General features: G+C 34.8%; 49 protein-coding genes (1 of these 49 running past the window's edge). 15 read left to right on the forward strand and 34 right to left on the reverse strand.

Annotated elements, in window-relative coordinates:
* Positions 1–163: 163 nt before the first annotated feature.
* Entirely contained in the window at positions 164–3133 is a 2970-nt protein-coding gene (locus VB776_RS21250; protein ID WP_323698883.1) for a glycosyltransferase family 117 protein, read from the reverse strand.
* Positions 3134–3374: 241 nt separating this feature from the next.
* Positions 3375–4412, reverse strand: coding sequence for a phenylalanine--tRNA ligase subunit alpha (gene pheS / locus VB776_RS21255; RefSeq protein ID WP_323260335.1), 1038 nt, complete (start codon positions 4410–4412; stop codon positions 3375–3377).
* A gap of 391 nt (positions 4413–4803) precedes the next feature.
* Between pheS and VB776_RS21260 the strand changes: the two genes are divergently transcribed.
* On the forward strand, positions 4804–5229 hold the full coding sequence (locus tag VB776_RS21260) for a hypothetical protein (protein ID WP_323698884.1): 426 nt from the start codon (positions 4804–4806) through the stop codon (positions 5227–5229).
* 164 nt (positions 5230–5393) lie between these two features.
* Here VB776_RS21260 and VB776_RS21265 read toward each other — a convergent pair whose 3' ends face one another.
* The 6 genes from VB776_RS21265 to VB776_RS21290 all read right to left on the reverse strand — a co-directional run bounded on the left by VB776_RS21265 (position 5394) and on the right by VB776_RS21290 (position 16513).
* The gene (locus tag VB776_RS21265; RefSeq protein ID WP_323698885.1) at positions 5394–7007 is read right to left on the reverse strand and encodes a family 16 glycosylhydrolase; all 1614 of its coding nucleotides are present in this window, start codon (positions 7005–7007) and stop codon (positions 5394–5396) included.
* Between the two features lie 18 nt (positions 7008–7025).
* A complete protein-coding gene (locus VB776_RS21270) occupies positions 7026–9107 on the reverse strand; it encodes a hypothetical protein (RefSeq protein WP_323698886.1) in 2082 nt (693 codons plus the stop codon).
* A gap of 30 nt (positions 9108–9137) precedes the next feature.
* Positions 9138–10637, reverse strand: coding sequence for a RagB/SusD family nutrient uptake outer membrane protein (locus VB776_RS21275; RefSeq protein WP_323698887.1), 1500 nt, complete (start codon positions 10635–10637; stop codon positions 9138–9140).
* A gap of 165 nt (positions 10638–10802) precedes the next feature.
* Positions 10803–14237 (reverse strand): TonB-dependent receptor, encoded by a 3435-nt coding sequence (locus VB776_RS21280; protein ID WP_323698888.1) that lies wholly within the window; start codon positions 14235–14237, stop codon positions 10803–10805.
* Positions 14238–14687: 450 nt separating this feature from the next.
* On the reverse strand, positions 14688–15797 hold the full coding sequence (locus VB776_RS21285; RefSeq protein WP_323698889.1) for a FecR family protein: 1110 nt from the start codon (positions 15795–15797) through the stop codon (positions 14688–14690).
* 128 nt (positions 15798–15925) lie between these two features.
* Positions 15926–16513 (reverse strand): RNA polymerase sigma factor, encoded by a 588-nt coding sequence (locus VB776_RS21290; RefSeq protein ID WP_323698890.1) that lies wholly within the window; start codon positions 16511–16513, stop codon positions 15926–15928.
* 206 nt (positions 16514–16719) lie between these two features.
* Between VB776_RS21290 and VB776_RS21295 the strand changes: the two genes are divergently transcribed.
* The 6 genes from VB776_RS21295 to VB776_RS21320 are packed head-to-tail and all read left to right on the forward strand — an operon-like array spanning position 16720 to position 20082.
* Entirely contained in the window at positions 16720–17295 is a 576-nt protein-coding gene (locus VB776_RS21295) for an RNA polymerase sigma factor (RefSeq protein WP_323698891.1), read from the forward strand.
* Between the two features lie 7 nt (positions 17296–17302).
* Complete coding sequence (locus VB776_RS21300; RefSeq protein ID WP_323698892.1) at positions 17303–17596, forward strand: hypothetical protein; 294 nt, start codon at positions 17303–17305, stop codon at positions 17594–17596.
* Entirely contained in the window at positions 17593–18060 is a 468-nt protein-coding gene (locus VB776_RS21305) for a Spy/CpxP family protein refolding chaperone (protein WP_323698893.1), read from the forward strand. Before VB776_RS21300 ends, VB776_RS21305 begins: the two co-directional genes overlap by 4 nt.
* Before the next feature lie 53 nt (positions 18061–18113).
* Complete coding sequence (locus VB776_RS21310; protein ID WP_323698894.1) at positions 18114–18833, forward strand: YHYH protein; 720 nt, start codon at positions 18114–18116, stop codon at positions 18831–18833.
* 36 nt (positions 18834–18869) lie between these two features.
* Positions 18870–19466, forward strand: a complete 597-nt coding sequence (locus VB776_RS21315; protein WP_323698895.1) for a toxin-antitoxin system YwqK family antitoxin — start codon at positions 18870–18872, stop codon at positions 19464–19466.
* Positions 19456–20082: an SCO family protein gene (locus VB776_RS21320; protein ID WP_323698896.1), complete on the forward strand. Its 627-nt coding sequence runs from the start codon at positions 19456–19458 to the stop codon at positions 20080–20082. Before VB776_RS21315 ends, VB776_RS21320 begins: the two co-directional genes overlap by 11 nt.
* Positions 20083–20120: 38 nt before the next feature.
* Here the strand turns inward: VB776_RS21320 and VB776_RS21325 are convergent, their stop codons facing one another.
* Both VB776_RS21325 and VB776_RS21330 read right to left on the reverse strand, forming a co-directional pair.
* A complete protein-coding gene (locus VB776_RS21325) occupies positions 20121–20792 on the reverse strand; it encodes a hypothetical protein (protein ID WP_323698897.1) in 672 nt (223 codons plus the stop codon).
* A 12-nt stretch (positions 20793–20804) separates the two neighbouring features.
* A complete protein-coding gene (locus tag VB776_RS21330; RefSeq protein WP_323698898.1) occupies positions 20805–21440 on the reverse strand; it encodes a hypothetical protein in 636 nt (211 codons plus the stop codon).
* A 238-nt stretch (positions 21441–21678) separates the two neighbouring features.
* On the opposite strand from VB776_RS21330, the gene VB776_RS21335 reads away from it, so the two are divergent.
* Complete coding sequence (locus tag VB776_RS21335; RefSeq protein ID WP_323698899.1) at positions 21679–22707, forward strand: quinone-dependent dihydroorotate dehydrogenase; 1029 nt, start codon at positions 21679–21681, stop codon at positions 22705–22707.
* Between the two features lie 202 nt (positions 22708–22909).
* Here the strand turns inward: VB776_RS21335 and dnaJ are convergent, their stop codons facing one another.
* The 3 genes from dnaJ to VB776_RS21350 form a co-directional block, all read right to left on the reverse strand.
* Positions 22910–24070 (reverse strand): molecular chaperone DnaJ, encoded by a 1161-nt coding sequence (gene dnaJ, locus VB776_RS21340; protein WP_323698900.1) that lies wholly within the window; start codon positions 24068–24070, stop codon positions 22910–22912.
* Positions 24071–24257: 187 nt separating this feature from the next.
* On the reverse strand, positions 24258–24860 hold the full coding sequence (locus VB776_RS21345) for a nucleotide exchange factor GrpE (protein WP_323698901.1): 603 nt from the start codon (positions 24858–24860) through the stop codon (positions 24258–24260).
* A 63-nt stretch (positions 24861–24923) separates the two neighbouring features.
* Positions 24924–25820 carry a DNA-3-methyladenine glycosylase family protein gene (locus VB776_RS21350; RefSeq protein ID WP_323698902.1) on the reverse strand — a complete coding sequence of 299 codons (897 nt, stop codon included), beginning with the start codon at positions 25818–25820 and terminating at the stop codon, positions 24924–24926.
* A gap of 68 nt (positions 25821–25888) precedes the next feature.
* Here VB776_RS21350 and VB776_RS21355 point away from each other — a divergent pair, with 68 nt between their 5' ends.
* Positions 25889–26401 carry a methylated-DNA--[protein]-cysteine S-methyltransferase gene (locus VB776_RS21355; protein WP_323698903.1) on the forward strand — a complete coding sequence of 171 codons (513 nt, stop codon included), beginning with the start codon at positions 25889–25891 and terminating at the stop codon, positions 26399–26401.
* Positions 26402–26989: 588 nt separating this feature from the next.
* On the opposite strand, the gene VB776_RS21360 is transcribed toward VB776_RS21355, so the two are convergent.
* The 5 genes from VB776_RS21360 to VB776_RS21380 all read right to left on the reverse strand — a co-directional run bounded on the left by VB776_RS21360 (position 26990) and on the right by VB776_RS21380 (position 34766).
* Positions 26990–27997, reverse strand: a complete 1008-nt coding sequence (locus VB776_RS21360) for a THUMP-like domain-containing protein (RefSeq protein WP_323698904.1) — start codon at positions 27995–27997, stop codon at positions 26990–26992.
* Between the two features lie 345 nt (positions 27998–28342).
* On the reverse strand, positions 28343–29572 hold the full coding sequence (locus VB776_RS21365; protein WP_323698905.1) for a DEAD/DEAH box helicase: 1230 nt from the start codon (positions 29570–29572) through the stop codon (positions 28343–28345).
* A gap of 171 nt (positions 29573–29743) precedes the next feature.
* Positions 29744–31207 carry a TolC family protein gene (locus tag VB776_RS21370; RefSeq protein ID WP_323698906.1) on the reverse strand — a complete coding sequence of 488 codons (1464 nt, stop codon included), beginning with the start codon at positions 31205–31207 and terminating at the stop codon, positions 29744–29746.
* 1 nt (position 31208) lies between these two features.
* On the reverse strand, positions 31209–32576 hold the full coding sequence (locus VB776_RS21375; protein ID WP_323698907.1) for an HlyD family secretion protein: 1368 nt from the start codon (positions 32574–32576) through the stop codon (positions 31209–31211).
* Positions 32577–32579: 3 nt separating this feature from the next.
* Entirely contained in the window at positions 32580–34766 is a 2187-nt protein-coding gene (locus VB776_RS21380; protein ID WP_323698908.1) for a peptidase domain-containing ABC transporter, read from the reverse strand.
* A 325-nt stretch (positions 34767–35091) separates the two neighbouring features.
* Between VB776_RS21380 and VB776_RS21385 the strand changes: the two genes are divergently transcribed.
* From VB776_RS21385 to VB776_RS21405, 5 genes are all read left to right on the forward strand, one after another.
* On the forward strand, positions 35092–37512 hold the full coding sequence (locus tag VB776_RS21385) for a DUF5686 family protein (RefSeq protein ID WP_323698909.1): 2421 nt from the start codon (positions 35092–35094) through the stop codon (positions 37510–37512).
* Between the two features lie 54 nt (positions 37513–37566).
* Complete coding sequence (locus tag VB776_RS21390) at positions 37567–37779, forward strand: hypothetical protein (RefSeq protein WP_323698910.1); 213 nt, start codon at positions 37567–37569, stop codon at positions 37777–37779.
* Between the two features lie 168 nt (positions 37780–37947).
* Positions 37948–38793, forward strand: coding sequence for an SMP-30/gluconolactonase/LRE family protein (locus VB776_RS21395; protein ID WP_323698911.1), 846 nt, complete (start codon positions 37948–37950; stop codon positions 38791–38793).
* Between the two features lie 137 nt (positions 38794–38930).
* On the forward strand, positions 38931–39419 hold the full coding sequence (locus VB776_RS21400) for a (2Fe-2S)-binding protein (protein WP_323698912.1): 489 nt from the start codon (positions 38931–38933) through the stop codon (positions 39417–39419).
* A gap of 18 nt (positions 39420–39437) precedes the next feature.
* A complete protein-coding gene (locus VB776_RS21405) occupies positions 39438–41603 on the forward strand; it encodes a xanthine dehydrogenase family protein molybdopterin-binding subunit (protein ID WP_323698913.1) in 2166 nt (721 codons plus the stop codon).
* Positions 41604–41683: 80 nt separating this feature from the next.
* Here VB776_RS21405 and VB776_RS21410 read toward each other — a convergent pair whose 3' ends face one another.
* A complete protein-coding gene (locus VB776_RS21410) occupies positions 41684–42478 on the reverse strand; it encodes a thymidylate synthase (RefSeq protein ID WP_323698914.1) in 795 nt (264 codons plus the stop codon).
* Between the two features lie 18 nt (positions 42479–42496).
* A complete protein-coding gene (locus tag VB776_RS21415; RefSeq protein ID WP_323698915.1) occupies positions 42497–42928 on the reverse strand; it encodes an OsmC family protein in 432 nt (143 codons plus the stop codon).
* Positions 42929–43223: 295 nt separating this feature from the next.
* Between VB776_RS21415 and lysA the strand changes: the two genes are divergently transcribed.
* Complete coding sequence (gene lysA, locus VB776_RS21420; RefSeq protein WP_323698916.1) at positions 43224–44468, forward strand: diaminopimelate decarboxylase; 1245 nt, start codon at positions 43224–43226, stop codon at positions 44466–44468.
* 64 nt (positions 44469–44532) lie between these two features.
* Here the strand turns inward: lysA and VB776_RS21425 are convergent, their stop codons facing one another.
* From VB776_RS21425 to VB776_RS21490, 14 genes are all read right to left on the reverse strand, one after another.
* Positions 44533–45189, reverse strand: coding sequence for a gluconate 2-dehydrogenase subunit 3 family protein (locus VB776_RS21425; protein ID WP_323698917.1), 657 nt, complete (start codon positions 45187–45189; stop codon positions 44533–44535).
* A 167-nt stretch (positions 45190–45356) separates the two neighbouring features.
* Entirely contained in the window at positions 45357–47102 is a 1746-nt protein-coding gene (locus VB776_RS21430) for a GMC family oxidoreductase (RefSeq protein ID WP_323698918.1), read from the reverse strand.
* Positions 47103–47512: 410 nt separating this feature from the next.
* A complete protein-coding gene (locus tag VB776_RS21435) occupies positions 47513–47995 on the reverse strand; it encodes a hypothetical protein (protein ID WP_323698919.1) in 483 nt (160 codons plus the stop codon).
* A gap of 164 nt (positions 47996–48159) precedes the next feature.
* Entirely contained in the window at positions 48160–48930 is a 771-nt protein-coding gene (locus tag VB776_RS21440; RefSeq protein WP_323698920.1) for a hypothetical protein, read from the reverse strand.
* Between the two features lie 196 nt (positions 48931–49126).
* The gene (locus tag VB776_RS21445) at positions 49127–49699 is read right to left on the reverse strand and encodes a hypothetical protein (protein WP_323698921.1); all 573 of its coding nucleotides are present in this window, start codon (positions 49697–49699) and stop codon (positions 49127–49129) included.
* Positions 49700–49819: 120 nt separating this feature from the next.
* On the reverse strand, positions 49820–52441 hold the full coding sequence (gene clpB / locus VB776_RS21450) for an ATP-dependent chaperone ClpB (protein ID WP_323698922.1): 2622 nt from the start codon (positions 52439–52441) through the stop codon (positions 49820–49822).
* A gap of 425 nt (positions 52442–52866) precedes the next feature.
* A complete protein-coding gene (locus VB776_RS21455) occupies positions 52867–53433 on the reverse strand; it encodes a dihydrofolate reductase family protein (protein ID WP_323698923.1) in 567 nt (188 codons plus the stop codon).
* Positions 53434–53548: 115 nt separating this feature from the next.
* Positions 53549–53947, reverse strand: coding sequence for an FKBP-type peptidyl-prolyl cis-trans isomerase (locus VB776_RS21460; protein WP_323698924.1), 399 nt, complete (start codon positions 53945–53947; stop codon positions 53549–53551).
* 112 nt (positions 53948–54059) lie between these two features.
* Positions 54060–54449, reverse strand: coding sequence for a VOC family protein (locus tag VB776_RS21465; protein WP_323698925.1), 390 nt, complete (start codon positions 54447–54449; stop codon positions 54060–54062).
* 76 nt (positions 54450–54525) lie between these two features.
* Positions 54526–54921, reverse strand: coding sequence for a ribosomal maturation YjgA family protein (locus tag VB776_RS21470; RefSeq protein ID WP_323698926.1), 396 nt, complete (start codon positions 54919–54921; stop codon positions 54526–54528).
* Between the two features lie 84 nt (positions 54922–55005).
* A complete protein-coding gene (locus VB776_RS21475) occupies positions 55006–55626 on the reverse strand; it encodes a dihydrofolate reductase family protein (RefSeq protein WP_323698927.1) in 621 nt (206 codons plus the stop codon).
* Positions 55627–55769: 143 nt separating this feature from the next.
* Positions 55770–56228: an SRPBCC family protein gene (locus VB776_RS21480; protein ID WP_323698928.1), complete on the reverse strand. Its 459-nt coding sequence runs from the start codon at positions 56226–56228 to the stop codon at positions 55770–55772.
* Between the two features lie 223 nt (positions 56229–56451).
* Positions 56452–57216 carry a LytR/AlgR family response regulator transcription factor gene (locus VB776_RS21485; protein WP_323698929.1) on the reverse strand — a complete coding sequence of 255 codons (765 nt, stop codon included), beginning with the start codon at positions 57214–57216 and terminating at the stop codon, positions 56452–56454.
* A 1-nt stretch (position 57217) separates the two neighbouring features.
* Positions 57218–57671, reverse strand: partial view of a sensor histidine kinase gene (locus VB776_RS21490; protein WP_323698930.1) — the end only. 1403 nt of this gene lie beyond the right edge of the window; only the last 454 of its 1857 coding nucleotides appear in the window; the start codon falls outside the window, past its right edge — the gene reads right to left on this strand; it ends in the stop codon at positions 57218–57220.

A 57671-nucleotide genomic window follows, 5' to 3' on the forward strand; every position in this document is an offset into this window, starting at 1 on the left:
TTTTTAGCAGAAACAAAATACAGAAAAACCCCGAAAATTGCCAGTATTGACACTTTCCCGGGGTTATTTTATTGGTAATATATTGATTATTAAATATTTACAAGATTAAAGGGAAGCCGAATTTCAAAAAGAGTTTTCAAATAAAGTATTCCAGTCTTAAAAACTAAGAATTCGCTTTATTCATTTGCTTATCAAGCATCGCTTGATACTTGGCTGCTTCAGGCAATTTTGCATTTTTTACGCCTTCAATGATGATTTGCATCTCATATAAATTCGTTTGTACTTCTCTGCTATCGCTACCTCTTCTATCGTTTAGATAATAATCTAAAGCTTTATTGTTTCTGTTCATAATAGTTTCAGCCATTTCTAAACCTGTTTTCTTATCGCCAGCAGCCAAGTAAAGTGCTACGAAGTTGGCAGAAAGTTGATCGTAAGGAATGGTTTTATCAGGCATTACTTTCAAGCAATAATCTAATGCAGCTTTCGCTTTAGCAAATTTGCCTTCACGAACTAATTGATCTGCTAAACGCAAGAAAGCTAAACGAGCCGTTACTACTGGAACTTCTAAATAAAAATCTGAATGATAATATGTTTTCGGATTATCCAAATCACGCCAGAACATTTTCGTAGTCAGGTTATTATACATTAATTCGCTGTTTACAAAACCATCTTTTGCTTCTGGCACTTTGAAAGGCATCAATCTGTAAGCATAACCTTCTAATTGCATGTATTCTTTCAAGTTCAAATAACTTGCAGAAGGTAAAGTGGTAGCAAAGTAAATTGGACGTTTCCAGCCTGTTGCTGCATTCTGAGCAATCAAATCTAATTGTATCAATTCTGGTTTCATGATACCATTTTTACCAGTTGACCAAGCCATTTGATTTGTCATGAATGGTTCTAAGTCTTTTGGTACAAATCCTGCTTTTTTAACCGCTTCAACATCAATTGGTAAGAATAGATTTTCAGTTGGTAAAGTATTAATCATTGAGCCATCCGTTAAAGGTACTTTGATAGCCTGATTATCATCTTTTACCAATTTCAAGTATTCTAATAAATTGATGCCCGTTTTAACATTTGGGTTTTCGTAATACATGATTTGCTCATTCAAACCTTCCAAGAAACGGTCTTTTGGTAAAGAAATTGGAAGTGCTTGCGAATCATAAGTTTTACGCTTCATTTGGTCGATATACCAATCTGTTCCCAATAAAGAAAGGTTACAAACACGCACGTCTGTACGGTAGCCTTCTACTTCTTGTACATACCACAATGGGAAAGTATCATTATCGCCACCTGTAAATAAAATAGCATTTGGTGCACATGAATTCAACATGTTTTTAGCAAAATCTATTTGGTGGTAACGGTGATTACGGTCATGGTCATCCCAGTTTTGTTGAATCAAAATTACTGGAACTACTGCTGTTACTAAAGTTGCTACAGTACCTGAAACCATCGGGTTCTTCAAGAATTTACCTAACCATTCTGCTAATTGAATTACACCTAGACCAATCCAAATAGCAAAGAAATAAAACGAACCTACATAAATATAATCACGTTCACGAGGTTCTACTGGTGGTGAATTTAGGAACACAACCAATGCCAAACCTGTCAATAAGAACATTAAGGTTGTTACTAAGAAGTCGTTTTCGTTTTTACGAACCAATAATACAAAACCACATAAGCCTAAAATCATTGGCAACCAGAAGTAATTATTTCTTGCTTTATTATGTGCCAATAATTCCGGAAGCTCGCCTTTTCTGGTATAGTCAATTACGCCAGCATCTTGAACGTCACTTTCACGACCCACAAAATTCCAAAGTAAATATCTCATATACATGTGTCCCATTTGATGGGTAAACATGAATTTAAGGTTATCGCCAAAACTAGGTTTTTCGCCAGCAGCTAATCCTAACATTTCTTCATATAATTGAATGTGCTGAGGAGAACTGCTATATACACGTGGCAATAACATTTGTCCGTCTTTAGAGTATATCAGTTTTTGTTTGTAGTCATAAACTTCATACTTGCCATCCTTCATTTTGTAAACTGGCGCACCTTTTTCAACACTTTCAACTGTACCCGTATAAATTGGACCGTACAATAAAGAACGCTCTCCGTATTGTTCACGCTTCAAATACTTCACATAATTCAAGATATTACTTGGGTCGTTTTCGTTGATAGGAGTATTAAAAGTAGAACGAACAAAAGCCAAGTTGTAAGAAAGGTATCCAATTAATACAAAAACCAATGAAAGTAAGGAAATATTCAGGTTTACTTTTTCTTTTTTGATAGAATATAAAATTCCCCAAACAATTGCAGCGACTAAAGCAACTATAAAGAAAATTGCACCAAAGCCATAAGGTAATCCGAATCCATTGGTAAACAATAATTCGAATTTGAATGCCATTGAAGGAATCCCCGGAATGATTGCCGAGTTAATTACTCCTAGAATAAATAAACCCGCCAATAAAGCAATGATTCCACCTTTGAAAGTAGGTTTTGGGTATTTTTTGAAGTAATATAATAATGCCAAAGCAGGTACAGTAACCAAATTCAATAAGTGAACACCGATTGAAAGACCAACGATATAAGCAATTAAAATCAACCAACGATTGGCAGTAGCTTCATCTTCAATAACTTCCCATTTGAATGCCGCCCAAACTACCAAAGCAGTAAAGAATGATGACATAGCATAAACTTCCGCTTCAACAGCCGAGAACCAGAAAGTATCAGAGAAAGCATAAGCCAAAGAACCAATTACACCAGCACCTAATAAAGTAATGGCTTCGCCTTTTGAAAGCTCTTCAAATTTTTTGTTGTAAACTTTACGGCCAATCAACACAATTGTCCAGTGCATAAACAATATCGTTAAAGCACTTGAAAGTACCGACATCATGTTTATCCAGTAAGCTACTTGAGTGGTGTCTGAACCAGCTAACAACGAGAACATTCTACCCAATAATAAAAATAGAGGTGCTCCTGGAGGGTGTGGAACTTGAAGCTTAAATGCACAAGCGATAAACTCACCACAATCCCAGAAGGAAGCAGTACGTTCAACCGTTGCGGTGAAGACAAATAGTGAGATAGCAAATACAATCCAGCCTATGAGATTGTTGATTTTTTTAAAATTGTTCATTGAGGGGTACGTTATCAGTTATCGGTTGTTTGTTGATAATGGTCGTTTTTTAGCCAAAAACGCTTATCAACGTAAGCAAAAGACAAATTTGAATTCAAAAATACTAAATAAGATTGGCTTGAAGAGGGTAGGGCTGTTAAAATGTGTTAATTCGGCTAAGAAGTAGTTAATTTTTATGCACTTGTGTAAAATAAAAAGACCTGAATGAACAGGTCTTTTGTCGATTTAATAGCCATTTATGTTATAATCCTTCAAACTGACGCAAGAATCTTACATCATTTTCAGTAAATAATCGTAAATCTTTGATTTGATATTTCAACATCGTAATTCTTTCGATTCCCATTCCGAAGGCAAAGCCTGTGTATTCTTGCGAATCAATGCCACATTGCTCTAACACATTAGGATCAACCATTCCTGAACCAGCAATTTCTACCCAACCCGAATACTTACAAACATTACAGCCTTTACCTTTACAGATTAAACAAGTAATGTCGATTTCAGCAGAAGGTTCGGTAAATGGAAAATATGAAGGACGATAACGTACTTTAGTATCTTGTCCGAACATCTCTTTGGCAAAGTAATAAAGCGTATCTTTCAAATCTTTGAAACCTACATTTTTATCAACATACAAGCCTTCTACTTGGTGGAATAAACAGTGAGCTCTCGCAGAAATGGCTTCGTTACGATATACACGACCTGGCATAATTGAACGCAAAGGCGGTTTTTGGTTTTGCATCAAACGAATTTGTACGTTAGAAGTATGCGTTCTTAACAACATATCGTCGGCTACATTTCCACCTTTTTTCTCGATAAAGAAGGTATCTTGCATTTCACGAGCGGGGTGATTTTCAGCAAAATTCAATGCCGTGAAATTATAAAAATCAGATTCTATTTCAGGACCATCCGAAACATTGAAACCCATTTTAGCAAAGATTTCGATGATTCTAGCACGCACTAAAGTCAACGGATGAATACTTCCATTTTCGAAAGGAACGTTTGGAAGTGTTAAATCAAATTCAATCGCTACTGATTTTTCAGTACTTGCTTCCATCAAAGCTTGAAACTCATTAAATTTTACTTGAGCCGCTTCTTTTAATGAATTCAGGGATTGTCCAACAGCACGGCGTTCTTCTTGTGCAACATTTTTCAGTTCATCAAAAAGGTCGCCAATTACGCCCTTACGTCCTACATAAGCAATACGGAAAGCCTCTAATTGTTCCTTGTTGGAAATAGTAAAATCAGCAATCTGCTGATGAATGTCGTTAATCTTATCTTGCATTGATTCAGTAATGAATTCAGTGAGCCAAAGTATTAGGTTTACGATGGCATCTTGAAGAATTTTGAATGATTGTTTCTTGAAGATGTACAAAATTACACTATTCACCATAAAGGGGCAAAAAAAAAGGCAAATTTAGAGAATAGGGTTTGGGATTGAGTTCAAACCTAATCCAATCGAGAATGAAATTATTGAAAAGAATCAAAAGGATTCAAATGTTTATAGCTTGAAAATGAAGCCCTCATACCAGATCTTCCAGAGTTTCGTACTATTTTTCTTAATCTTTTCTTTTTACTATAATCCTGTCATCCCTTCGGGATTGGAAAATTGAGAACACGTATTTCTACTCTATTATGTTAAGTGTCAAAGATATATTTTTGTAGAAAAAACGAAGATGAAACTATTTCCCAACGAAAAAATTGTACTTGAATCAGACAATAAAAGTATAATCCTTACAACACATAGAATATTCCAGCAATCTGATGGTCTAGGCTCTCAAGAAACAACAAGTATTATGTTGGAGCATATTAGTTCATGTCAAACTTATGTACAGTTTAATTGGATTTTGATAGGTATTGCTATTTGTGTAGGGATGTTTTCACTGGGAAGCGGAAGTATAGAATTGGGCATTTTTCTTTGTGGAGTATTACTTGCGACATTCTACTTAACAAAAAAGAGTATGATTCTTATTAAATCACCAACAGCTACAATTAAGATTGATACTGGTAATATGAATACTGAAGCAATTTCAAAATTTGTTGATAAAGTAGAACAAACAAAATATGAAAGAGTAACTAATATAAATACTAAATCAAATTAGAAAGAATAGCCTTTTTAGGATGTATCAAGGTTCTATCACTACAATAAAATAACATATTTTAAAACAAAAAAGGTTAATAAACAATTTTAGGTATCTAAACAATGTTCCTTCAATAAACACAGAAAAAGACAGGCTATTAACCTGTCTTTTTCTGTTAAAACCATCTATTTATAAACCCTAATATAATCTACTTCAAACGTTGAGGTAACAAAATTTGGATCAATCGCTCCGCCAAATGTTCCACCCATTGCAAAGTTGATAATAAAAAAGAAATCCTTATTGAATGGCAAAGCTCCTGTGTTATTGAAAGTATAATAAAGTTTATTATCAACATACATTTTGATAGTACTTGCCGACCAATCTACTGAATAGATATGAAATTCTGTAGAAGCATTTGTAATAGTTGTGTTCCCACTATCGCCGTTTCCTCCAGAATGATTAGGATGATGCATCGTTCCATAGATTTTATTAGGTTCGTTGCCTTTATATTCCATAATATCTATTTCACCACAAGCAGGCCAACCAACAGTTTGTATATTACTTCCTAACATCCATAAAGCAGGCCAAGTACCTCCTCCAGTAGGCAATTTGGCACGAATATCAACTCTACCATAAGTAAATGAGAATTTATTCATGGTTTGAATTCTTGCAGAAGTATAGGCAAAACCACTGTAATTTTCTTTTTGAGCAGTAATTTTCAGTAGCCCATCTTTCACTTGGATATTTTCAGTACGGTTGGTATAAAATTGTTTTTCAGCATTTCCCCAACCATTATCACCGTTTCCTAAATCATAACCCCAAACAGCAGGATTAGGCGCTCCGTCTTTATCAAATTCTTCTGCCCAAAACAATTTCTTTTCTGTTACTGGTTCTTCGGCTTGTTTTACTTTCAATTTGGTAAACCAAGCATTTCCATCTGCACCAATTGTTCTTAAAGTCATGCTGTTGGCAGAAAGAGCTAATATTTCATACGTATTACTTCCTGTGGCAAAATTTACAATACCATTTCCAGGTACAGTAAATTGTACTCTAGTAGAATTAGCGGCTGTAGATGCCGAAGTAGCACCCGAGAAAATTAAATTTTTAGCACCAGCAGTAGTTACATCATAACAACCATCTCCACCAGCCAAACCATAATATGAAGTAGCCGCACCAATTAATGAAGATTGCCCTTTGTTATCGACAGTCATTGCTACGTTGTTGTTAGCATCTTTTGTAAAAGTAATTTCATCATCATACAAACAAGCAGGACGAGTATTGGGGTCTGCTGCATACCAAATAGGCGAAAAAGCATCTGCTGGGCCAACACCTACGTGCCCCGCCGCATCTTTGTCATTCACCCAAACTTTTGAAGCATTGTTTGTCAAAGCCGTAAGAATATCCGCAGGTACTTCAAAAGCGACAAATACTTTTACTTTTTTACTCAAGGTAGAAGCCGCACCACCCGTTCCAACAGCACTTACTGTAATGGTATAATCTTTAGTACCCGGAAGACTGTACTTATAAGTAATCTTTCCAGAAGGAACCATTTGCGTAGTTCCATCACCGAAATCAACTTTATAAGTCAAAGCTTTGTCGGCAAGGGTTGAAATAACCACATTTCCAGAACCATTTCCGTTTGGATTGTTGGCATCTACTCCTTGTACTTCGGCGGTTACAGTAAGGTTAGATGGCGCAACAATATCTCCAAAAGCATATTCTGCTTGTTTACAAGCACTAAAACTCATTGCCGATGCACACAAAATGAGTACAAATGATTTTATATTATTAGTTATCATGATTACCTGAATGTTAGATTAATAAAGAATGATGTCATCAAATAAATAAGTGAAGTTCGCAGAGCCATCTCCTTTGGTACCATTATCAAAAATCAAGACTACTTTTTGATAACTTTTGCTTACATCAATTCCACTGAAATCAAAAGTTAGTTCTTCCCAAGCATTAGCTTTTGTTGTGCTTAATTCTTTTTCAAAACTTACGCCACCATCCGTTAGATTTTCTACTTTCAATAAAACTTTAGTTCCTACTTTCGGTACATATACTTTCATTTTAAAAGTTTTACCGACAGAGAAATCTATTGGTTTTTCTAAAGTAATAAAAGCACCACCCCAAGCTTGACCGCCATTTTTAATCATCTGTGCCACTTTTGCACTCGTATTAATCCCATTTGAATGTGGGTTTGCAATAACTGTTGCATTTCCTCCGTCAAAATTCAAAAAGTCGTATTTCAAAGAAGTAGATTCAAAAGTCAATGGAATAGTAAGCGTATTATTGGTTTCGGTAACTGTAGCGATTTTTACATCATCCCAATAAAAAGCTTTACCATTACCAGCCGTTCCAAAATCAAAGAATAGAGAAGCTTTGTGATAAGTATTCGATAAATTAAGCGCAGGAGTACCAGCTACTTGTTTAGTAAAATCAAATGTTAATTCTTCCCAAGCTTTAGCAGATTTAGTCAATACTTCTGTTTCAACAGAGATAGAAGCATTATTACGGTCTTCAATTTTTAATCTGATTGGAATTCCCGCTGCTGGAGAATATACTCTCACACTCATTTTAGGATTAGAAGCCGTCAATTTAATGGCAGAAGCAAAACCCGTTGGTGTTCCGATAGTAGTTCCAGACCAAGTTTCAGCACCAGTAGGTTTTGTAGTGATTTTCACTTTGTTACTTGCATTCGTTGGGTCAACGCCATCGATCGTACTATTATTACCGAAATCAGTGACTGTATAATTGGTATTAACTTCATCAAAAGTGACAGGTAAATTAATTGGTGCAATCACAACAGGATTCATCAATTTTATGTCATCAAACAAGAAAGTAAAATTCGCTGAACCATCTCCACGAGTACCATTATCAAAAATCAATACGACATTTTGATATGAATTAGCTGTATTAATAGCGCTGAAATCAAAGATTAATTCTTCCCAAACATTTGCTTTGGTTGTAGTAACTTCTTTCTCAAAACTTTGTGAACCATTTGAAGCATTTTCTACTTTCAATAAAACCTTTGCACCAACTCTTGGAGAAAACACTTTCATCGAGAAGTATTTATTCACAGAAAAGTCCATTGACCCACCCAAAGTAATTAAACTTCCACCATAAGTTTGTCCCGGATTTTTCACCATTTTAGCCACTTTAGCAGAAGTATTAATACCACTTACTTGCGGATTGGCAATTACAGAAACATCTCCACCTTCAAAATTGCTGAATTTATAGGTTTGTCCAGCCGTTTCAAAGTCAAGTGGTAAAACCACAGGACTGACGATGTTTATGGTCTTTTTTACTTCGGCTGTTGCTTTTCCACCACTCAAAGCCACTACTTTCATCTCATAATTTCCTACCGCTGTATAAGTATGGCTGATAGTTTCACCTTCTAAAAAAGAAACTGGCACTTCATTGGCAACATCTCCGAAATACACTTTAAATAAAGTTTCATAAGTAGCTTTTGCCGAAACGTTTACTTTAAAAGGATTTGCGGGGTCGATAGTGGCATTCATTTCTACATTTTCTGGGGCTTTAAAAGAGACAGTAAGTTCTTGTGTACTTTCAGTCACTTTTCCTGTAACACCTTTTCCGACCAATTTAACTGTGTAAACACCTTCCGCATATTTGTGTTGTACACTTTTTCCAGCATCTACTGTGGCAGGAGTAGCAGTACCATCACCAAAATTTACCGAGAAAGTAGCAACGCCTTCACCATTTGGCGTGATAGTGACTAAACCCGTATTGTCTTGGGTAATGTCAAAAAGAGCCGACATTTTTGCTGGCGAAGAGGCAGTTTCAAGAAAAGAAATATCATCAAAAAACTTTTCATTACATGCCGACATGATAGCAATAAACGCTAACATGGATAAAAATTTATGTATATTTTTCATCGAAATTCATTTAGAAAATATGAGTCTGAATTAATAACCAGCATTTTGTACCAAGCCAGAAACTTCAATTTCAGCTTGAGGAATTGGAAATACTTCGTTCTTTCCAACGACAAAGTTTTTGATTTTCGTAGCCGCTTGTCCAGTACGAACCAAGTCGAAGAAGCGGTCGCCTTCCATACCTAATTCTAATCTACGTTCAGCCCAGATAGCTTCTTTCAAGGTATTTCCAGTAGCCGAGATGTTATGTGCATTATCGCCAAAAGCTCTTTGACGTACTCTGTTTAAGTACAATTGTGCATTGGCATCATCTGGAGAAGCTTTACGATTCAAAGCCTCAGCATACATCAAATAGACATCCGAAAGGCGGATAATACGTTGATTATTCAAATAATTCAATTCGATTTGTCCGCTAGATTCTCCTTTTCTTGGCAAGTATTTCTGATTGTACAAACCGGTATTTTTATAAGGAGCTACTTGATAAGTAATACCAAAACCAGGATTAGCATTTTTGTAAGCCTCAATGTCCAGACAAGTAACGTCTTTCCTTTTATCTCCTGCTTGATAAGCATTTGCTAAGTCTTGTGTAGGCAAATTAGTACTCCAACCTGCTGCATAAGGACTATTACCAGTAAGTCCACGAATACCACATTGCTGAACCGCTAAATTTCCTTGTCCACGAGTAACACCACCCCAATTGTAATAAGGAGAAAGATTCGAATATTGAATTTCAAAAACAGCTTCAGCACCATTTTCACCAGATTGCAAGAAGATGTCACCAAAATTTGATACTAAAGAATACGGTCCATCAATCACACTTTTGAGTGTACTTGCAGCCAAATCAAATTTATTCTGATACAAGTAAACTTTTCCTAAAAGTGCTTGTGCCGCAAATTTGGTAATTTTACCATTTTTAGGGTCAGTACTTGGTAAAACAGCAATTGCATTGGTTAAGTCTTTTTCAATTTGTGCATAAACATCTGCTTTAGGTGCTTGTTTCAATGTTCTTGAATCAGCAATTCCTAATTTTCTATCCATAAACAAAGGCACATTTCCGAATACTTTTACCAAAGTGAAGTAATAGTAGGCTCTTAAAAAAGCTACTTCACCGTACATAACTTCTTTTTCAGGAAAAGCGATTACTTCGCCTGCGGGGTTTTTATCTTTGTATTGATACAGATAATTCGCACGATTAATACCTTCGTAAGAAGCCTTCCATAGTTCGGCTAAAGTTCCGTTTTGTGCAGTAAGTGTGAGGTCATCAATATTCTGTAAATCCAGCACGTCAGAAGCATTTTCCCCACCAGCTACAGCATTCTCAGAAGCAATATCTCCCACTGGCACTAACTGATTCAACCATTGTATTGGTGTATAAACACTTACAGCCATGCTTTGGTAATCAGCAGAAGATTTCAAATAATCTTGGTCGGTTACTCTATAATCGTCTTTTGGACTATAGTCAACCCATTCACTACAGCTAGAAATAGCCATTGTAATGAATAGAAAACAGAGCGTATTTTTTATATTTTTCATTGTTAGTTTTTCTTAAAATGTAATTGCTTTCGGACATCGGATTTCGATTGTCGGATTTGGAATTTAACCTTTTATTTACGCTTAGATTATCAGCTTTAATTACTGAAAATCGTAATAAGAAGCCAAAAAACTGATGTCCGAAATCCGAAAGCTGAAATCCCAAATTTAAAATCTCACATCAACACCAATAGACCAAGTTCTGGCTTGTGGATAATTACCACGGTCAACACCAGTATCTAAAACTCCACCCGGAATTTCTGGATCGTAACCAGAGTACTTCGTAAAAGTGAAAGCATTTTTTACTTGTGCATAAATGCGGATTTTATTCACTACTTTCTTAGGTACTAAAGAGTATGGTAATGTATAACCAAGCTGAATATTTTTGATTTTCACGAAAGTTCCATCTTCAATGTAACGGTCAGAAACTCTGATATTACTGTTAGCATCTACAAAAGAGAAACGTGGATTATTGGCATCGTTAGTTGAACCTTCACCTGTCCATCTTCCTAAAACAGACCTGAATTTGTTAGAATAAATCGCATTTCTTTCATAAGCTCTATAAATATCGTTACCTACAGACGCATAAGTAAAGACGTTTAAATCAAGGCTTTTATAAGTAATTCCTAAATTCCAACCCATTGTAAAGTCAGGGAAAGGATTACCGATTTGTGTTTTATCTAAATCAGTAATTTGTCCGTCACCATTCACATCTACGAAACGAATATCACCTGGAACAGCTCCTGTTTGTGTAGGAGCTTCAGCGATTTGTGCAGTATTTTGGAACAAACCGTTGGTTTTGAATCCGTAGAAATATCCCGGAGCAAAACCTTGTTGGAAACGAGTAGCCGTTTGTGATTGTCCATTGAAGTATGAACCACCCGGAATAATAGCAGTACCGTCTGAGTTAGTAGCAGTTACTAAGTTTTTAGAAGTTGTAAAAGTAACGTTAGTATTCAGTTTTAAATCTTTCAATATTTCAGCATTGTATCCAAGATTCAAGTCAACACCACTACTTTTGGTTGAACCAATATTCGCAGTTGGTGCAGCAGCAGCACCCAAGTACAATGAAATAGAAGGCGTAAATAGTAAACCATCAACAGACTTATCAAAATAATCTGCCGAAAGCGACCATTTATTATTGCCAAAACGTATATCAAAACCAAAGTTGCTTTGTAATTGTTTCTCCCAACGCAAAGTAGTATTCGCATAAGAACCCACCGTAGAACCAGTGGTAAAAGTATTGCCAAAAGTATAACCATTACTGTTGGCATCGCCTGCATAACTTGGGCCACCAGAAATAATACCTACATATTGTGGATTAACGTTTTCGTTACCGATTGAACCGTAACTTCCTCTGATTTTCAAGTAATTCAAGAAATCAACACTGAAAAAATCTTCGTTTGAAATCACCCAACCCAAAGAACCTGCATAGAAATTGGCAAATTTATTATCAATACCGAAAGCATAAGAACCATCACGACGAGCAGAGAACGATACTAAGTATTTGTCCTTGTAATCATAGTTTACTCTACCAAAATACGAAAGGTTTTTTCTGAAATATTGTCCGTTACCTACCGTTTGAGCGTTGGTATTAGTAGCAGTATTGATACCCGTTGCAGAAGTAAGGTCTGCGAAAGTCCATGAATTAAAAGGAACGTCTTGTCTTGAACCATTGATTTCATCACCTGCTATTTTAGCCAGTGAAATACCTAATACTGTTTCAAAATTATGGTCATTGTTAATTTTGAAATTATAAGTACCAAAAGTTTCAAAAGTATAAGTATTGTCTGTTCGTTTAGATTCGTAAACGCTGTTATGTCTGCCTGTAACGGTCGAACCATCGGCATTCATGGTATTTTCAACATTCAAAGGGCCGTAAAAAACAAGCGGCGTAAACGATTTATAAGTATTATTAAAATTGGTATAACCAAAACGAGAAGAAAGCGTCAGATTTTTGATTACTTCATATTGAAACTCCAGTTTTCCATATAATTTATTTCCGTTACTTTCATTGTAGTTGTTATCCAGTTTAGTCAAAGGATTAAAAATTTCTGAAAGCAATAAATTACTAAAACCATATTTTCCTACCGTATTCGGTACAGTGTTTAATACTGATACAGTTGGGTCGAAATTTAAGGCACTTCCGATAATTGAATTAAAAGAGTTTTCTTGTACTCCTACACTTTTTATGTTTACATAACTTGTGTTTGCCAAGAATTTCAACTTCGGTGCAATCTGAAAAGTAAGGTTTGTTGTAAAATTCAAACGGTTAAAATTTGAATTTTCACCACCACCTACAATACCATCTTGTCCTAAATATCCCCCAGAAAGAAAGTACTGAACTTTTTCGCTTCCACCTTTTACCGAAACATTATGTGATTGCAAAGGAGCATCTTTAAAAACTTGTTTTTGCCAATCGGTTCCAACGCCTACTGTCGATAAATCTTTAAAAATTAATCCTCCGCCAGAAACTAAACTTCCTTCATTTAAAATAGCAGCATATTCAGTTGCATTCAACACGCCAATTGTATTCATTACTTGCTGAACGCCGTAATTGCTACTGTAAGAAATTTCTGCTTTCTGATTCTTTCCACCACTTTTTGTGGTTACTACAATCACACCATTTCCACCTTTTACCCCGTAAATCGCTGTCGTTGCGGCATCTTTCAATACGTTCATTGATTCAATATCAGCCGAATTGATTGAATTAAAGTCGTTCAACGTTTGCGGTACGCCATCAATAATAACAACAGGGTCTGTTCCAGAAAAAGAAGGAATACCTCTAATCAACACTGTTGGTTTTGAACCTGGCGAACCGTTTGAAATAACAGTAACACCAGAAGCTCTACCTTGAAGGGCATCTTCTGGACGAACAGGACGAAGCTTTTCAATATCAGCTCCTTTTACGGTAGCAATTGCCCCCGAAACATTGGTTACTTTTTGCGTACCGTAACCTACTACTACCACTTCATTTAGATTTTTGGTATCAGGCACTAAACTGATATTGATTGTAAAGCGATTACCTACAGTAATTTCCTGTGGGTCATAACCAACCGAAGTAATAACGAGTACTGCTTTTTCGTTAGGAACAACCAATGAGAAATTTCCATTGGCATCGGTTGTAGTTCCTTGTGTTGTTCCTTTAATGGCAATACTTACGCCAGCGATGGTTTCATTATTTTCTGCATCCGTAATTTTCCCTTTGATGGTTTGTTCTACGATATTGCTTTCTAAAATGCCCAATTTATCTTCTACATCCATTTTCAAAGCAGTTTTAGGACTCAATCTTTTCAGTAAGATTTTCCTTCCAACTACTTCATAATTGATTTTCAAAGGCTTTAGCAATTCTTCTAAAACCGTTGAAAGTTTCTCTTTCTTTACTACAAGACTTACCTTTCTGTTAGCCATAATCAACTGAGGGCTATACATAAACTTGATATTTGCCTCGGTTTCTATCTTTTCAAGAATTTTCTCAACTTCTTGCTGACTAACGTTGATACTTACTTTTTGGTCAAGTATTTCCTGAGCATTTGTTGTCCTTGCATTTGCAAACGAAATGCACAGAAAGGTAATAATGGTTTGGAATAAACTGATTCGCATGATCTTAATCGGAATCTTGTTAAATTGTCGATTTTTTGACATAATTTTGAATTGTTAGTTTTGAACGACTGACACAAAAGAATCCCTGCATCAAATGAATAGTTGATGTTGAAAAGCTTGAGCACTTTTTAGGGATATTTAAGTCGGTGATGTTGGTAGCATCATCGGCTTTTTTTTACACGAAATTTGATAGATTGATTATTTCACGTTGATTTGAGATTTTATTAATTGTTTGATGATTGTTTATGTTTTGAAATTGTTTAATAGATTCAACTAAAATTTTAAAGAGCTACTTTACTGTTTTTAAGTAAAAAGAAGTTATCAGTTAATAGTATTCTGTTATCTGTAAATTCTCAAAATCAAGTATTTACTTATCAAATATGCTTATAAAGGAATGTCTATTTAATCTTTCTTTTTACTTATCTTAAAAAAACTTATAATTCATAATTATCATTTACATCCTTTTCCCTCAATCACAATTTTACCGTCTTTCATTTCATATTTGGCTTCTAATACTTCACAAATAAGTTTGATTTTTTCAGCTAGCGGTTCATCGCCCAATTCGGCAGTTAGTTCACAAGAAGCCATCAAAGTTTTGTCGTACTCAATCTCGATTCCGTAGGCATTTTCTAAAATATCAAACACTTCTAATACTGATTTGTTCTTGAAAACAAAACTCTGGCTTTGTATAATAGGCAATGCTACAATTTGCGGAGCTGTCAATTCAGCTCGTTTGAATTGCCATTTAGGACGAATAAAAGTGGCTTGCTGATTTGGTAAAACCAATAAACCCGTTAATACTTTACTTACTTGTTGTTCTTTGAGTGCAACATTTTTCTGAGAGAAAACCGAAACTTTTCCCGTTTTTACAAATACTTGTACTTGTTTTTCATCTTCAAAAGCTTTGATGGTAAAACTTGTTCCTAATACTTTTGCCACTACTTCGTTGGCATAAACAAAAAATGGTTGATTAGGATTTTTAGCAATCTCAAAAAAAGCTTCTCCAGAAAGTACTACTTCACGAGTATCACCCGTGAATTTTTCTGGATAACTTAGTTTACTGTCTGCTTGCAAAACCACTGAACTTCCGTCTGATAAAGTAATTAATTGGCTTGTTGATGAAGTGTTTTTTATTTCGATGAATTTCGTTTTCTGTGCGACTTTGGCTACAGAATTACTGTAAGTTGGTGTTTCTTTTTCGGATAATTTATCAAAAACAACATAGGAAAGTAAAGTCACTAACAACACAGAAGCCGCTAAGCTTAACTTGCGGAAAGTAGCATGTTGCCAGAAATTTACCTTTTTGATATTTCTTTGTTCGGCTATATCTACAATTTTAGCAATTGCCTCTGCGATTTCTTCTTCCCCAATTTCCTCTTGAACATTTCTAAGAGCAAAAATAATTGCTTTCGCTTGTTGGGTAGTTTCATATTTTTCAGGATGTTGAGCAAGCCAATTTTCCCAGAAAATACTTTCTGATGGCGTGTTTTTCAAAACCCATTTTCTGAAACTCGCATCCAAAGCGAATTCATTAGCTGTATATTGGCTGTAATCTAACATAGAATAATTTGTATTATTTTGCTCTATACTTGAAATAGCCGATACCTAATACTCCATACTCAGTTGAAATGAAATATTTTTTTATTTTTTTTGAAAAAGAAAAATGAAGAGACAAAAAGCCGAAGAAATTAGGCTTTCAAATAAAGTACATAAAACAATTGTGCAGCAAGAAACCAATTACTTTTAAGATTCAAAATAGCACGGTGCAACAAATTAGAAACCGATTGGCGGTTCATATCCATAATTTCGGCAATTTCTTCGATGCTCAAACCTTCGTAGAATTTCAAGAAAATTACTTCTTGTTGTCGTTTGGGCAATGAAGTAAGAAGTGCTTTCAGTTTTGATTCATTTTCATAAAACATTTCTAATTCAATCAATTCCGACTCTGGACTGATGCCTTCGGTAAAAGGTAAATCAATATCTAAATCATCAGAAGCGTTTCTTTTTTCTTGATTGAGTTTTTTGAAAAGATTATTTCTAAGAGATTTTAACAAATAAATCGTAACGAAAGGAGAAGATTGTAGTTTTTCTCGATGATCCCACAAAAACAAAAATAAATCTTGAATACAATCTTTAATCAGCTCACGGTCTTTGGTAAACTTGGTGGCATAGTTAAAAAGAACCTTGTAATGGTGGTTTGCAAGATGCCCAAGTGCTTTACTATCACCTTCTTGGAAGGATTTCCACAGTGCTATGTAATCGTTTTTAGGCTCCATTTGATGAAAATAATGATGCAAAATACTGCAAAACATTCAATAAATACTAGAAACTCTTGATTTCGTTATGAGTATTAGCACATAAGTTATTGTAGCACGAAACAAGATTTTAATATTTTTGGCTTCTATTAAAAAAAAATCAAATTACTCAGCAAGTTTTTTAAATTAATAACATCTAAAGCGTAAATGAACCTCAATTGTTGTCAATGCTTGAAAAAGAACTCTTAGAAAAGTTAAAAAACGCTGATGAAGTGGCTTTTCGATTTTTGGTGGAAAAGTACCAAGACAAAGTTTTCAATACTTGTCTGGGCTTTCTGCGGAATGTCGAGGAAGCTGAAGATTTAACGCAAGAGGTTTTTATTGAGGTTTATGAATCAATTGTTTCGTTCAGAGGCGACGCTAAAGTATCAACTTTTTTATACAGAATTGCCGTCAATAAATCACTGGATTATTTAAGAAAAAAGAAACGAAAAAAGCGATTCAGTTTTGTATTGTCAATTTTTGGTTTAGAAGAACAACTCAATTCACCTAGCAATATAGTCGCTGAACATCCAGGCATTTTACTTGAAAATAAAGAGCGAACACACTTACTTTTTAGCAAAATGGATGAATTACCCGAACGCCAAAGAGTAGCGTTTTCATTGCATAAAATTGATGGATTAAGCTATCAAGAAATTGCAGAAGTGATGGAATTGAGCATTTCGGCTGTGGAATCGTTGCTATTCAGAGCCAAACAAAATTTACAGACGAAATTGAAAAATTATTACGAATCCGAAAAATAATTTGAACATGAAAAATATCGAAGAAGAAATAGCCAAAACACTGGAAAGTATTGAAAATATAAAACCAGTTGCTTCAAACCCCTTTTTGTATGCCAAAATTAGACATCGTATGAATGAGCTTAGTAGCCCAACAATTTCGTGGATGACTTATGCGAAGCTTGCTATTTGTATGCTGATTATTGGTTTCAACCTTGCTACAATGGGTAAAATATTTTTAAACAATCAGCATTCAGACATGAATAAAGAGGAATTTGGAGCTTATTTAGGAATAACAACTACCCAAAATTTATATGAGCCATGAAAAATAAATCTGCTTGGTTAATCGGCTTGCTGGTACTGCTCAATGTTTTTTTGTTAGGAACTATTTGGTTTACTCATGATAAACCGCCTCATCCTGACAGACAAGAAGTTCGAAAATTTGTTGAAAGAGAATTGCAATTCACAGAAGAGCAAGTGAACCAGTATGATGTACTCATCAAAGAGCATCAACAAGAGATGCGTTCAATTCATCAGCAAATGCGTCCATTGAAAAATGAATTGTTTCAAATGATTGCTTTCCCTGAAGATTCCCTCAAAACGAAAATTGTGAGCGAACAAATTGCCAAACTGGTAATTCAGCAAGATTTAGCAACCTTGAAACATTTTAGAAAAGTAAGAAATACCATTTGCACTGATAAACAGAAACCTTTACTGGATAATCTTTTATCTGAAATCTTAGCAAAAATGGGAAGACAAGGCAGTCCTCCGCCACCCAAAAGACCCTGATTTATCACTATTTAACCCTGAAAAACATGAAATATTCATCATTATTATTCCTCATGATTATCTTTCTTGCATGTAAGCAAAGCGACGATACCACTGTAACACCCAATACTAATACTTCAACCATTGATATTTCGGTACTGAAAAATAAATTCTCAGGAACAAGTGTTACGGCAACGGTTGAAGGTGATTATTTAGTGATTAGAAGTAACGGAATCCCAGACCATAAAAGCCCCTATTTTGCCAAAACAGATGCTCGTTATGAAGCTTACAATGGCAGTAATAGCAAGTTTTCAATCAACCCAAACAGTATTTCAGAACAAACTTTAGTGTTTAAAATTCCTTTGCATCCCAATAAAGCGAGTAATACTTCGGCTACTCCACTTGGACCAATTGGGGTTTCATTGAATGGCATTCCTTTTTTCAATCAATATGCAGGACCAAACCAACCATTGACGAATGAAATTAATTCATTCGACCAATACTTGGGGCATCCTCAACAATTTGGACAATATCATTATCATCAAGAGCCTACATATCTAACCACCAAAAATGGCAAGGCAGCTTTTCTAGGATTACTTTTGGATGGATTCCCAGTTTATGGCCCACTAGAAAATGGAAAGGCTGTCACCAATGCTGATTTAGATAATTTGCATGGACACTCGCATGCTACTACAGAATTTCCTGAGGGTATTTATCATTATCATATTACTGATGCCGACCCATACATCAATGGTTCTGGTTTTTATGGAACGGCTGGAACAGTGAGCAAATAAAAAACATTTTGCTATGTGATTTTAAGTTTAAAGGTAATGTATATCAAAATTCATCATTCCAGCATCATCACTCCAAACGCAAAACTCATCCTCTTTTTGCTTTTGATATTTGTAGCTTGTAGTTCACCCCAAGTAGAAATTACTTGGGATGAAAAGCTTTTCTCACAAAACAACGGCATTTTACTTTATCAGCAAAAAGCCTTTTCAGGAACTCTTGTAAAGTATTACTCCAATAAAAAACTAGCGTCAAAACAAAGTTTTGATGAAGGAAAGCGAGAAGGTTTAAGTGAAAAATGGTTTGAAAACGGACAAATTCAGGAACGAAGATTTTACAGGCAAAACCACAAAACAGGCAAACACGAAGCTTGGTGGGAAAACGGACAAAAACGCTTTGAATATGAATTTAAAAATGATGCTCCCATCAAAAATCACAAAGAATGGTACCCGAATGGACAACTGTTTTCAGTAAATAATTATGATGAAAATGGTCAGCCAGCAGGCGTGCAACAAATGTGGTTTGATGATGGCAAAGTCAAGGCAAATTACGAAGTAAAAAATGGCAGAAGGTTTGGCTTATTAGGTGCAAAAGGCTGTATGGGCAATAACGAAAAATCGCTTTTAAATGAAAACTAAAATAATTTTCGCCTTTATCGCTTTACTCTTTTGGCAATGCGAAGCAAAACAAGAAAGTAATAAAATCCCCTTTTATAATACGCCTGACTTTACGGCCGTTTGGAAAGCGGAGGAAGTTTCTCATACCATTTCACATTTTCAATTTAAAAATCAGGATAACAAAAGCATTACTCAAAAAGATGTGTTAGGCAAAATCCATGTAGCGAATTTCTTTTTTACGATTTGCCCAAGTCTTTGTCCGAGATTGATGGAAGCAATGCAAAAAGTGTCAAAAGCATTTCCAAATGATAGTATCTTCAGCATTATGTCTTACAGCGTAATGCCTAATCGTGATAGCGTAAGTGTTTTAAAGCGTTATGCCATTTCGCACAAGCTTAATACTTCTAATTGGAATTTATTAACGGGAGATAAAAAAGCGATTTATCAACTAGCTAGAAACTCATATTTTGTAGATGAAAATTTAGGCGTTCAGAAAAAAGAAAACGATTTTCTACATACTGAAAACTTTATTTTAGTCGATAAAAAGCTAAGAATCAGAGGAATTTATAATGGAACAATTCCTTTAGACATTGAAAATCTTATTGAAGATATTAAAGTATTGAAAGCTGAGGACTAAAAAAATCCCTTCGGAAATTTTCAGAAGGGATTTTTACTTTACTTTAAAATATACCTAATTCCGATGCCAAATGAGAATGAAATTGTAGGTTTGAAATTATATTCAAATCGTTTTTCTGAAAAACTACTTGGAACGCCTGATTGGGTAAGATTTCTTTTACCATCTGCCCACGAATAACTAACATCAGCAATATCCAAATTGATTAAGTTTCCAGTAAATGCCCATTTATTATTTAAACGATATACTAAGCCTCCACCGCCGTCAAAACTTAGAGCAATCTGATTAGCAGTTCTTTCTACATAACCCATTGGCTCTTGATTATAAGGCGTTTTAGTATCTTGGTTATTGTAGTTAATTCCACCTGAAAATCCTCCATAAATACCTAGTTTCCCAAAAATAGTTTTATAATATTGACGTCCTTTGTTTAAACTGATACCAAAGCTCTTATCATCTAAAAATCCTGAACTGGAAGATTGATTGCCATAGCCAACATAGATTGAAAGAGTCTTTGCAGTATTCTTCGAAATAAATTTACCATATCCTAATCCTATTGAAGAATTATGGTTGTCCAAAGATTCTCCAAATTTAGATTGATTCATCATTAATGAACCGCCTAAATATGATTCTCCTGCATTAAACTGTGCCTTTACATAAGTATTTGCTAACAAGATAATAGCAAAAATGTATAATAATTTCATGTTTGATTTCATGTTTTTGGAGGTTTAGAATGATTTACCGATGGAAATGGACAAAGAACTTACATTCATAATACTGTTCAAATTAACGTTAGTGTACTTGTAGTTACCAGTTCTTTGTTGGTAAAAACTCAAATTAACCAGTGATGTTTGTCCGTTGATAAACAGATTCTTTTTGAGATAATAACGAAAACCAACATTCAAATTAGCATCTAAAGAATACTGGTTAATAGAAGAATTACTAGTGCCACTGTAAATTCCATAGCCAGCTTTTGCTAGCAATTCACCATAAATAGCTAATGATTTACTCAATGGCTTGAACTTATCTACAAAATAGCCTGCCTGAATAGTATGAATATAGTTGTTACTCTTATCCAAACTATAATCTGTCGATGAAGTATTAGCTTCTAATTTGTAGCCTAATAACCAGCCTTTGGCTAAGTTATTTTCACCAAATACTGCTCTTTTAAAAGTCAGTGATGAATTGTTGGTACTAGCATCAGTAGTGTTGGGAAAAGGTGTGGAATTGGTATTTGAAGTAAAATTGCCACTAAAAGTACCTTCAACTTGCCAAAATTTTGAGCCTTTTTCATACTGGGCTTTAGAGAGAAAACTAATCATGACAAACATCATGACGAGCAAAGGAAGTTTTTTACTTAACATAGTGTAAGAGTTGTTTTAATTGTTTAAGTGTTATTTAATTGATGACGAAAGTACTGGCTTATGTCATGCTAAACAAGTAAACGTATAATGTTGGTGTAATATTTAAGATTTATTAACAAGTTTTAAGGCGATTAAGCCATTCAGCCTTAAATAAAAAGCTATCAAGTATTGAATAAATGAGCGGTTTTTATTCGTGCTTTTAGTAATTTTACAATTATTTTCATGTAAAGCTTAATCCATGTATAAATTTCTCCTCCAGCCTCTATTGTTTCAATTTGATGCTGAAAAAGCCCATCATATCACTTTTAGTTTAGTGAAATTCTTGTTTAAAATTCCATTTGTTCCTGCTATTTTCAAGGCGATTTATCATTACGAAAATCCAGTATTAGAAAGAGATATATTTGGATTAAAATTCAAGAATCCAGTAGGTTTAGCAGCAGGGTTTGATAAAAATGCGGTGTTAGTAGATGAATTATCAACAATGGGTTTTGGTTTTATCGAAATCGGAACGCTTACTCCAAAAGGACAGCCAGGAAATGATAAACCACGTTTGTTTCGTCTAAAAGAAGATGAAGCCTTGATCAACAGAATGGGTTTTAATAATGAAGGTGTAAAAGAAGCCGTTTTGAAATTAAAACAACGTAAATCAGATATTTTGATTGGTGGAAACATCGGTAAAAATAAAGTAACGCCCAACGAAAATGCAGTGGATGATTACTTAATCTGTTTTGATGAACTGTTTGATGTAGTAGATTATTTTGTAGTAAATGTTAGCTCGCCTAATACTCCCAATCTTAGAGCATTGCAAGAAAAAGAGCCATTGAAAAATCTCTTACAAACACTACAAGTAGAAAACGAGAAACGTCCGAAATCAAAACCAATTTTATTAAAGATTGCACCAGATTTAACGGATTCTCAATTGGATGATATTATTGAAATTGTTCAAGAAACACATATTGCTGGCGTAATTGCAACAAACACTACGATTTCAAGAGAAGGATTACGTTCATCTGCTTCATTGACATCAGAAATGGGAGGATTAAGCGGAAAACCTGTAGAGAAGCGTTCGACGGAAGTAATTCGTTACTTATCTGAAAAATCAAATAAAGCATTTCCTATTATTGGAGTAGGTGGAATTCATTCTCCAGAAGATGCTATTGAGAAATTGAACGCAGGAGCAAGTTTAGTACAAATCTATACAGGCTTTATTTATGAAGGTCCAGCTTTAGCAAGTGAGATTAATAAGGCAATTGCTGGCAAAAACTAAATAGGATTACTGCTTTTTTAGGTAGATAGCACCAATATTAGGTAAACTTCACTATCCAAAATTTTATATTTCAATAAAATAGAGAAAATCCCAAGTAATGTCAAATAAGACAATTTCTTGGGATTTTCATTTACAATGTAATGACTTTCAAACTATTTTTCATTAAAAAACCAACATACATTCTGTGTTTCACGTCTAAAATCTAATTAAAAAAATCCTTCATCTTCTCGAAGAAATTTTTATCACTTTTACTTGGCTTTGGTTGGAAGTTTGGCGAAGTTCTGAATTTCTCTAATTGTTCAGTTTCTTCACGACTTAGCGTTTTAGGTGTCCAAATATTTACGTGAATTAATTCATCACCCACGCCGTATCCGTTCAATTCTTTAATACCTTTTCCTTTTAAACGAAGAATTTTACCTGCTTGCGTTCCTGCTTCAATCGTAATACGAGCTTTACCACCAATGGTTGGTACTTCTACAGAAGTTCCTAAAGCTGCATCTGCGAAGTTCAAGTATAAATCATATACTACATTCGTTCCATCACGGTGTAATACTTCATCTGCTTCTTCTTCAATCACAATCAATAAATCGCCAGCCACACCACCACGAGGAGGAACATTTCCTTTGCCCGTCATAGATAATTGCATTCCTTCTGCAACACCTGCTGGAATTTTAATTGGGATGATTTCTTCTTCTAACACTCTACCTTCTCCAAAACAAACTTCACAACGAGTTTTAATCATCTTGCCTTCTCCATTACAAGTAGGACAAGTAGAAGTTGTTACCATTTGTCCAAGCATGGTTTGCTGAACACGACGCACTTGACCAGAACCACCACAAGTCTGACATGACTGTAATTCTGTTCCGTTTTTCGCTCCGCTTCCGCTACAAGGCTTACAAGTAACGTGACGTTTTACTTTGATTTTCTTTTCAACACCGTTGGCAACTTCTTCTAAGTTCAATTTAAGTTTAATTCTTAAATCAGAACCTTTTCTAGTTCTACGTCCTTGTTGTTGTCCTCCTCCATTGAAGAATCCACCAAAAGGATTGTTATCACCGAAAATATCACCGAATTGGCTGAAAATATCATCCATATTCATGCCACCGCCGTTGAAACCGCCACCACCGCCAGCAGCACCACTCATGCCTGCATGTCCGAAACGATCATACTGGGCTTTTTTCTGTGCGTTTGATAATACTTCGTAAGCTTCTGCTGCCTCTTTAAATTTTTCTTCAGCAACTTTATCACCTGGATTTTTATCTGGGTGAAATTTAATTGCCATCTTACGATACGCTTTCTTTATTTCGTCTTCCGAAGCTGACTTAGAAATTTCTAATACTTCGTAATAATCTCTTTTTGCCATTTTTTCTGAACAATGAATTAAGTAATCAAGTAGAACAACAATTTCTGTCAAGAATTACTTTATTTTTAGTAAGTATTATTTTTTATAAGTGATAATTTTCTAAGTTAAAACACTGTAACTGTTTGTCAATACGCTAAACATCAGTGGGAAGCAACTCATAATTCATCACTTATAATTCATACTTATATTAGTTTGCTACTACAACTTTCGCAAAGCGAATTACTTTTTCATTCAAATAATATCCTTTTTCAACTACATCAAACACTTTTCCTTTGTCATCTTCTGTAGGAGCTGGAAATTGAGTAATCGCTTCGTGAACATCTGGATTAAATACTTGTCCTTTCGCATCCATTGGTTTTAAACCTTTAGTAGCCAACGTATTAATCAATTTATTAAAAATCAATTGAATTCCTTCTGAAATCTCTCCTTCTTGTGCATTTGCTGTAGCTCTTTCAATATCATCAATCACAGGAATAACATCTACAATTACTTTTTCTGAAGCTGATTGAATCATTTCTAATTTCTCTTTCGCCGTGCGTTTACGGAAATTATCAAAATCAGAATACAGGCGTAAATACTTATCTTTTAATTCAGCTATTTCTCCTTGAAGTTTTTCAGTTTCAGAAATTTCTACTGTTTCTTCAATTACTGCTTCTATATTTTCAGAAACATTGTCAGTTTCTTGGGTCAACACTTGTTCTTCTGTCTGTAATTCTTCCTTATTTTCCATTTTCAATATACTTTTCGCTTTATTTTTATATTTGCTTAATACTCTCAAAAGTTTTGCCATTTGTGTTTTCTGTCAGATTGACAGATTTTGAATTGACAAAGTTACGGTTTTTTATCCTCAGATTTATTGAATTGCTGTATTCTTCACCGCTAAACTTCGCCATAAATAAAAAACGGTATAAGCTTCCCAATCTTTAAAGCCTTCAAAAAAAGTATCTAAGTCTTTTCTTAAAGGTTTTTTAGGGAAATTTTTCAAGTAATTTAGGGCATTGTACAAACCAACATCTCCATAAGTAACACATTCTAAACGTTTTAAAGATTTCATCAAAGCATAATTGGCCGTCCATTCACCAATTCCACGAATTGCCACTAATTTCTTAATGGCTTCTTCGGTAGAAAGACTTTCCAACATTGTTTTTGACAGAAATCCATTGGAAAAATGTCGAGCAATTTCAATTAAATACTCCGCTTTTCTGGTTGAAAATTGCATATTTTTAAGTTCTTCAACTGTTAAAGAAGCTATAATTTCAGCCTTGGGGAACAAGTAAAAATCCGTATTTTGATAAGTTTGTTTTTCGCCATAAGTTTCTGTCAATCTACGTTTGAGCTTATACGCAAAACTAAGATTAATTTGCTGACCAATAATCGACCAGCAAAGGGCTTCAAATAAATCTGGAATTCCTAATAAACGCAATCCATGATAATCTGAAACCATGTATTTTAAATCTTCGTCTTGTTTCAATAATTGATAAAATGGCATTAAATCTCGTTCTAAATCAAACCATTCCCTTACAAAATGGCAGATTTTTTCTTCGTCAATTTCACCAAGAATCACTTCAATTTGCAAGTTTTCTTCAAGCTGTTTTATTTCAATTAATGTTGGTTTTTCATTTACTGATAGCAGTTTTAACACAGAATTTTCACGAACTTCGTGCAGACAATCATCATAGTTTCTATCTAAAAACCATAAACATTCTTGAAAAGAAAACTGTGGAGGAACAGGAAGAAGAATTGAATTCATGTTTTTTCTTGCAAAATACTGAATTGTTTTCTTCCATAAAAACCGAAACTTGCTAATCTGACCGTAAAATGACTATCGAAATTTTCACAAAATACATTGATTCACCTTTGGGTACGATTGAAGTATCAGCTACCGAAAACTATTTAACATCCATTCTTTTTGTGGAAACACAGAGAAAACCTAGTCCACGAAAAGAAGTAACAGCACACATCCCTCCTATTATTGATGAATTTGAGCAACAAATGAAAGAGTATTTTGAAGGAACTCGCAAAGATTTTGAGCTTGCTATCAAACACGAAGGCACAGATTTTCAGAAATCCGTTTGGGAAAAATTGGAAACGATTCCTTATGGAAAAACGATTTCATACTTAGAACTTTCGAGAAGAATTGGTAACGAAAAAGCCATTCGTGCCGTTGGAACGACCAATGGCTCAAATAAATTTACGATTGTTGTTCCATGCCACAGAGTAATTGGGGCGAATGGTTCATTGGTTGGATATGGTGGCGATTTGTGGCGAAAAAAATGGCTTTTAGAACACGAAGCAAAACATTCTGGGAATTATCAGACGAGTATGTTTTGATGAATCTACTTACTCATAAGGTCTTACATGAGGCTGATTTGGAAACTATTAAGGGAAGTGTCATATCACTAAATTAAATCCTCATGTATAAAGATGGAAACGTCATATCACTAAATTAAAGCCTCATGTATAAAGATGGAATTGACATATCACTAAATGAAAGCCTCATGTATAAAGATGGAATTGTCATATCACTAAATTAAAGCTTCATGTATAAAGATGGAATCGTCATATCACTAAATTGAAGCCTCATGTATAAAGATGAAATTGACATATCACTAAATTGAAGCCTCATGTATAAAGATGTAATTGACATATCACTAAATTAAAGCCTCATGTATAAAGATGGAATCGCCATATCACTAAATTAAAGCCTCATGTATAAAGATGAAATTGACATATCACTAAATTAAAGCCTCATGTATAAAGATGGAATTGACATATCACTAAATGAAAGCCTCATGTATAAAGATGGAATTGACATATCACTAAATTAAAGCCTCATATATAAAGATGAAATCGACATATCTACTAAATTAGAGGTGTCAATATACTTTGTTTTTAGGAGTTGGAAACTCGTTTTACGGGTTATTTGCTGCAAACAATTACAATCTTTTGATTTTGTGCATCGGTTGTTGCAAAAAGATAATCATCTCCGCCTTCATTCAGTTTTAATTTTTCTCTGATTTGCTTCACCGTCAAAGGGAAATTTCTAATCGTGATATTGGCTTTATTACCTGAAATATGTTTGGCAATTTCTTTTTTATCTAATTTACAAACAGCTTTTACTTTAAAAATTCTTCCTTGAAAATGTTCAACCAATTGTTCTGAAGTATAAAGATGACTATGCGGTGCAATTTTTTGTAAACCAAATACCTGAGCCGTCATTCTAAAAGCACCTGATTTTAAAATTGCAGCGTTTGGTTCATACAAAAATTGTTTTGGTGAACTAAAGCTTATGACTGCCGTTTTCTCCTCCGATTTCTGAAAAGTAAAAACGTGTTTTTCAGGTAAATTACTTCCAGCTACAAGTACTTGTTTTAGAAAATTAATGGCTTGAATCTTGGCTTCCCCCTCAAAATCTTTTTCAAGCTTGAATAGGATTTCTTTTACTTCGTTCTCTACCGCAACAATATATACTTCAGATACATTTTTCAAGCCCAAAATTGCTAAATCAATATCCAACATTGGTGATACTTTCAGCAAAACCTTCTCAGTTTTCTCAAAAATCAAACCTTTAATTTTCACAATATTAGGCTCACAATCTTCTAGTTTTACAACTTTATTGCCCGTATCATCTCGTCGATGTGGGTCAAGATAAATCCATGAAAATGTTGTTTGGATTTCGCTTAAAAAAACTTCAGAATTCCCTCCTACAAATTGTACATTTCTAATACCCAATACTTCGTAATTATGCTGTGTAATTGTCAATAATTCACTATTTTGTTCAGCATAAAAAGCCTTTTTGAAACCTTTACTTAGGAAAGAAAGGTCTATTCCCATTCCGCCCGTAAGGTCTAAAATACTTTCACCATGTACTAAACTAGCTTTAAATTTTGCAGTAATTTCTGAGGAAGATTGCTCCAATGAAAGCATTTTAGGAAAATAAACATCAAGGTTTTCAGTCCATTCTGGAAGCTTATTTTTGGCTTTTTGCCTAGCCTGAATTTGTGCTACTAAATAAGGAATATTGAGATTTGGGAAACGCTTTGCTTGTAAAAGTAATTGATTGACATCATCATTGAGATGATTATTAACAAAGGTTTTTTCTTCTTCTGAAAGTAAATATGTTGGAGACGATTCGATAATTTTAGCATTTAAGCCACAAAATTAAGCGGTAGAAGTGACATTTACGTTACCAACATTAATTTAAGCGTAGAACGATGTTCGAATTTAGGCTGTTACTTCAATTTTTAAGAACTACAGAAACAGCCTATTGTGTTATTGCTCTTTTTTTACGAACTTTTTCTTTTTCTTAAATGGTTTTTTCTTAAACCCATCCGCATTTACTCTTTTATTGGGCTGGTAAACAGGTGCTTCTCCCATCCCATCTGGAAGTGGCGATTTAGGGATTTCTCTTCCAATTAAAGTTTCAATAGCAGCAAATTTCTTTTGGTCTTTATCATTGATAAAAGTAATAGCAATACCTTTTGTCTCAGCACGAGCAGTTCTACCAATTCTATGAATATAATCTTCTGGGTCGTGAGGCGTATTAAAATTAACCACCAAGCTAATTCCTTCTACATCAATTCCTCTTGAAAGAATATCCGTTCCAATCAAAATTGGCAATGATTTACTTCTGAACTCACGAAGAATATCTTCCCTTTCTTTTTGGTCTAAATCAGAGTGAAACGCTTTTGCTTTTAATCCAGCATTTCGAAGTTCTTTATCTAATTGTTTTACGTTCTCTTTAGTTGAAGCAAAAATAATGACACTAATATATTTACCTTCTTCTAAAAGATGTGTCAACAGTTTTATTTTCTGGGTATCATACACCAAATACGCTTGTTGAGAAATACCCTCAGAAGGTTTTGAAATTGAAATGTTTACTTCTTCTGGATTTTTCAGAATGGTATTTGCCAATAATCTAATTTTGGGAGGCATCGTTGCCGAAAAAAGAATCGTTTGGCGATTAACAGGTAAATACTTGATAATTTTGATAATATCATCATAAAAACCCATATCCAACATTCTGTCGGCTTCGTCTAAAATCAAATGCTTTAAATGTGAAAAATTGATTTTTCCCATTTGCAACAAAGCAATTAGCCTTCCAGGTGTAGCAATAATAATTTCAGCACCATCTTCTAAAGCCTTTTTTTGTTGATTCCAAGCAGCACCATCACCGCCTCCGTAAATAGAAATGGAACTTACTCCTGTGAAATAACCCAATCCTTCAACTTGTTGGTCGATTTGAGTAGCTAATTCACGTGTGGGCGAAATAATCAGCGTGTTGAGATGCCTTTGTTTTTCAGGCGTATTGATGATTTTATGCAAAGTCGGCAATAAAAAAGCGGCAGTTTTACCTGTTCCAGTCTGAGCACAGGCAATTAAATCTTTATTTTGCAGAATCAGCGGAATCGCCTGTTCTTGTATAGCAGTTGGTTTGTTATAACCCATTGAATCAAGGCCTTCTAATAGCTTTGAATCAAAGTTGAAATCTTGAAATGTCAATTTGTATTTGTTTAAAATTTGCTCGTCTAACAAGTATTGTCTTGAACTTGTTGGCTCTCAGTAAGTATTTCAGCACGAAGAACGAACAAACGTTGATGTTCAATTTTGAAAAGATAGCTAAAATTTACGACAAATACAAATTAACAATCCATACTCATTTATAGAAAAAAATTACAAAAGCTCAGTCAAACCCGCTGTATATGCCAAATTTGCCAGTGCTTTCTCGTATTTACTCTTCAATGATTCTACTTTTATTTTCATGTCAATCAATTTGCTTTCACGAGTGTTGATTAAAAATAAAGTACTTTCACCAATATCAAATTTTCGCTGTTCAGCTTTTGTAAGAAGTTCCTGATTTTTAGCGGCATCTTGCTGAATGCGTAGCTGACGTTCGTAATTTTTCACTTCATTGTAAGCTGAATATACTTCATTCATAATTTCACGACGAGCCAAATTCAGTTCAAAACCTGTACTTTGCTGTTTGATTCTGATTTGCTGTAATTTACCTCTTTCTTTTCTCAAGAAAAGTGGCATTACAAACTCAAAACCTAGTTTATGATTATTGGTCGAAAACGAATTTTCGTAAGTATAAGCTGGATTTGAGCTAAAACTATCAGCAATTAAATTGAAATTGGCGTTGAAAGTAGGTTTTAACATTTCCTTTCTAAACTTTTCTTCAATGCCCAATTGCTGAATTTTCAAATCATATTTTTGAATTTCAGGATGTTGAGCTTTCGCTTGAGTAATCAAACTTTGAAGCGTGGTTTCATCTACTTTTCTAACGGCTGACAATGGCGGAAAAGCATTTTCAGGTAATTCTAATGGCATTTCTTTTTCATCCCACAAATAATTGGACAAGGCTAAACGAGCATTTTGCAAATCTACTTGTGCTTGTTCCAAAGCTACTTCACGGTCTTGCAAAGTAATTTTTGCTTCTACAGAATCAATCGTCGCTTGTTCACCTACTCTCGAACGTTCACGGGTTGCCACAAATCTTTGATTGGCTAAATCATAGCCTTCTCGTACAAATTGCAATTGCTGATAGCTAAACCACCACTCCCAATAACTTTTTGCGGCATACAAAATAGTTTTGTTGATAAGTTTCTGACGTTCTGCCTCAGCAATATTTTTGGCTAGATTGGCTTGCTTTAAAGTATTTCTTCTGGCATCAATCACCAAACCTTGTCCAATCGGAACGCTCAATCCTGCTACCATCAAACGGGAAGATTCTTCTGACAAAAGTTTTTTACCAGTACTTTGTTCATAACCAACTTTAAAATCAACGCCTGTCCAAGTTGGAATTTTCAAGGCATTTTTCCAACGATTATAATAATCATCGCCTTTAAAAGCCTTTCTGTCAAAATCTGATGAAAGCTTTGGGTCGAAAGCTCCTTTTGCTTGCATGATTTCAGCGTCAGCATCCGATAAATACAAATTAGCTTGTTTTACGGTTGGATGATTTTTCAGGACTAAGCTTTTGAAATCTTCATAACTAAAAGTTGACTGTGCATTCGCTTTAGGAATACACAGTACAAAAAGTAGGAAGAAATATATGTTGTAAAATCGTAGCGTTGAAAAAACTTTACTTGTAAAAAGTCCAGCTTGATGAACGCCACTCATTTTTGTTTGTTTCATTTTACTTGGCTTTTTTATGATTTAAAGCTCCCTCAGGCTCTTGTTTTAATGTTGGTGGAAAAGCATTTAATTGACGCCAGATTTCATACCAAACTGGTACGTCGTCGAGCATTACCCAACCTACTACTCCAGAACCCATTCTTAATTGTTTTGGCCAATCTTGTTCGCCTTTATGGATTTTTGGAATAACCAATAAACGATATTCACCTTTGGCATTATCAATTCTATCAATTACTTTCACTACACCACCAAAAGTACCAACAGATGTTGAAGGCCAACCAGAGAATACTAAAGAAGGCCAACCTTCAAATTGTAAACGTACTTCACGTCCTTCTGTAATTAAAGGAACATCCATCGCTTTTACATATAATTCTACTGCCATTTCAGGTGCAAAAGGTTGAAGCGTACAAATTGATTCCCCTTCTTTAATGGTTTCGCCGATACCAGCTTTTAACGCACGCACTACATAACCTTCTTGTGGTGCTTTGATATAATACTGATTTCTGCGAATATCAACATTGGTAATTTTATTGCTCAATTGTGAAATTTCATACTGACCAGCAGCCAAAGAAGATAATGCCGAACTTTTGTCTGATTGTGCTTTTGCAATTTTTTCAGCATATTCAGCTCCAATAGAATTCAATTCAATTTGTGCATTTGTAAGTTCTTGACGAGAAATAGCCAATTTATTTTGCGTTGAAACTAATTTCGCTCTAGTTTCTTGCAATTTCAATTTACGAGATTCAAACTCACTCAAGGAAACCAAACCCCCATTTTTGTACTGGTCTTCTCCCCTGTCGTATCTGGTTTGTGCAATATTAAATTGTACTTGCTCGGCAATCACGTCTGTACTATCAGAAGTTACTTTTAATACACCTTGCTTTACTTTATTTTTAGCTTTTTGTAAACTAAATTTTTGATTTTGTTCTAAGGCTGCAATTTGTTGTTCTAAGGCTACAATCTTTGCTTGATAACTATCCAATCCAGCTTTTTTGGCTGTTAGTTGGTCTTGTAAACGAGCAGGAAGATTAGGGTCAAAGTAATCATCTTTTGTTTCAGAAATCACCAAAATCGTATCTCCTTGTTGTACCAAATCACCTTCTTTCACCATCCATTTTTCAATTCTTCCCGAAATAATATTCTGGATATTTTGTGGTCTATCTTTAGGTGTAAAGGCAGAAATATCACCTTTCCCTGTTACGTTTTGTTGCCAAGGTAAAAATAGCACCATTAATAAAATCACCACGATAGCCATCAGCCAACGTTTTAGCACTACCGCTGAACGTGGTGTATGAAGCGTATTGAGCGAATGTAATTCAAACTGCTCGTTTACTCGCTTACTGACACTTTGTTTTGATAAATTTAACATATCTTAGTCTATAGCTTCTTGAAAGTGAATGTCTTTGATTAAATCTTGATATTTCCCTTGTAACACAATTTCGCCTTCGTTCAAAACGATTACTTTGTCGCAAGCCGCCATGACCATCGGGTCGTTTGAAATTGTGAGGAGTGTCCAAGGATTAGATTTATCTGTTAAAAAAGCAATTGTTTTTAGACGTTCTGCTTTATGTAATTCACGATAAATATCAGTAATCATCAATAATTTTGGTTTTTCAACCACACATCTAGCCACTGAAATTTTAGCGATAAAACTTTCTGAAAAACGTTTTCCTCCTGCAATCATTGATGTATTTAATCCTTCTGGAAGTTCGGCGATAAAGTCGCTTAAATTCAAACTATCCAAAGCCCATTTCACATCGCTGTATTTTACACTTGAACGCCCCATAGCAATATTATCCAATAAACTACCATCAAAGATGGCATCAAGTGCTAGATTTCTCTCGATGGCATCTCTAATTGAATCTAATTTTACATCTCTGATTGACATGCCATTGTAAGTAATTGCACCTTCAAAATCAGTAAAAATCGCAGAGAGTATTTTCAATAAAGTTTCTTTTCCAGAGCCGTTCGTTCCTGTGATACAAATACTTTCTTTGGGTGCAATATCTAAATTTAGTTTTTTCAATACATATTTAGTTTCGCCAGGATAACGGTAGCTCACATCTTTTAATCTAATATCAAGTCCTTCGTTTTTCTCATGAAAATTAATATTCAAACCTGATTGGCGTTCCAAAGGCAAATCGGTAACATGTCCCATTTTTTCGACTGCTGTCAATAAATCAAAAACTGTATCAGCTCCAGAAATTAGTTTTTCTACCGAGTTGACAACTAATACAATGATGATTTCAGAAGCAACAAATTGCCCAAGAGAAATTTGTCGGTCGATAACTAATGAAGTACCCAAAATCAATAAAACTGCCGTTACAAATGTTTTGAAGAATACTGCATTTCCATACAAAATCAAAAGTACTTTAAAATGTTTCTTTCTGTATTTCAAATAGTTATTCACCAAGTAGTCCATTCTTTGCATCGGTAAATTCGTGGAACCTGCTGATTTGAAAGCATATAAAGTACGGGCAATATCTTCTAACCACTGCGCAACTTTGTACTTGTATTTTGATTCTGCCAAACTTGTCTCCATTCCTTTCTCGGCATTCAAATACACCACAAAAGTGACGATAGCGATGGTTAACAAACCAAATGCAATAAAGTAAGGATGGTACAACGACAATAAAATAATGCCAAAAAGAATCTGAATAATTGCAGCAGTAATATCAATTAAAACTTTAGGAAGGGCTTTTTGAACGTTGAGAATATCAAAAAAGCGGTTCATTAATTCGGGAGCATAAGAGCCTAAAAGGGCTTCAGACTTTACTCTTGGAATACGATAGGTGAATTCAAAAGCGGCTTTTGCAAATACTCTTCTTTGTAATACTTCTACTAAGGTTTGTTGGTAAATCTGCAAAATGCCTGAAATGGTAACCCCAAGAATAACGATGGTAATTAAAACATAAACCGAGCTAAAAGCTAAACCTCCAGATACTAATCCGATAATTGCCTGAATTCCTAATGGTAAGGTTAAGCTGATAATCCCGACGACGATGGCATAAATATAAATATAACCAATGTCTTTACGTTCTGCACCAAGCATTCTGAACAATCGGTTTGTAGGACTTAAATCCTCTGCAATGGGTGTATCATCAATATTTTCTAGCGGATACACTACCAAAAATCTTACTTTCCCATTTTTGCTTGGGTCGGCAGGGTCTTTAAGGGTAGCAGGCTGAAATGACTGATGCTCTGAAATTTCTTCTACTTCCTTATCATCTTCAAACTGATAAAAAAAAGGCTTGCTGTTTTTTAATTGTCTAGCAGCAAAAATGGTTTTAGTGCCATCCTTACTTTCATCAAAAAAAATTACAGGATGTGAATTTCCTTGAATGAGATTGATAAATTCTTTCTCATTTGCATAATTTTCTACTACTAAGAATTTTTGTTTTCGGGCTGCTTGAGTAAGTGCGTTTATAAAATCATCAATTTCGTTTACTTTGAAAGTTGTTTGTTTCGAAAGTGGCGATTGATACGCAAAGTTATCAAAATCAGTACCGTAAAACTCGGTTAGTTTCTTAACAATAAGGCTTAACTGAGTGGATTGCATATTTTTTTCGTTTGAATGTGTAATGTTTAATTGATTTACTAATGAAATTAATCCCATTTAATTGTTGCAACAACTAAAATAAATTTAGTGTTTAGCAAAAATTTCAATAAATGATAAGCGGTTAATATTATCAATAAAACTAAGATTTACCATTAACAAATAATTGTACCAAAGTTTGTTTGTAAATTTACGCCTCAATTTTTAATAATTCTTAACATTGGTTTAATCAATAATTTTTATTTGATTTTCAGCGTTTGAATCTTTAAGTTGCTAAACTCTAAAACTTTATAAAGCTTATGATAGATACAGAAACAAAACAAACAATATGTTCGTAAAAAAAATAATTGCTTTATTTATATTTTTGACCATCAATTTATATAATAATTCATACGCTTTTCAAAAAAACAATGCTGATTCAAACTTGGATGCCAATAGCATTATTCAAAAAGCTATTGAGCTTGCTCCGATTCATGATAAAGCTTTTGTTAACTATCAAGCGGAAGTATTCATCCAAAATTCAGCAAAGTGGACACAAATTCCAGGCTTATGGAAACCTATCTTGATGAACGAAGGTATCGAAGAAAATCTTCTTTACCAGTCTGAGTCTTTTGCTCAGTTTTCGGTAAGTGCTGATAATACTTATCATTTTATCAACAAAGCCATTAGAAATAATTATCATACAGAGGCTCGTCCTGATAAATATATTAACCCCAATTTTTATAAAGCTACTTTAGGAACAAATGCCATTTCGCCACTTTCGCCACAGGCTTTTAAATATTATGATTTTGAATATCTAGGTACTGAAATCATTAATCAAGTAAAAATTCATCAAATAAAAGTTATCCCCAAAAACAATAACGACGAAAAGGTATTTAGTGGTATTATTTCTCTAACAGATGTGGATTTTTTTCTACAAAGTGTAGAATTAAAGGTAAAAAACTATAATATTACCTACCAAATACAAGTAAAATATGTACCATTTAATACTCAGTGGGTGCCAGAGCATTATCAAATAATTGCCACGGGTGCTTTGATGGGTTTTGAAGGCGAATATACCTACAAAGCTAAAGTTTGGAATTACCAGAGTATTATTCATAAAATAATTCCTGAATTAATTCGCCCAAATGAAGATGAATTTAAGGAAATTGTCAATATTCAAGAGCGAAATTTTGAGGTTCAACAATTCAAACAAGTAATGTCGGCTTTGAGTACCAATCTTAAAAATCAATGGAGTGATGCCAACATTGCTTCTGGTTTAAGACGTTACGATAAAATTGAAATTGCTCCTGAAGCAGATATTCAAAACGATAATGTTTGGTATCAGTTAAAACTCAATTCAGATTTCAAAGCTTTCACTCCCGACTTACCGATTAGTTCATACAACAAAAACTCGCTCCCTTTACAACCTGATGAGTTTTCAACTTACCGACAAGCCAATCAAAAGTTTGGAGTAGGAAGCGTTCTATTCAGTCGTTCATACTTTTGGGGCAATACAAAACGGGGATATTATCCTTATGAAATTTATTACAAATCTCCTGTTTTAGATTTCAACTTTAATACCGTCGAAGGATTTGTTTTCAATACAGGTGCATTGTTTCGTTATCGTAGAAACCGTTATGATTGGTGGGAAATTGACCCTACTTGGCGCTATTCAGTAACACAGAATCGTTCGTTGGGAATGGTGAAGATTCGTTGGAAAACACAAAGAGAAGATTTTAGTGTTTCGGGTGGTTCATACATCTCTCAATACAATGTTGATACGCCTGTTGCCTTAGACTTAAACTCTCTTTCAACGCTTTTATTAAAAAAGAACTTCGTTAAAATCTATGAAAAAGATTTTGTCAATCTTTCTTATAGCGACCGTTTCTCTAATACTTTCGGTATCAAAACTTCTTTGGAATGGGCAAGGCGTTATCCTTTAGAAAACACTACCAATTATTACTGGATTAACTTTGCAGGCGACCCTTACTCTCCGAACTTTCCTCAAAACAAGGAAATTGTTAATACAAAATTTCAAAGTAACGATGCTTTCTTAGCCAGTTTCCAGATTAATTATCGACCAACGCTCAAAAAACAATATCGTAATAACATCCGTTACGTAGATTTTTCTTCTTCGCCTCTGATTACTTTTAAATATCGTGGAGCCATTCCAAAAGTATTTGGTACAGAGATGGATTTCCATACTATAGAATTAGGAATCACTCATAATTTCCCGCTTGGTCTCAATTCAAATTTCAATTATATCGCCCAAGCAGGTACTTTTTTAAGTGCAAGTAAAATGACATTTGCAGATTATAAACACTTCAATGGAAACAATAATATGATTTCGATTGGTGATGCCCTTACAACACATCGACTAGTCGGTTTTTACGATAACTATATTTGGGGAGTAAGTAAAAAATTGATTGATCCTTTTTACTTTTCAACCAATGGTTCTTACATCGACATCATGACGATGGTTGGTCTTAGAAAATTTGCACTGACACAATCTACCAGAATCAGAAACAAGGGGATTCGTGAAGAGCTTTTTGCTAACTACCTTTATACTGCGAATAAAGACATTCATAATGTAGAAGTAGGTTATGGAATCGACGGAATTTTACGCATACTAAGAGTAGAAGCAGTTTTTGCATATAACAATCGAAGTTTACCCAACAAAGACTTTACTAAATTCCAAAATACTCAGTTCGGTATCAGGATTTCATTGAATGCAAGAGTGCGTGGAGGAGTAACACCTGATTGGTGATAAAAATGAATCATTCTTGTACTTGCGGGAATACATCAAATCTTATAGAGATGGATGTATTTCCGCTATTTTTTTGTCCTTGCGGAAAATAAAAATACTTCTGAGGAAAATTATTTATCAATTGTGGAAAATGAAATAGCCTCAGCGGAAAATTATTTATCAATTGAGGAAAACAAAATTGCCTCAGCGGAAAATTATTTTAGGATTGTACACTTTTCAAACCAAATTGCGGAAAATAAAATTGCCAATGTGGAAAGTTATTTCTGAATTGTGTAATTCTTAAAGAGTCCTGCATAAAGCCAATAGGGTTTAATCTACTTTATAGCAGAAATTTCGTCAAGTACATCTAAAAAAAGACAATGAAATCATGATAAAACACTACTTTTATTCATGAATAAATTGTTTGAGCATTCATATTTTTAAATCTAAAAACTAATGAAAAAATCTTTTAAAATCGTAGCATTCTTTGGCTTAGTACTTTCTTCAAATTACGCTTTCTCGCAAGTAACCTTAAAAAAGTTATGGGAAACAGACACCACGCTAACCACGCCAGAATCTATCTTATTCGAACCTAAATCAAACACTGTTTTTGTATCCTGCATCAATGGTGGTCCTGCGGCTACGAATGAAAAAAGCTTTATTGCAAAAATTGATTTAACAGGAAAAATCACTCAATTAAAACTTAGCGAAAACCTGCATTCTACAAAAGGAATGGGCTTTTTAGATGGAAAATTGTATGTTGCTGAAATCTTTAAATTAGTAGAAATTGACCCAAAAACAGGTAAAGTATTGCATAAATACGAAGTGCCTGATGCTAAGTTCTTGAATGATGTTAGTGTGGATAGCAAAAATAAAATTGTCTATTTCACTGATATGCGTTCGGACAGACTGTGGAAATTAGAAAAAGGACAAATTGTAAAAGTGGTTGAAGGTGCTCCGCTCAAAAATCCGAATGGAGTATTCTTTGAAAATGGGAAATTGATTGTTGGCAATGGTGATGGTAAAATTTTGGCTTATGATTTACAATCACAACAATTTTCAACCATTACAGAAGGAATGGGCGGCATTGATGGTATTTTATCAGACGGCAAAAAAGGTTATTTTGCTTCTGAATGGCGAGGAAAAGTTTGGTATATCAACACAGAAGGAAAAACACAATTGGTTCTTGATTTAGCTGATGCAAAAGTAAATACGGCTGATTTTGAATATATCCCCAATAAAAAACTAATGTTAATTCCAACTTTCCTAAAGAACAAAGTGTTAGCTTATTCGGTTGAATAGAATGCTATAGGCTTTATGCTATAGGCTGTAAGCTTTTTATAGAATCGTTCTTAAATAAATGTAATATACTCCAACAGACTTAACTCTTCATGCTTACAGCTTATAGCCTACAGCTTAAAGCTAAATCAATTAAAAACATGGCAAAGTATAATCTCAATGTAAATGGCAAAAAGTATAATGTAGATGCTGATGCCGACACTCCTCTTTTGTGGGTCATTCGTGACCACGTAGGTTTAAAAGGTACAAAGTTTGGTTGTGGTATGGCACTTTGCGGTGCTTGTACTGTTCATTTAGACGGTCAACCGATTCGTTCATGTTCAACGCCAATCTCTACGTTGAAAGCCACAAACAAAATCACAACGATTGAAGGTATTTCAGTGAATACCGATAGTGCTATTCAAAAAGCTTGGATTGAAGAACAAGTACCACAATGTGGTTATTGCCAGTCAGGACAAATCATGTCGGCAGTAGCTTTATTGAAGGAAAAGAGTAATCCAACAGATTCAGATATTGATGAAGCGATGTCAGGAAATATTTGTCGTTGTGGTACTTATCCACGTATTCGTAAGGCAATTCATAGAGCAGCCGAATTAATGAAAGATAGTGGTAATTCTACTGGCAAGTAATTTTAAAACCGCAAAAAAATGACACAGCAAAACTCACGCAGGGACTTTATAAAAGCCAGCACCATGTTGGCGATAGGTTTCTCTTTACCATCAATCGGTAAAGCAGAAAGCCTACACAAAATTGATACAAGCAGTGCAAGTGCTTTAGGAATAGAATTAAATCCTTACATTTTAATTAATGACGATGGTAAAATTATCCTTTTCAATGCACGCCCAGATATGGGACAAGGTACTTATCAATCGCTTCCGCTTTTAATTGCAGAAGAATTAGAGGTTACTTTAGACCAAGTAGAAATCCGCAATACAGACGGACAAGGAAAATATGGAGCACAGCTTTCTGGCGGTTCGTCGTCCGTACGTACTCGTTGGCTACCGATGCGTAAAGCAGGTGCAGCAGTAAAAGAAATGTTGATTACTGCAGCCAGTAAAAAATGGCAAGTACCTGTTTCTGAATGCTATGCTTTAGAAGCAAAAGTATTTCATAAACCATCGGGTAAATCTTATACTTATGGTGAATTAGTAGAAGAAGCTTCAAAATTAGAAATTCCGAAAGAACCAAAATTAAAAGACCAAAAGGACTTTAAATTGTTGGGAAAATCAGTACCACGCCCAGAAATTCCTTCAAAAGTAAATGGAACAGCCGTTTTCGGGATAGATTCAGATATTCCAGGAATGTTATATGCAAGTATCGAACGTTCACCAACCATTCATGGGAAAGTTGTTAGCTTCGATGGTTCAGCAGCGATGAAAGTAAAAGGCGTAAAATACGTGGTAAAAACAGAACGTAAAATGCCTCATAAAGCAGTTGAAGCCGTAGCCGTAATTGCTGATACATATTGGGCAGCCTTGAAAGGAAGAAAAGCGTTGAAAATCAATTGGGATGCACAAGGTTCTGATAAAATCTCAACTGATGCTTATTTTGAAAATTTAAGGAATCTAGCCAAAACTGACGGAATAGAATACAAAAATGAAAAAGTAGGTGATTTCAATAAAGCTTTTGGAAGTGCAACAAAAAAAGTAGAAGCACAGTACGAAACACCTTTCTTGGCACATGCACCACTAGAACCAGAAAATGCTACCGTTTGGGTGCAAGGTGATAAAGTAGAAATTTGGGCACCTATTCAAGGACCAGACGGATTGATTCCACAAGTAGCAGCCTACTTGAAAATCAAACCTGAAAATGTAAAAGTAAACGTACCATTTATGGGCGGTGCTTTCGGAAGAAAAGCTTATTTCGATTATGTTTTGGAAGCGGCAAATCTTTCAAAACAAGTAAATGCTCCCGTAAAAGTAATTTGGACACGTGAAGATGATACGATGCAAGGGCCATTCCGTCCGGGAATGTTATCGGCAATGCAAGGAGGTTTGGATGAAAAAGGAAATGTAGTAGCACACAATCATAAAATTGTAGGTAGCTCTATTCAGCATCAAGTATTTGGGAATCCATTGAAAAATGCCCCAGACGATTGGGCAATTGAAACAGCTAATACAGAAGATAGTCCTTATGATTTTGCAAGTCGTAAAGCGAGTTTCCATTTAGCAGAAACAGATATTCCAATACTTTGGTGGCGTTCGGTTTATTCTTCAACGACGGCTTTTGGACAAGAAAGTTTTATTGATGAATTAGCTCATGCGGCAAAAACCGACCCATTAGCTTTCCGTTTGGATATGTTGGCGGACGCTCCAAGATTTAGTAGAGTATTACAAACTTTAGCAAAAAAGGCTAATTATCATCAGAAATTACCAGAAGGACAAGCCATTGGGATAGCCGTTGCTCGTTCATTTGGAACAATTGTAGCTCATGCAGTTACGGTTTCAAAAAGTGGGAAAGGCGTTAAAATCGAAAAAGTAGTTTCAGTAATCGACTGTGGAATGACGGTGAATCCAGACAATATCAAAGCCCAAACAGAAGGTAATATTGTGATGGGTTTGACCGCTGCCATTAAAAATGGTATTACTATCAAAGACGGATTAACTGAGCAAAGTAATTTCCATCAATACAATGTTTTGAGAATCAACGAAATGCCAAAAACCGAAGTGTATATTGTTGATAATCAAGAAGCACCAGGAGGCGTAGGCGAACCAGGCTTACCACCATTCGCTCCAGCACTTTGCAATGCTATTTATAATTTAACAGGTACAAGAATTCGTACTTTGCCTTTTGATATTGATAATATTGGATAAGTAAAAAAGGTTAATCATAAAAAAGGAACTCTCAATCAAGAGAATTCCTTTTTTATGATTAACCTTTTAAAATCTTATAGCTAAACTGCTACAGGTGCTTTGATGCCCGGATAAGGATGATAGTTTTCTAACGTGAAATCTTCAAATTTAAAATCAAAAATACTTTTCACGGCAGGATTGATTTTCATGGTTGGTAATTCACGTGGTTCACGAGCCAACTGTGTGGCTACTTGCTCATAATGGTTTGAATAAATATGAGTATCGCCACCTGTCCAAATGAAATCACCTACTTCCAAATCGCATACTTGTGCTATCATCATTGTTAATAACGCATAAGAAGCAATATTGAAAGGTACACCCAAAAACACATCAGCCGATCGCTGATACAATTGGCAAGACAATTTATTATCGGCTACATAAAACTGAAAAAGTGCATGACAAGGCATCAAAGCCATCTCCGATAATTCTCCAACATTCCAAGCACTTACAATGATTCTTCTTGAATCGGGACTTTTCTTTAAAGTATCAATTACTTCTTTCAACTGGTCGATTACTTTACCATTTGGTGCTGTCCAACTTCTCCATTGTTTGCCATAAACTGGACCTAAATCGCCATTTTCATTTGCCCATTCGTCCCAAATACCTACTCCATTATCTTTTAAATATTTGATATTGGTATCGCCATTAATAAACCAAAGTAATTCATGGATAATCGACTTTAAATGTACTTTTTTAGTCGTCACTAATGGAAAACCTTCTTGTAAATTGAAACGCATTTGATAACCGAAAATACTGGTTGTACCAGTACCTGTACGGTCAGTTTTTTCTGTTCCGTTTTCAAGAATATGCTTTAAAAGCGTATGATATTGTTGCATTGTTACTTCTTTAAATTACTAAACTAAAACTGGTTCTATTTCGAAAGTATGCGTAATTTCAGCTGAACCGCTAAATTGTGCAGTTGCTGAACAATACTTTTCCATAGATAATTCAATTGCTTTTTTCGCTTTTTCTTCTACAATATTTCCTTTGAATTTGAAATGAATATTGATTTTGCGGAAAGGTGTCATTTCTGTCCCTTCAATTTTCACACGTTCGCCCGAAACAGAAATCTTTAAATCTTCAATTATTTGGCGTTGTTTTTTCATGATTAAAATCACGTCGATAGCTGTACAGCCACCTAAACCCATCAATAATAATTCCATCGGACGAGAACCCGCATTATGTCCACCAATATTTTCAGCAGCATCAATATCTACTGGTACTCCCGACATACCGTTTGCCTGAAAATGAAAGGCATCGTCTATTCTAACTAATTCTACTTGCATCGCTTTTGAGATTTATGAAATACTTAACTAAAGTATTAGCTAAGAGGATTTACAACTACAACTTTTCGAAAAAATATAAAGTTCAAAATTAGGCTTTTTTACTGATTACAAATACTCAAGAGAAGATTGAAATGAATTTGGACACAAATTCCATCAACAAATTCAAATTTTAGGACATTTTGTTTTCAGTTGCTGAATCGTTGGGAGTATCTTTGCAGTTCTATCTATTGATTTAATAGACTTAAAATTTGTTTTCAAAGAGTAAGAAAGAATTTCGCAATCCCAATTTCAAAATATGTCTTATTACCAAATCCAAAACATCAAACTTACTGATTTAGCTAATCAATTCGGAACGCCTTTGTACGTCTATGACGCTGACAAAATTATCGAAAAAATATCCATTCTTCGTGATTCTTTCAAGAATGTTAATCTCAAAATAAAATATGCCTGCAAAGCCAACACCAATTTGGCTATTTTGAAATTAATGCGAAAGCATGGTGTTGAAATTGATGTGGTTTCGCCTGAAGAATTACGTTTGGCGATGATGGCTGGCTACGAAGGCTCGCAAATTACTTTTACGCCAAGTGGTGTTTCTTTTGATGAAATCGAATTGGCGGCTGAATTGGGAACAAGAATCAATTTGGATAATTTGGACGTATTGGAAAAATTCGGACAACGTTTTGGTAATACCAAAGGTGCTTTGATTCGTTTGAAACCACACGTTTTTGGAGGTGGAAACGAAAAAATCATGACTGCGCATCCAGAATCTAAATTTGGTATTTCGATTCACCAAAAAGCTGAAATTTTGGCAATTGTTGAAAAATATGATATGAAAATTATCGGGTTACACCAACATACGGGTTCTGATGTAAAAAATGCAGATGCTTTCACTCAAGCTGCTAGTGCGATTTTGGAAATGGCTTTTAGTTTCAAAGATTTAGAAATTATCGACTTGGGCGGAGGTTTCAAAGTGGCTTACAAAGACGGCGACATCGTAACTGATATGCAAGAAGTAGGCGAAGTATTGAGCAATGCTTTCTTGGATTTCTCTAAAAAATATGGTCGTGAATTACAACTTTGGTTTGAACCGGGCAAATTTTTGGTAAGTGAAGCAGGTACTTTCTTGACGACTGCCAATACTGTAAAAGTTGACCCAATCAAAACTTTTGTATGTGTCAATTCTGGTTTAAATCACTTGGGGCGTCCGATGATGTATGGTTCTTATCATGATATTTTTAATGCTTCTAACGAAGATGAATCTGAACAAGACGAATACAGAGTGGTGGGTTATATCTGTGAAACAGATACTTTCTCATGGACTCCAGAAGGAAAACAAGGCGAACGTTTGATAAATAAAGTAAAGGCTGGAGACATCATTGCGATGAAAAATGCGGGAGCTTATTGTTTCTCGATGGCGTCACAATATAATTCAAGATTACTTCCTGCCGAAGTACTGATAATTAATGGTGAAGCAAAATTGATTCGTAAAAGAGAAACTTTTGATGATATTGTAAGAAATCTTGTGAGTGTAGAAGTATAAGTAAAACGGGATTTCATCCCGTAAAATAAAAATGGACGAGATGTAAATCCCGTCCATTTTTTTATCAAGAGTCGTAACTCAAACCATATTGTTTTAAAACTTCTTCTGGTACTCCTTCCCAATTGTTTGGTCTATTACCTACATAGCCAATATCATGATGACCCATTTCAGAAGAATAAAAACCAGAAGCCGTTAGGTTTCTCATCAAAGAAAAGAAATTCACCCCTTGCGATACTTCTGGTTTTGCCTGATTTGGATAAGCAATTTCATCTACTAAACTGATTTGCTCTTTTTGGGTACAAAGAATAAAAGTCTTTCCAAAACGCTTTATCGAAGCCGAATCTAACCAACGTAATCCTCCACGCATAGGCGTTTTAAAATTTGGTTGATCTTTTACGATAAATTCTATAAAAGCTGGTACTCCCGACTGGGAAGCACTTCCTGAATGCTCATCTGCAGGAATAATAATATCTGCCAATACCGTGATGGTTTTCATTTCATGGTCATTGAAGAATTTTTCTGCCAATAATTTAGCATCACGAGCTATTTCATCTTCTGTTCTACCATAATTATATTTTGGAACAGCGGGAGTAGTTGCTTTGGTAGTTTTTGGTTTAGGCTTTGGTCCTTGCAATAGCTCCATGGCTACTGATTCTTGGCTCACCACGGCCATACCCAATGATGAAAGCCCTATATTTTTTAAATAATCTCTTCTTTTCATAATAATAATTTGAAAATTTGATGATTTGGAAATTTGAAAATAGCAATTAATCAAGTAAAATTACTAATCAAGCATTGACTAGCATCTATGAGATAAGCTACATTTTATAAATTAAATTTCTGAATAACAGCACTTTAAATTAATAATCAATAACTCATAATTCTTACCTACAGATTTCCTTTCTTCTTTTCATTAATAATAAATTCTGAAGTACGAGCCGATAAAGCCAAGATTGTCCAAGTAGCATTTTTATCTCCTTGCGAAACAAAAGGTGCTGCATCCGCTACAAACAAATTCTTCACATCATGTGCCTGACAATTTGAATTCAAGACCGATGTTTTCGGGTCTTTGCCCATTCTGGCAGTTCCTACTTCATGGATAATTCTTCCTGGGTCGGCCAAACCGTAATTCGTACTTGCATCAGGTTTTTTACCTAATGGAGTTCCGCCCATTTCTGTAATTAATTGTTCAAAAGTATCCTGCATGTGTTTTGCTTGCTTGATTTCGTAATCTGACCAATTATAATGGAAACGCAATACAGGAATACCATATTTATCAACCACAGTTGGGTCAATTTCACAATAATTATTGTAATCTGGTATAGGTTCACCACGTCCCGCCATACCGATATACGCTCCGTAGAAACGACGATAATCTTCTTTCAAAGATGCACCGTAACCACCAGCCGCTTTTTTGATACCTTCACGAGTAGGGAATTTTTCATTGATGCCTTCAATGCCCCACCCAAAACCATAAGCAGGCATACCCATACCTCCGCCATATTCGATGTGATAACCTCTTGGGAAATCTAATTTTTTATTATCGCCCCACCACGGCGTGTAAACGTGCATGCCTCCTACTCCATCTTCGTTATAACGTTTTCTATCAAACAAAGCTGGAATAATTGCAGAACGAGATGCACCTGTAGAGTCATTAATATAACGACCAACGATACCGCTTGAATTAGCTAAACCATTCGGGAAACGTGCAGATTTTGAGTTTAATAACAAACGAGCCGTTTCACCAGCACTCGCTGCTAAAATTACAATTTTTCCTTTTACGACTTTCTCCGTCATTGTACGAGTATCCACATACGAAACACCCGTTGCCAAACCTGTTGTTGGGTCTGTTAATACTTCACGAGCCATTGCGTAGGTAATCAATGTACAATTTCCTGTTTTAATCGCAGGAATCATCAAAACTGATGAAGAAGAAAAATCGGCATAAGCCTGACAAGCTCTATTACACTGGCTACAATAAAAACACTGTCCACGGTCTTTATTAATAGGTTTGGTAAGGATTGAAAGGCGTGATGGAATCACAGGAATACCAATATTCGTTGCACTTTTCTTTAACATTAATTCGTGCAAACGGGGTTTTGGAGGAGGCAAAAAGTAGCCATCTGGGTCGTTTCTTCTTCCTTCGTTTGTGCCAAAAACACCAATCAATTTATCTACATAATCGTAATATGGTTTTACGTCATCATAACCAATTGGCCAGTCTTCGCCCAAACCGTCAATAGATTTTCTTTTAAAATCATCTGGGCCAAAACGTAAGGAAATTCTTCCCCAGTGATTGGTTCTTCCTCCTAGCATTCTTGAACGAAACCAGTCGAATTTTGTACCGTCTTTATGTGTGTAAGGTTCGCCCTCAATATCCCAACCACCATAAGCAGCGTCAAAATCACCGAAAGCACGAGTACTTGAAGCACCACGACGAGGAGACTCCCAAGGACTTTTTAATTGAGTAATATATTTTGGGTCGGCTGGGTCGTAATATTGACCTGCCTCTAGTACACAAACTTTTGCACCAGCTTTGGTAAGCTCGTAAGCTGCCATACCACCGCCCGCACCCGAACCAATGATGACAACATCATAAACTGTTGATTGTTCTTTAATTTGAAAGTCCAACATTTATAAATGATTTTTAGGTTGAAATGAATGATTGAATCGAAACTTGAAAGTAATCTTTTAAAACTTAGTTTATGTCCTTTTTTATGAGAAATCAATATTAAATCGTTTAAGGATTTTTATTTCCATACAAAAAACCGCATAAAAAGCAGAAAAACAGTCTAATTTATCTGAAAAACTACAATTACTTGCATTTATTGCAAAGATTTATTTAAAAGTATGCAAGAAAAGGAAATAGATTACTTTTAATAATGGAGAAGGAATTTCAAATTTTATTGTGTGATAGCTATTCATTTCAAATCCAGAAGTAACAAAATGATGATTTAAAATACAGAATTAGGCTTCAAGTTAAATCTGGAAAATATCTAAATATCAATTATTACTTCGGGATTGTTATTCAACTATTTTTGAAATCAAGCCTTTTTAAGCTTAAAATACTGTCCCGCTAATCCTGCGATTAAAAGTACCAATAATACTTTCACTACATTTTGAACGATAGGAGAATCTGGTCCATTAGCCAAAGGTTGACTGACTGGTAAACGTGAAAGGGTTTCATTTACAGCAGGAATTAATGAAAGAAAAACAGTAGTGGACATACTGAAAGTTTGAACATAAAGTGCTTTACTTTTTGCAAGTACTTTATCTCCTAAATAATACGCCAAAATCAATAAAAGAAGAATTAAAATCCCAATGGCATGTCCCGGATTGAACTTCCCCGTTTTGGAAAGCCAAAAAGATGAAATACAAGCAATTGCAGTAAGTACACTGTAATACTTTCCCAATTTGCCAAATGGTTTAATCAATCCTTCGCTAAATAATGCGATACCCGCAAAAATAAGGGCAATGATGGAAATAACTGTGTGGAAAATTCCGAGTTGTGATAGAGAGGCAATCATAAGAATAAGGTTTAAATTATGAAAAGGTTAACAAGTACGTTTTAATCAATTACTTTGTAAGCTCCCGCCACCATCTTTATATTTTCGACCATTTTTTGTAATTATACCTGCAATGACGAATATTATTAATCACTAAATCACTCATTCATTAAATCACAAATTACTTACCTCCACCATTCAGCAAATTCTTCATTTTTTGCTTGTTCTTCGTTCGATAAAAAGGCTTTAGCATAACTTTGCCAACCTTTATCAAAATATTTTTCGTTAGGATTAAACTCTCCTACCCCTAAATCAAAATCACATAAAATACTTGGCACTCTATAATCTGCCCAATTACAGATTCGTGATTTAGTAGAATTATACATCGTCCAAGTACCAACAAAAGCGTTATTAAAATAGCCATCCGAAAGTAAATTGACGTCATCATACTTCAGTTGGTTATCCTTATTGATGTACCATTTAGTCTGTACTTGTCCAGCAAAAACACCCGTATGAGGTTGATTTTTATTCTCAAAGAATTCATACTTTGCAATAAGAATTCCTTGCGTTTTGATGGCATCTTTCGCCTGATTATCTACGCCAAATTGCTCTCGCTTTGTTTCTTGAATTTTTTCTACGATAATTCTCCCGACAAAATCACAAACATTATTCTTTACATTCGATTTCCCATAAACTAAATACTCGTCTGGCTTATTCCTATTTTTAACTATCGTAAGAATTTTTACTTTAATACGCTGAAAATCATTTCCTAAAACACCCAATACATTGTAATTATCCGTTTTAGTCCATAAATCCGAAAAATCATTTTCAATCAATTGCGTAGTTTTATCATTAGTATCAATCTTTTCTCCATTCAAAATATCATTATGACAAGTATTTTGAGAAAAAGCTATTAATGAATGAACAATAAAAATTATGCTGAGTATTATTTTCATATTTCGAGAGTTCTTGGAATAATTTAATTGGTAAATCTTTTGTCAAGATAAGATTTATTTATCTTTTATCAAACCTTCAAAAACACTAAATAACACAATATCAATATGATAAGCCTTGATAGACCTCCAACAAAAATAGTCGCCCATAAAACAGACGACTATTTTGAATTTATCATATCTATGTGAACAGTATTTTCTATTTTTCATTAGCTTTCATGCCTAAATAAGTAGCGGCACTGATTCCCATCAATCCTAAAGTTTCATTCTCAAATACTGGAAATTGCATTTTATTATTTGATATATTTTCAAGGAATTCAACTAAGAAAACTACACTAAAAATTAGGTTAAAAATCAAGGCTTGATAACGATAAACGGTTATTCCAGTAGAATCTGAAAGAATATCTCTCAAAAAATGAGGAATTCGTTTTTTGAAAATATTCTGAGGAGTAACATCATCCGTTTTTTCATCATCATCTTTTGGTGTATCTATAATTCCGCCGATAGCATTTGTTCCTACGCCAATACTCAATAATACCAAACAAGTTGCGTTCAAATTGATTACTTCTTCATTCGCTCCGAAACCAATCACAAAGCATGCTCCAATGAGCGTTGTCCACCATAATCCTTGCGTTCTGGCAAAGCTATACATTTCAATTTTGCCATACTGTGGATGGTCAACTTCTGGGTCTTTTAGAATTTTGGTACTGTAGGACAAATAAATTGCTCCAAAGACTATCAGCAGCGCTAATACATTGCAAATGATATTCATGATATTATCTCAAGTTAAATTGGTTGATTAATTATAGCTTAAACATAACAAAAAAGCCAGCCCTTTAAAAGGCTGGCTTACAAATATTTATCTTATTTTTATTATTCGGTCAATTAGGCTTTACTCCACTTCCAATTTCCCCACATTTTCAAACTTAATCGCTCCTTCGTCATCTACTTCCATCATTACTACGGCATCTTTGTTGATGTAATTTCCGAGGATTTGTTTCGATAATTCGTTCAAGATTCTTCTTTGCATTACTCTTTTCAAAGGTCTTGCACCCATTGTTGGTTCATAACCTTCTTCGGCAAGTTTTACCAAAGCTTCGTCTGTACTTTCAAGTGTGATACCTTGTTCTTTCAAACGGTCTTGGATGTGTTTGAATTGAATTCTCACAATCTGACTCAAATTTTCTTTGGTCAAAGGTTCAAACATCACAATTTCATCCACACGGTTCAAAAATTCTGGTCTTACTACTTGTTTCAATAAAACCATTACTTCTTCTTTGGCTTTTTCCATCACGATATGGTTGTTCCAACCTTCCATTTCGCCCATTTTTTCTTGGATAATATGGCTACCAATGTTAGAAGTCATGATGATAATGGTATTCTTGAAATTAGCAATTCTACCTTTATTGTCCGTCAAACGACCGTCGTCTAATACTTGTAACAAAATGTTCCAAACATCTGGATGAGCTTTTTCGATTTCATCCAACAAAATAACAGAGTATGGTTTTCTACGAACGGCTTCGGTCAATTGTCCGCCTTCGTCATAACCAACGTATCCCGGAGGAGCTCCCACCAAGCGGCTTACCGCATGACGTTCTTGGTACTCCGACATATCAATTCTGACCATCGCATTCTCATCGTTGAACAAGTAATCTGCTAAAGCTTTCGCTAATTCGGTTTTACCAACACCCGTAGTTCCTAAGAAAATAAACGAACCAATCGGACGTTTGGGGTCTTGCATTCCTGCTCTTGAACGACGAACTGCATCCGAAATCGCTTCAATTGCTTCTTCTTGTCCTGCTACTCTTTTGCCCAATTCTACTTCTAAATGCAAGAGTTTTTCTTGTTCGGCACGCATCATTTTTGAAACAGGAACGCCCGTCCATTTTGCCACTACTTCGGCAATGTTTTCTGGTGTTACTTCTTCTTGCAACATCGGGGCTTCGCCATTTTTATCGACTGATTTTCCGCTTTGTAATTGTTTGAGCTTGTTTTCTGCTTCAACTAATTTACCATAACGAATTTCGGCTACTTTGCCATAATCGCCAGCACGTTCAGCTTGTTCAGCTTCTAATTTTAGGCGGTCGATATTTTCTTTTTCTTTGCGTACTTCGTCTAAGACAGATTTCTCACCTTCCCATTTCGCCATCAAGTTATTTTTCTTGTCGGTGAGTTCTGCCAATTCTCTGCTGATAATATTTTCACGCTCTACGTTATTTTCACGTCTGATTGCCTCACGTTCAATCTCCAATTGCATGATTTTACGTTTCAAAGCATCAATTTCTTCTGGCACTGAATCTATTTCCATACGCATTTTTGCAGCAGCTTCGTCCATTAAATCAATGGCTTTATCTGGCAAGAAACGGTCTGAAATATAACGACTTGATAACTCAACGGCTGCAATGACGGCATCATCCTGAATCCTTACGCCGTGGTGTAATTCATACTTTTCTTTGATACCTCTCAAGATAGAAATCGCATCGGTAATATCTGGTTCATCCACAATTACCATTTGGAAACGACGTTCCAAAGCTTTGTCTTTTTCGATATACTTTTGGTACTCTTTCAAAGTAGTTGCACCAATCGCATGAAGTTCGCCACGAGCCAAGGCTGGTTTCAATAAGTTGGCAGCATCCATCGCCGAATCTCCGCCACCACCTGCACCAATCAAGGTATGAATCTCATCAATAAACATGATGATTTCCCCTTCGGCATCGGTTACTTCTTTGATAACCGCTTTTAATCTTTCTTCAAACTCACCTTTATATTTTGCTCCAGCGATGAGTAAACCCATATCTAACGTATAAATCTGTTTAGATTTTAGGTTTTCGGGTACGTCGCCCATCACAATTCTTTGTGCCAAACCTTCTACGATGGCGGTTTTACCTACACCCGGTTCACCTACCAACATTGGATTGTTTTTGGTACGTCTTGATAGAATTTGTAATACTCTACGAATTTCTTCGTCTCTACCAATCACTGGGTCTATCTTTCCAGCTTTGGCTAATTCGTTTAGGTTTCGAGCATAACGTTCTAATGAACGATAAGTTGCTTCTGCGTTTTGGTCTTTCACGGTTGTGTTTCCTCTTAGTTCTTTGATGGCACTCTTTAATTCTTTCTCTCTGAATCCACTATCTTTCATCAAACTTGCCACAGAATCTTTCCCTAAAAGGATGCCCAATAATAATAATTCTATGGATACAAATTCATCCGAAAACTCCTTTAATAAACTTTCTGCTTTGGTAAAGGCAGCGGCAGCGTCGTTGGCTAAATAAGGCTGACCTCCGCCAGAAACTTTTGGATAGGCGTTTACAATATTTTCAAGTTTAGAAGAAAAAAGTGCTTGATTTACATTCAATTTTTTCATCAAAAACTCCGAAGTATTCGGCTCTTCGTCGATAATGGCTTTTAGCAAATGTCCCGTTTCAATGGCTTGTTGTCCATTGGCTGAGGCAATCGAAGCAGCGTGTTGGATTACCTCCTGAGTCTTGGTTGTATATTTATTAAAATTCATTGTGTAAAATGATTTTTATATTTTCAATCACTGATAGACTTTGTTTAACAAAAGCCAAGCCAAGTTGTTTTTTCGGAAATAATGGCTGATTTTTCTGCGAATAGCTGATTTTTATAAGCCAAAATGACTGTTTTTGAGACTTTAGGACTTTAAGATTGGAGGACTTTAAGATAAAAGAGACAAGATACAAGAAGCAAGAGTTTTGGAGTTTGGGACTTAAAGATTTCAGCCATTGTCGGTATTTTCATGAGGTCGTCAAGACCAATTAGGCGGGCGAGAGCAACGAGCCAATGACGATAACATCTTATATTATTAGTGTAGCGGCAAACCCTTGCGGTTGCCGTTTTACCTACAAATGGCAACCGCATAGGTTTGCCATTATCATCATCTTACTTCCAACGACAAAAAAAGGGAAAATCACACTCTTAGTTTTTCTTATTCAATTGATAACACAAAACTACTACACCAGATTTTAATGGAGTAACGCTGATTAAGCTTAGTTTTTGATGATACTCCAACAAATCAAAAATCCTTAGCCCTTTATTAATGAGTACTGGCGTAACGAATAAATAAAACTCGTCAATATGTCCTCCTGCGATGAGTGATGCCACAAAACTTGCTCCGCCATATACCAAAATATCTTTGCCTGCTTGCTTTTTCAAATTGACAATTTCCTCCGCCAGATTTCCTTTGGCTAAAGTAGTGTTTTTACCAAAGGGAGAATCTAAAGTTTTGGTAAAAATCACTTTTGGAATATTCACCATCTTTTGGGCGAAATCATACTTATTATCCTCGGGCTTAAATCCTTCAAAATGTGGAATAAAAGCCTCAGACATCTTTCTCCCAATCAATAAAGTATCAGAAGTATCTGCCAATTCATTGATTAATTGCCAGCCTTTTTCGTCTGGATACCAAGACCAGTCTTCGTTACCGTCAGGCGTTGCTACGAATCCATCAACTGAAAATCTCATTTGTAATTTTAGCTTTCTCATTGTGCTTTGTTTTTACAAATGTAGCTTAAAAGGGCTTTTCATAAAGGCCTCGATGCGTCAATCTAGGGTCTAATTACGACATTTTCAAGCTGTTATATTATCATCAATAGGAATTTTACCTTCTTTTAATTCTATCCAATTTCATTTTAATAACTAAAGTTGAGTCAGGAGAAACATTGGGTGGATAACCTTTTCTTTTCACTAGAAAATGAGGAGCGGTTAGTTCTCTAATTTCCCCAACTCGCATACCTCTTAATCCTTCGTCCACTGCGGCTGTCGCTTGATTACCGCCAATCAACACTTTTACAGGCGATTTTGAATTATAATTTGAATATAGAACAGTGCCATTTCTATAGCTTGTAGTTTCATAAATAAAAACTTCATCTCCAGCTTTGGCTTTAATGCCAGTTCCTTTTTCTACAATACGATATTGTAATCCTGATTTTGTCGTAACAATGTTATCCGAACAGCTCGTTAATATTAAGAGTAAAAATATTATTGCAAATGGTTTCATGAATTCATTTATATTTTGTTGTTGTGATGATACTGATTCAGCATTTTGTAAATACTAAGATTTGTAAACTTCGAGAAGCCTGAAACTAATCGAAAGACGTTCTTAGCCATTATTATATCTTTTTTTGTATTTGCCAATAATGCCCAAAAGGGTCTTGAATTGTTCCTTGTCGATAGCCATATTCATAATCTTCTGCGGGACTGATTTCTATTGCACCCGCCATGATTGCTTGGTTCATTACAGCATCTACATCTGGCACAAATAAACCAATGCAACAAGTACAGCCATTGTGTTTATCAGGAGAGAAGAATTTAATAGAAGTAATTTCATGAACATGAAAAATAGCACCGTCAATACAAAACTCTGCTACATGAATGCTACCATCTTCATTTCTAAAACATAGATTCTCTGTTGCACCAAAGGCATTTTCATAAAAGGAAATGTCTTTTACTCCATTATTGATATAAAGTTCTGGAGCGAAAAAAGTATTAGTAGCATTCATGTTATTAGTTCTTTTAGAAAGACATTAGATTTTTATACAACAGTAATAATATTGTGATTCAGAGAAGTGCGTGTACTTAATGCTTTCTCACATTAGTTGAATAAAGCCTATTCTCTACATAAATCACAAAAACGATTCCAAACGTATAGGCAATTAAATCAATCCATTCAAACGATGTCCCTATAACAGTTCTAGCTAATTTTGAATGCCCTAAACCAATTTTGGTAACAATATCAAAGTATTGCAAAACCTCTAACGTAAAAGAAAAAACTAAAACAGCTATAGCTATTTTAAGAAATGGAGTATCTACAAATGACTTTACAAAACAATAAATCAGTATGACCACTAAAAAGTCACCAAAATAAGGGCGAATGAATTGGTCATGAACGAACATCGCAATAAGTACTTCAACAACAAATAACAAAATTGCTATGATAAAATACTTCCAGTTAAATTTCAGGATACTGCTCATTGATAACAGTTTACAATTTCTTAAAACTTAAATTTAGCAGTTCAACTCCACTATTTGCCAAACTGGTGCTAGCTAGTCTTTTTGCTATTTCTTTATCAGTTTATATCTTAAATGGGTTGTCAAGTCTGACGGTGTTACCTCTTCAATTTGTATGTCATATTTGTCTTTGTCAATACCTTCAAAGAGTCTGATACCACTTCCTAAAAAAACAGGTGCAATATGAATAAAAAACTCGTCAATAAGTCCTGCGTTTAGAAATTGCTGAATTGTGTTTGCACCACCTTGTATTCTTACGTCCTTTCCTTTTGCTGATTGTCTTGCTTTGTCTAAGGCACTTTCTATTCCATCATTTATGAAGTAAAAAGTTGTCGTTCCTTCTTGAACCCAAGGTTCTCTCTTTTCGTGTGTTAGTACATAAACGTCAGTTTTGTATAGGTTATTTGGCCAACTGGCTTCGCCTTCTTCAAACATACGTTTTCCCATAATGAATGCACCAGTTCGTTCAATTGTTCCCCTAATAAATTCCCCATCAGGTCCATCTTCTTCGCCTCCTTCAAATCCTAAATATTCCCAAAATGCTTTTTGATTAAACATCCAAGAATGAATTTGTCCTGAAACACCACCCATAGGATTTTGGGGACTTCTGTTATCTCCTGCAAAAAAACCATCAAGAGATATTCCACTGTCGAAAATTATTCTACTCATATTTTCTTATCTGTAAATTAGGAGTTCTTGTTTGTTACCATTAACTAGCAAATCTTTAATAGAAGTAATCAGCCAACGTATCTCCAAACCAATGTTTTAGACTGTAGCTGTTTTTTTGCATTTTTAAGGTATTTTTGAATTTGTTATTTTTCACAAATTTCCTTCAACTTATCGAGTGCTTTGGGGTAGCTCTCGTTCATATAATCTACAAAATCTTCTGCGGTGTCTAAGTCAACAATAACGGTTGTAGTCCCATTGTTTTCTTCGAAAGTATAATTTTCAAATCCGTTTGCCCATTTTTCCACTTCTGATCCTTCCGTAATTTCTTGGTCAGCTTTTAAAAGACCATAATGTTGAATCGAAACAAACTGGTTGGGAATGTTTTCTGCTATTTTAGAAACCATCCCTCCTTTTTCTCCATTCTCATCTACACCAACAAATAGCATTTTATTTCCCTTGTCCCAACTTCCTTCATAGGTAGATGTTGGGTTAAACAAAGAAGTCCATTCTTCATAAGTTGATTTATTGTTAATACCAAGCATAAAATCATATATCTTGGTCGCAGGAGCATTGATGCTTACTTTGAATTGTAACTTTTCCATACTATTAAATATCGTTTAAATTAATATTTCAAGTTACTATTTTCCATCATACTTTGCAATCGTTTAACATAACCTCAAACTATCCCTAAGCTATCCCACGACTCCTCTACTGGTTCAAGCCTGTGGTTTGGACTTTTAAATTATTTCAGTTTGAAACTGAAATATTCTATTTTAGCACAAGTGACGCTTTGCTTAACAATGCAGCAGTAAGTGTTATTGATTTCTAATAAAATCCAAGATTAATTTTTATACTTTCTGAATAACTTCTTCCCGAAGTAATATTTGTATTTTTAGTATCATTCAGCGTAATGATATATTTACTGTTGAAATATTTTTGTGCTTCTTTGATATAATCTTTGTTCAGAATTATTCCTCTATGAATGCGTAAAAAATTATCGGGTAACTTGTTCTCTAAACTTGCAATCGTTTCTGTACTTAAAAACGTTCCCATTTCTGAATGGATGCTTGTATAATTACTATCAGCTTCAAAAAAGGATATATCTTCCAGTTTTATAAAAATGATTTTATCGTTTTTTTTAACCGTGATAGAAGTCATTTTTTTATGTTCTTTTCTATTGGTAATCTCTTTTAACACTTTTAAGATTTCATCGGAAGAACTTTTGATATGAAAGCTTTTTAATTTCTGAACGGTTTTTTCAATACGTTCTAATTTAACTGGTTTAATTAAATAATCAATACTGTTGGTTTCAAAAGCTTCTAAAGAATATTGATCGTAAGCCGTGCAAAAAATAACCATTGGAATAGTTTTTAATCGTGCCAATAATTCAAAACCTGTACAACCCGGCATTTCAATATCTAAAAAAATAATATCTGGATTTAATGCTTCAATTTTTTGTTGTGCTTCCGTTCCGTTTTGTGCAGAGTCAATAACATCAAAAGTCTCAGGAAATTCTTTTAGTAAATTAAGCAACCCTAGTCTGGCTGGTGCTTCATCGTCGATAATGATGGTGGAATAGCGTTTGTTCATTTTATAAAGTTTCTGGAATAGTAATAACAATCATTTTTTCGGGTGTATTTGTCCAATTTAAAGTAGCTGTGTCTCCATACGTCAATCGTAACAAATCAAAAACCGTTTGTAAACCATGACCACTTAATAAACCTTCAGGAAAGTCAGGACCATTGTCGCTTACTGCAATAGTTATTTCATTGTGTTCTTTGGCAATTTTTAGACCAATTTTGCCTACGCCTTCGTTTCTTGAAATCCCATGTTTCACGGCATTTTCAACCAATGGCTGAATTAAAAATAAAGGGATTTTATGGTTTTCTAAATCTTTATCTACCGTTACAGTAAATTGCAAACGCTCACCAAAACGAATTTTCTCAATGTCTAAATAGGTTTTTACCATTTCCACTTCATCATGAACGGTACTCGTTTTTTTATCTTTTCGGTTGATGGAATATTTAAACAAATCCGATAAGGAA

Source organism: Arcicella gelida (assembly GCF_034931025.1).
In the GTDB taxonomy this organism is placed as follows: domain Bacteria; phylum Bacteroidota; class Bacteroidia; order Cytophagales; family Spirosomataceae; genus Arcicella; species Arcicella gelida.

Excerpts from the sequence above, each read along its gene's own strand:
- VB776_RS21375 (WP_323698907.1), bottom strand. The coding sequence starts at position 32,576 with ATGTTAAATTTATCAAAACAAAGTGTCAGTAAGCGAGTAAACGAGCAG.
- VB776_RS21325 (WP_323698897.1), bottom strand. The coding sequence starts at position 20,792 with ATGAAATCAAACATGAAATTATTATACATTTTTGCTATTATCTTGTTA.
- VB776_RS21395 (WP_323698911.1), top strand. The coding sequence starts at position 37,948 with ATGAAAAAATCTTTTAAAATCGTAGCATTCTTTGGCTTAGTACTTTCT.
- VB776_RS21250 (WP_323698883.1), bottom strand. The coding sequence starts at position 3,133 with ATGAACAATTTTAAAAAAATCAACAATCTCATAGGCTGGATTGTATTT.
- VB776_RS21260 (WP_323698884.1), top strand. The coding sequence starts at position 4,804 with ATGAAACTATTTCCCAACGAAAAAATTGTACTTGAATCAGACAATAAA.
- VB776_RS21295 (WP_323698891.1), top strand. The coding sequence starts at position 16,720 with ATGCTTGAAAAAGAACTCTTAGAAAAGTTAAAAAACGCTGATGAAGTG.
- VB776_RS21290 (WP_323698890.1), bottom strand. The coding sequence starts at position 16,513 with ATGGAGCCTAAAAACGATTACATAGCACTGTGGAAATCCTTCCAAGAA.
- VB776_RS21285 (WP_323698889.1), bottom strand. The coding sequence starts at position 15,797 with ATGTTAGATTACAGCCAATATACAGCTAATGAATTCGCTTTGGATGCG.
- VB776_RS21460 (WP_323698924.1), bottom strand. The coding sequence starts at position 53,947 with ATGAAACCATTTGCAATAATATTTTTACTCTTAATATTAACGAGCTGT.
- VB776_RS21405 (WP_323698913.1), top strand. The coding sequence starts at position 39,438 with ATGACACAGCAAAACTCACGCAGGGACTTTATAAAAGCCAGCACCATG.
- VB776_RS21400 (WP_323698912.1), top strand. The coding sequence starts at position 38,931 with ATGGCAAAGTATAATCTCAATGTAAATGGCAAAAAGTATAATGTAGAT.
- VB776_RS21385 (WP_323698909.1), top strand. The coding sequence starts at position 35,092 with ATGTTCGTAAAAAAAATAATTGCTTTATTTATATTTTTGACCATCAAT.
- VB776_RS21435 (WP_323698919.1), bottom strand. The coding sequence starts at position 47,995 with ATGATTGCCTCTCTATCACAACTCGGAATTTTCCACACAGTTATTTCC.
- VB776_RS21330 (WP_323698898.1), bottom strand. The coding sequence starts at position 21,440 with ATGTTAAGTAAAAAACTTCCTTTGCTCGTCATGATGTTTGTCATGATT.
- pheS (WP_323260335.1), bottom strand. The coding sequence starts at position 4,412 with ATGCAAGATAAGATTAACGACATTCATCAGCAGATTGCTGATTTTACT.
- VB776_RS21300 (WP_323698892.1), top strand. The coding sequence starts at position 17,303 with ATGAAAAATATCGAAGAAGAAATAGCCAAAACACTGGAAAGTATTGAA.
- VB776_RS21270 (WP_323698886.1), bottom strand. The coding sequence starts at position 9,107 with ATGAAAAATATACATAAATTTTTATCCATGTTAGCGTTTATTGCTATC.
- VB776_RS21350 (WP_323698902.1), bottom strand. The coding sequence starts at position 25,820 with ATGAATTCAATTCTTCTTCCTGTTCCTCCACAGTTTTCTTTTCAAGAA.
- VB776_RS21310 (WP_323698894.1), top strand. The coding sequence starts at position 18,114 with ATGATTATCTTTCTTGCATGTAAGCAAAGCGACGATACCACTGTAACA.
- VB776_RS21275 (WP_323698887.1), bottom strand. The coding sequence starts at position 10,637 with ATGAAAAATATAAAAAATACGCTCTGTTTTCTATTCATTACAATGGCT.
- VB776_RS21335 (WP_323698899.1), top strand. The coding sequence starts at position 21,679 with ATGTATAAATTTCTCCTCCAGCCTCTATTGTTTCAATTTGATGCTGAA.
- VB776_RS21410 (WP_323698914.1), bottom strand. The coding sequence starts at position 42,478 with ATGCAACAATATCATACGCTTTTAAAGCATATTCTTGAAAACGGAACA.
- VB776_RS21265 (WP_323698885.1), bottom strand. The coding sequence starts at position 7,007 with ATGATAACTAATAATATAAAATCATTTGTACTCATTTTGTGTGCATCG.
- VB776_RS21315 (WP_323698895.1), top strand. The coding sequence starts at position 18,870 with ATGTATATCAAAATTCATCATTCCAGCATCATCACTCCAAACGCAAAA.
- VB776_RS21415 (WP_323698915.1), bottom strand. The coding sequence starts at position 42,928 with ATGCAAGTAGAATTAGTTAGAATAGACGATGCCTTTCATTTTCAGGCA.
- VB776_RS21455 (WP_323698923.1), bottom strand. The coding sequence starts at position 53,433 with ATGAGAAAGCTAAAATTACAAATGAGATTTTCAGTTGATGGATTCGTA.
- dnaJ (WP_323698900.1), bottom strand. The coding sequence starts at position 24,070 with ATGGCAAAAAGAGATTATTACGAAGTATTAGAAATTTCTAAGTCAGCT.
- VB776_RS21280 (WP_323698888.1), bottom strand. The coding sequence starts at position 14,237 with ATGCGAATCAGTTTATTCCAAACCATTATTACCTTTCTGTGCATTTCG.
- lysA (WP_323698916.1), top strand. The coding sequence starts at position 43,224 with ATGTCTTATTACCAAATCCAAAACATCAAACTTACTGATTTAGCTAAT.
- VB776_RS21360 (WP_323698904.1), bottom strand. The coding sequence starts at position 27,997 with ATGCTTTCATTGGAGCAATCTTCCTCAGAAATTACTGCAAAATTTAAA.
- VB776_RS21390 (WP_323698910.1), top strand. The coding sequence starts at position 37,567 with ATGTATTTCCGCTATTTTTTTGTCCTTGCGGAAAATAAAAATACTTCT.
- VB776_RS21470 (WP_323698926.1), bottom strand. The coding sequence starts at position 54,921 with ATGAGCAGTATCCTGAAATTTAACTGGAAGTATTTTATCATAGCAATT.
- VB776_RS21465 (WP_323698925.1), bottom strand. The coding sequence starts at position 54,449 with ATGAATGCTACTAATACTTTTTTCGCTCCAGAACTTTATATCAATAAT.
- VB776_RS21345 (WP_323698901.1), bottom strand. The coding sequence starts at position 24,860 with ATGGCAAAACTTTTGAGAGTATTAAGCAAATATAAAAATAAAGCGAAA.
- VB776_RS21430 (WP_323698918.1), bottom strand. The coding sequence starts at position 47,102 with ATGTTGGACTTTCAAATTAAAGAACAATCAACAGTTTATGATGTTGTC.
- VB776_RS21305 (WP_323698893.1), top strand. The coding sequence starts at position 17,593 with ATGAAAAATAAATCTGCTTGGTTAATCGGCTTGCTGGTACTGCTCAAT.
- clpB (WP_323698922.1), bottom strand. The coding sequence starts at position 52,441 with ATGAATTTTAATAAATATACAACCAAGACTCAGGAGGTAATCCAACAC.
- VB776_RS21355 (WP_323698903.1), top strand. The coding sequence starts at position 25,889 with ATGACTATCGAAATTTTCACAAAATACATTGATTCACCTTTGGGTACG.
- VB776_RS21320 (WP_323698896.1), top strand. The coding sequence starts at position 19,456 with ATGAAAACTAAAATAATTTTCGCCTTTATCGCTTTACTCTTTTGGCAA.
- VB776_RS21370 (WP_323698906.1), bottom strand. The coding sequence starts at position 31,207 with ATGAAACAAACAAAAATGAGTGGCGTTCATCAAGCTGGACTTTTTACA.
- VB776_RS21480 (WP_323698928.1), bottom strand. The coding sequence starts at position 56,228 with ATGGAAAAGTTACAATTCAAAGTAAGCATCAATGCTCCTGCGACCAAG.
- VB776_RS21425 (WP_323698917.1), bottom strand. The coding sequence starts at position 45,189 with ATGAAAAGAAGAGATTATTTAAAAAATATAGGGCTTTCATCATTGGGT.
- VB776_RS21485 (WP_323698929.1), bottom strand. The coding sequence starts at position 57,216 with ATGAACAAACGCTATTCCACCATCATTATCGACGATGAAGCACCAGCC.
- VB776_RS21440 (WP_323698920.1), bottom strand. The coding sequence starts at position 48,930 with ATGAAAATAATACTCAGCATAATTTTTATTGTTCATTCATTAATAGCT.
- VB776_RS21475 (WP_323698927.1), bottom strand. The coding sequence starts at position 55,626 with ATGAGTAGAATAATTTTCGACAGTGGAATATCTCTTGATGGTTTTTTT.
- VB776_RS21380 (WP_323698908.1), bottom strand. The coding sequence starts at position 34,766 with ATGCAATCCACTCAGTTAAGCCTTATTGTTAAGAAACTAACCGAGTTT.
- VB776_RS21445 (WP_323698921.1), bottom strand. The coding sequence starts at position 49,699 with ATGAATATCATTTGCAATGTATTAGCGCTGCTGATAGTCTTTGGAGCA.